This is a genomic window from Mucilaginibacter sp., from assembly GCF_041088075.1.
GTDB lineage: Bacteria > Bacteroidota > Bacteroidia > Sphingobacteriales > Sphingobacteriaceae > Mucilaginibacter_A.
The window spans coordinates 1-57,671 of sequence record NZ_JBGCVY010000047.1; the positions used below are offsets into that span (position 1 = coordinate 1).

The 57,671-nt window shown below is 41.0% G+C and carries 58 protein-coding genes and 1 tRNA gene; 38 read left to right on the top strand and 21 right to left on the bottom strand.

Annotated elements, in window-relative coordinates:
* The 13 genes from V5804_RS11380 to V5804_RS11440 all read left to right on the top strand — a co-directional run.
* Positions 1-375, top strand: a 375-nt coding sequence (locus tag V5804_RS11380; protein ID WP_369591509.1) for a hypothetical protein, incomplete at its 5' end; no start/stop codon positions are given.
* 145 nt (positions 376-520) lie between these two features.
* Positions 521-1,669 carry a glycosyltransferase gene (locus V5804_RS11385; protein WP_369591510.1) on the top strand — a complete coding sequence of 383 codons (1,149 nt, stop codon included), beginning with the start codon at positions 521-523 and terminating at the stop codon, positions 1,667-1,669.
* Between the two features lie 16 nt (positions 1,670-1,685).
* Positions 1,686-2,672, top strand: coding sequence for a glycosyltransferase family 1 protein (locus V5804_RS11390; RefSeq protein ID WP_369591511.1), 987 nt, complete (start codon positions 1,686-1,688; stop codon positions 2,670-2,672).
* Positions 2,665-3,384: an FkbM family methyltransferase gene (locus V5804_RS11395; RefSeq protein ID WP_369591512.1), complete on the top strand. Its 720-nt coding sequence runs from the start codon at positions 2,665-2,667 to the stop codon at positions 3,382-3,384. The genes V5804_RS11390 and V5804_RS11395 overlap by 8 nt, the downstream gene beginning before the upstream one ends.
* Positions 3,385-3,400: 16 nt before the next feature.
* Positions 3,401-4,426 carry a glycosyltransferase gene (locus V5804_RS11400; RefSeq protein ID WP_369591513.1) on the top strand — a complete coding sequence of 342 codons (1,026 nt, stop codon included), beginning with the start codon at positions 3,401-3,403 and terminating at the stop codon, positions 4,424-4,426.
* Between the two features lie 161 nt (positions 4,427-4,587).
* Complete coding sequence (locus V5804_RS11405) at positions 4,588-5,691, top strand: glycosyltransferase (RefSeq protein WP_369591514.1); 1,104 nt, start codon at positions 4,588-4,590, stop codon at positions 5,689-5,691.
* A 65-nt stretch (positions 5,692-5,756) separates the two neighbouring features.
* Positions 5,757-6,968, top strand: a complete 1,212-nt coding sequence (locus tag V5804_RS11410; RefSeq protein ID WP_369591515.1) for a glycosyltransferase — start codon at positions 5,757-5,759, stop codon at positions 6,966-6,968.
* Positions 6,955-7,848 (top strand): FkbM family methyltransferase, encoded by an 894-nt coding sequence (locus V5804_RS11415; RefSeq protein ID WP_369591516.1) that lies wholly within the window; start codon positions 6,955-6,957, stop codon positions 7,846-7,848. The genes V5804_RS11410 and V5804_RS11415 overlap by 14 nt, the downstream gene beginning before the upstream one ends.
* Position 7,849: 1 nt before the next feature.
* Complete coding sequence (locus V5804_RS11420) at positions 7,850-9,004, top strand: glycosyltransferase family 4 protein (protein WP_369591517.1); 1,155 nt, start codon at positions 7,850-7,852, stop codon at positions 9,002-9,004.
* On the top strand, positions 8,997-10,406 hold the full coding sequence (locus V5804_RS11425) for an exosortase Y-associated Wzy-like protein (RefSeq protein ID WP_369591518.1): 1,410 nt from the start codon (positions 8,997-8,999) through the stop codon (positions 10,404-10,406). The genes V5804_RS11420 and V5804_RS11425 overlap by 8 nt, the downstream gene beginning before the upstream one ends.
* Positions 10,403-11,563 (top strand): XrtY-associated glycosyltransferase XYAG1, encoded by a 1,161-nt coding sequence (locus tag V5804_RS11430; RefSeq protein ID WP_369591519.1) that lies wholly within the window; start codon positions 10,403-10,405, stop codon positions 11,561-11,563. The genes V5804_RS11425 and V5804_RS11430 overlap by 4 nt, the downstream gene beginning before the upstream one ends.
* Positions 11,560-12,960, top strand: coding sequence for an exosortase Y (xrtY, locus tag V5804_RS11435; RefSeq protein ID WP_369591520.1), 1,401 nt, complete (start codon positions 11,560-11,562; stop codon positions 12,958-12,960). Before V5804_RS11430 ends, xrtY begins: the two co-directional genes overlap by 4 nt.
* On the top strand, positions 12,960-13,550 hold the full coding sequence (locus V5804_RS11440; protein ID WP_369591521.1) for a WcaF family extracellular polysaccharide biosynthesis acetyltransferase: 591 nt from the start codon (positions 12,960-12,962) through the stop codon (positions 13,548-13,550). The genes xrtY and V5804_RS11440 overlap by 1 nt, the downstream gene beginning before the upstream one ends.
* A gap of 359 nt (positions 13,551-13,909) precedes the next feature.
* Here the strand turns inward: V5804_RS11440 and obgE are convergent, their stop codons facing one another.
* From obgE to V5804_RS11455, 3 genes are all read right to left on the bottom strand, one after another.
* Complete coding sequence (gene obgE / locus V5804_RS11445; protein ID WP_369591522.1) at positions 13,910-14,908, bottom strand: GTPase ObgE; 999 nt, start codon at positions 14,906-14,908, stop codon at positions 13,910-13,912.
* A 101-nt stretch (positions 14,909-15,009) separates the two neighbouring features.
* Positions 15,010-15,585 (bottom strand): adenylate kinase, encoded by a 576-nt coding sequence (locus V5804_RS11450; RefSeq protein ID WP_369591523.1) that lies wholly within the window; start codon positions 15,583-15,585, stop codon positions 15,010-15,012.
* A 55-nt stretch (positions 15,586-15,640) separates the two neighbouring features.
* Positions 15,641-15,714, bottom strand: a tRNA-Arg gene (locus tag V5804_RS11455).
* Positions 15,715-16,066: 352 nt separating this feature from the next.
* Between V5804_RS11455 and atpD the strand changes: the two genes are divergently transcribed.
* The 13 genes from atpD to ilvA all read left to right on the top strand — a co-directional run bounded on the left by atpD (position 16,067) and on the right by ilvA (position 31,509).
* On the top strand, positions 16,067-17,572 hold the full coding sequence (atpD, locus tag V5804_RS11460) for a F0F1 ATP synthase subunit beta (RefSeq protein WP_369591524.1): 1,506 nt from the start codon (positions 16,067-16,069) through the stop codon (positions 17,570-17,572).
* Between the two features lie 91 nt (positions 17,573-17,663).
* On the top strand, positions 17,664-17,912 hold the full coding sequence (atpC, locus tag V5804_RS11465) for an ATP synthase F1 subunit epsilon (RefSeq protein WP_369591525.1): 249 nt from the start codon (positions 17,664-17,666) through the stop codon (positions 17,910-17,912).
* A gap of 417 nt (positions 17,913-18,329) precedes the next feature.
* A complete protein-coding gene (ilvD, locus tag V5804_RS11470; protein WP_369591526.1) occupies positions 18,330-20,033 on the top strand; it encodes a dihydroxy-acid dehydratase in 1,704 nt (567 codons plus the stop codon).
* Positions 20,034-20,085: 52 nt separating this feature from the next.
* Entirely contained in the window at positions 20,086-21,825 is a 1,740-nt protein-coding gene (ilvB, locus tag V5804_RS11475; RefSeq protein ID WP_369591527.1) for a biosynthetic-type acetolactate synthase large subunit, read from the top strand.
* A 63-nt stretch (positions 21,826-21,888) separates the two neighbouring features.
* A complete protein-coding gene (gene ilvN / locus V5804_RS11480; RefSeq protein ID WP_369591528.1) occupies positions 21,889-22,497 on the top strand; it encodes an acetolactate synthase small subunit in 609 nt (202 codons plus the stop codon).
* Between the two features lie 369 nt (positions 22,498-22,866).
* Positions 22,867-23,925 carry a ketol-acid reductoisomerase gene (gene ilvC / locus V5804_RS11485; RefSeq protein WP_369591529.1) on the top strand — a complete coding sequence of 353 codons (1,059 nt, stop codon included), beginning with the start codon at positions 22,867-22,869 and terminating at the stop codon, positions 23,923-23,925.
* A gap of 114 nt (positions 23,926-24,039) precedes the next feature.
* Positions 24,040-25,461: a 3-isopropylmalate dehydratase large subunit gene (leuC, locus tag V5804_RS11490; RefSeq protein WP_369591530.1), complete on the top strand. Its 1,422-nt coding sequence runs from the start codon at positions 24,040-24,042 to the stop codon at positions 25,459-25,461.
* A gap of 21 nt (positions 25,462-25,482) precedes the next feature.
* Positions 25,483-25,893, top strand: coding sequence for a GxxExxY protein (locus V5804_RS11495; RefSeq protein ID WP_369591531.1), 411 nt, complete (start codon positions 25,483-25,485; stop codon positions 25,891-25,893).
* 93 nt (positions 25,894-25,986) lie between these two features.
* Complete coding sequence (leuD, locus tag V5804_RS11500; RefSeq protein WP_369591532.1) at positions 25,987-26,583, top strand: 3-isopropylmalate dehydratase small subunit; 597 nt, start codon at positions 25,987-25,989, stop codon at positions 26,581-26,583.
* A 213-nt stretch (positions 26,584-26,796) separates the two neighbouring features.
* Complete coding sequence (gene leuB, locus V5804_RS11505) at positions 26,797-27,888, top strand: 3-isopropylmalate dehydrogenase (RefSeq protein ID WP_369591533.1); 1,092 nt, start codon at positions 26,797-26,799, stop codon at positions 27,886-27,888.
* Positions 27,885-28,682, top strand: coding sequence for a trans-aconitate 2-methyltransferase (locus V5804_RS11510; protein WP_369591534.1), 798 nt, complete (start codon positions 27,885-27,887; stop codon positions 28,680-28,682). The genes leuB and V5804_RS11510 overlap by 4 nt, the downstream gene beginning before the upstream one ends.
* Positions 28,683-28,741: 59 nt before the next feature.
* Positions 28,742-30,256: a 2-isopropylmalate synthase gene (locus tag V5804_RS11515; RefSeq protein WP_369591535.1), complete on the top strand. Its 1,515-nt coding sequence runs from the start codon at positions 28,742-28,744 to the stop codon at positions 30,254-30,256.
* 2 nt (positions 30,257-30,258) lie between these two features.
* Complete coding sequence (ilvA, locus tag V5804_RS11520; RefSeq protein ID WP_369591536.1) at positions 30,259-31,509, top strand: threonine ammonia-lyase IlvA; 1,251 nt, start codon at positions 30,259-30,261, stop codon at positions 31,507-31,509.
* Here the strand turns inward: ilvA and V5804_RS11525 are convergent.
* Together V5804_RS11525 and V5804_RS11530 are read right to left on the bottom strand one after the other, a co-directional pair.
* On the bottom strand, positions 31,506-32,522 hold the full coding sequence (locus tag V5804_RS11525) for an ABC transporter ATP-binding protein (RefSeq protein WP_369591537.1): 1,017 nt from the start codon (positions 32,520-32,522) through the stop codon (positions 31,506-31,508). The two genes, ilvA and V5804_RS11525, sit on opposite strands and share 4 nt — an antisense overlap.
* Positions 32,523-32,609: 87 nt before the next feature.
* Positions 32,610-33,515: a class I SAM-dependent methyltransferase gene (locus V5804_RS11530; protein WP_369591538.1), complete on the bottom strand. Its 906-nt coding sequence runs from the start codon at positions 33,513-33,515 to the stop codon at positions 32,610-32,612.
* Between the two features lie 185 nt (positions 33,516-33,700).
* Between V5804_RS11530 and V5804_RS11535 the strand changes: the two genes are divergently transcribed.
* Positions 33,701-34,288, top strand: coding sequence for an RNA polymerase sigma factor (locus tag V5804_RS11535; RefSeq protein WP_369591539.1), 588 nt, complete (start codon positions 33,701-33,703; stop codon positions 34,286-34,288).
* Positions 34,285-35,754, top strand: coding sequence for a hypothetical protein (locus V5804_RS11540; RefSeq protein ID WP_369591540.1), 1,470 nt, complete (start codon positions 34,285-34,287; stop codon positions 35,752-35,754). The genes V5804_RS11535 and V5804_RS11540 overlap by 4 nt, the downstream gene beginning before the upstream one ends.
* A gap of 10 nt (positions 35,755-35,764) precedes the next feature.
* Here V5804_RS11540 and V5804_RS11545 read toward each other — a convergent pair whose 3' ends face one another.
* The 3 genes from V5804_RS11545 to V5804_RS11555 are packed head-to-tail and all read right to left on the bottom strand — an operon-like array spanning position 35,765 to position 37,944.
* Positions 35,765-36,583 (bottom strand): outer membrane beta-barrel protein, encoded by an 819-nt coding sequence (locus V5804_RS11545; RefSeq protein ID WP_369591541.1) that lies wholly within the window; start codon positions 36,581-36,583, stop codon positions 35,765-35,767.
* 22 nt (positions 36,584-36,605) lie between these two features.
* The gene (locus V5804_RS11550; protein WP_369591542.1) at positions 36,606-37,397 is read right to left on the bottom strand and encodes a hypothetical protein; all 792 of its coding nucleotides are present in this window, start codon (positions 37,395-37,397) and stop codon (positions 36,606-36,608) included.
* Positions 37,381-37,944: an RNA polymerase sigma factor gene (locus tag V5804_RS11555; protein ID WP_369591603.1), complete on the bottom strand. Its 564-nt coding sequence runs from the start codon at positions 37,942-37,944 to the stop codon at positions 37,381-37,383. The genes V5804_RS11550 and V5804_RS11555 overlap by 17 nt, the downstream gene beginning before the upstream one ends.
* A 453-nt stretch (positions 37,945-38,397) precedes the next feature.
* Between V5804_RS11555 and V5804_RS11560 the strand changes: the two genes are divergently transcribed.
* From V5804_RS11560 to V5804_RS11580, 5 genes are all read left to right on the top strand, one after another.
* On the top strand, positions 38,398-40,818 hold the full coding sequence (locus V5804_RS11560; protein ID WP_369591543.1) for an AsmA family protein: 2,421 nt from the start codon (positions 38,398-38,400) through the stop codon (positions 40,816-40,818).
* Between the two features lie 149 nt (positions 40,819-40,967).
* A complete protein-coding gene (locus V5804_RS11565) occupies positions 40,968-41,174 on the top strand; it encodes a hypothetical protein (RefSeq protein WP_369591544.1) in 207 nt (68 codons plus the stop codon).
* A 15-nt stretch (positions 41,175-41,189) separates the two neighbouring features.
* The gene (locus V5804_RS11570; protein ID WP_369591604.1) at positions 41,190-41,495 is read left to right on the top strand and encodes an amidohydrolase family protein; all 306 of its coding nucleotides are present in this window, start codon (positions 41,190-41,192) and stop codon (positions 41,493-41,495) included.
* A 37-nt stretch (positions 41,496-41,532) separates the two neighbouring features.
* A complete protein-coding gene (locus V5804_RS11575; protein ID WP_369591545.1) occupies positions 41,533-41,736 on the top strand; it encodes a DUF2281 domain-containing protein in 204 nt (67 codons plus the stop codon).
* Positions 41,736-42,119 (top strand): type II toxin-antitoxin system VapC family toxin, encoded by a 384-nt coding sequence (locus tag V5804_RS11580; RefSeq protein ID WP_369591546.1) that lies wholly within the window; start codon positions 41,736-41,738, stop codon positions 42,117-42,119. Before V5804_RS11575 ends, V5804_RS11580 begins: the two co-directional genes overlap by 1 nt.
* Before the next feature lie 53 nt (positions 42,120-42,172).
* On the opposite strand, the gene hemJ is transcribed toward V5804_RS11580, so the two are convergent.
* The 9 genes from hemJ to hemA all read right to left on the bottom strand — a co-directional run bounded on the left by hemJ (position 42,173) and on the right by hemA (position 51,903).
* Positions 42,173-42,706, bottom strand: coding sequence for a protoporphyrinogen oxidase HemJ (gene hemJ, locus V5804_RS11585; RefSeq protein ID WP_369591547.1), 534 nt, complete (start codon positions 42,704-42,706; stop codon positions 42,173-42,175).
* A gap of 39 nt (positions 42,707-42,745) precedes the next feature.
* Complete coding sequence (gene hemE / locus V5804_RS11590; protein ID WP_369591548.1) at positions 42,746-43,771, bottom strand: uroporphyrinogen decarboxylase; 1,026 nt, start codon at positions 43,769-43,771, stop codon at positions 42,746-42,748.
* Positions 43,772-43,951: 180 nt separating this feature from the next.
* Positions 43,952-44,479, bottom strand: a complete 528-nt coding sequence (locus V5804_RS11595; protein ID WP_369591549.1) for a tetratricopeptide repeat protein — start codon at positions 44,477-44,479, stop codon at positions 43,952-43,954.
* Positions 44,479-45,180: a response regulator transcription factor gene (locus V5804_RS11600; protein ID WP_299288917.1), complete on the bottom strand. Its 702-nt coding sequence runs from the start codon at positions 45,178-45,180 to the stop codon at positions 44,479-44,481. Before V5804_RS11600 ends, V5804_RS11595 begins: the two co-directional genes overlap by 1 nt.
* Positions 45,181-45,206: 26 nt before the next feature.
* Positions 45,207-46,076, bottom strand: a complete 870-nt coding sequence (locus tag V5804_RS11605; RefSeq protein WP_369591605.1) for a sensor histidine kinase — start codon at positions 46,074-46,076, stop codon at positions 45,207-45,209.
* A 181-nt stretch (positions 46,077-46,257) separates the two neighbouring features.
* Complete coding sequence (hemL, locus tag V5804_RS11610; RefSeq protein ID WP_369591550.1) at positions 46,258-47,634, bottom strand: glutamate-1-semialdehyde 2,1-aminomutase; 1,377 nt, start codon at positions 47,632-47,634, stop codon at positions 46,258-46,260.
* A gap of 87 nt (positions 47,635-47,721) precedes the next feature.
* Positions 47,722-48,693, bottom strand: a complete 972-nt coding sequence (gene hemB / locus V5804_RS11615; RefSeq protein ID WP_369591551.1) for a porphobilinogen synthase — start codon at positions 48,691-48,693, stop codon at positions 47,722-47,724.
* A gap of 118 nt (positions 48,694-48,811) precedes the next feature.
* The gene (gene hemC / locus V5804_RS11620) at positions 48,812-50,398 is read right to left on the bottom strand and encodes a hydroxymethylbilane synthase (RefSeq protein WP_369591552.1); all 1,587 of its coding nucleotides are present in this window, start codon (positions 50,396-50,398) and stop codon (positions 48,812-48,814) included.
* 275 nt (positions 50,399-50,673) lie between these two features.
* Positions 50,674-51,903, bottom strand: a complete 1,230-nt coding sequence (gene hemA, locus V5804_RS11625; protein WP_369591553.1) for a glutamyl-tRNA reductase — start codon at positions 51,901-51,903, stop codon at positions 50,674-50,676.
* A 172-nt stretch (positions 51,904-52,075) separates the two neighbouring features.
* Between hemA and V5804_RS11630 the strand changes: the two genes are divergently transcribed.
* The 3 genes from V5804_RS11630 (at position 52,076) to V5804_RS11640 (ending at position 53,867) form a co-directional block, all read left to right on the top strand.
* Complete coding sequence (locus tag V5804_RS11630) at positions 52,076-52,450, top strand: MauE/DoxX family redox-associated membrane protein (protein WP_369591554.1); 375 nt, start codon at positions 52,076-52,078, stop codon at positions 52,448-52,450.
* 162 nt (positions 52,451-52,612) lie between these two features.
* A complete protein-coding gene (locus V5804_RS11635; RefSeq protein WP_369591555.1) occupies positions 52,613-52,747 on the top strand; it encodes a hypothetical protein in 135 nt (44 codons plus the stop codon).
* Positions 52,748-53,021: 274 nt separating this feature from the next.
* Positions 53,022-53,867 carry an alpha/beta hydrolase family protein gene (locus tag V5804_RS11640; RefSeq protein ID WP_369591556.1) on the top strand — a complete coding sequence of 282 codons (846 nt, stop codon included), beginning with the start codon at positions 53,022-53,024 and terminating at the stop codon, positions 53,865-53,867.
* A 56-nt stretch (positions 53,868-53,923) separates the two neighbouring features.
* Here the strand turns inward: V5804_RS11640 and V5804_RS11645 are convergent, their stop codons facing one another.
* Genes V5804_RS11645 through V5804_RS11660 form a run of 4 tightly spaced genes read right to left on the bottom strand, consistent with a single transcriptional unit; the run spans position 53,924 to position 56,689 of the window.
* Entirely contained in the window at positions 53,924-54,313 is a 390-nt protein-coding gene (locus V5804_RS11645; protein WP_369591557.1) for a type II toxin-antitoxin system VapC family toxin, read from the bottom strand.
* Positions 54,298-54,528, bottom strand: a complete 231-nt coding sequence (locus tag V5804_RS11650; RefSeq protein WP_369591558.1) for a hypothetical protein — start codon at positions 54,526-54,528, stop codon at positions 54,298-54,300. Before V5804_RS11650 ends, V5804_RS11645 begins: the two co-directional genes overlap by 16 nt.
* Before the next feature lie 39 nt (positions 54,529-54,567).
* The gene (locus V5804_RS11655) at positions 54,568-54,909 is read right to left on the bottom strand and encodes a hypothetical protein (protein ID WP_369591559.1); all 342 of its coding nucleotides are present in this window, start codon (positions 54,907-54,909) and stop codon (positions 54,568-54,570) included.
* A 40-nt stretch (positions 54,910-54,949) separates the two neighbouring features.
* Positions 54,950-56,689, bottom strand: a complete 1,740-nt coding sequence (locus V5804_RS11660) for a thiamine pyrophosphate-dependent enzyme (protein ID WP_369591560.1) — start codon at positions 56,687-56,689, stop codon at positions 54,950-54,952.
* A 414-nt stretch (positions 56,690-57,103) separates the two neighbouring features.
* On the opposite strand from V5804_RS11660, the gene V5804_RS11665 reads away from it, so the two are divergent.
* Both V5804_RS11665 and V5804_RS11670 read left to right on the top strand, forming a co-directional pair.
* The gene (locus tag V5804_RS11665) at positions 57,104-57,310 is read left to right on the top strand and encodes a hypothetical protein (protein WP_369591561.1); all 207 of its coding nucleotides are present in this window, start codon (positions 57,104-57,106) and stop codon (positions 57,308-57,310) included.
* The gene (locus V5804_RS11670; protein ID WP_369591562.1) at positions 57,300-57,626 is read left to right on the top strand and encodes a type II toxin-antitoxin system RelE/ParE family toxin; all 327 of its coding nucleotides are present in this window, start codon (positions 57,300-57,302) and stop codon (positions 57,624-57,626) included. Before V5804_RS11665 ends, V5804_RS11670 begins: the two co-directional genes overlap by 11 nt.
* The last annotated feature ends 45 nt before the right edge of the window (positions 57,627-57,671 follow it).

The following is a 57,671-nucleotide window of genomic DNA, read 5'->3' on the forward strand; positions in this document are numbered from 1 at the left end:
ATCTTTTGCTATACAATTCCATCAGTTGTTTTTATATATCTTACTTTACATCATCGGATATTTGAAAATGAAAGATGGATAATGTGCCTTGTATTTTGGCTTTGCTCACTTTTGTTTTATGGAGAGAGAAAACTTTCTGCACTAATATTGCATAAACTTACAGCAATAGGTAAAATTTCCTATTCACTTTATCTGCTTCACGTTCCTGTAGCGTTGTTAATTAAGCGAAAAATTTTTATTAGTAATCCAACAATAGAAATTACAGTAAAATATGTTTTGTGGATTGTGGTTACCTTTAGTTTAGCTTTTGTACTGGACAGGGTTTTTCAACCGGCTGTTAAAAAATATTTTGATCGAAATTTAAACGCTACTTAATCTTTTCAATGCTTCTTTTATCACCTAAAAATAGGTAACCTTCCTGTTCTTTTGTATCTATTTAATATAAATTTGTTGGCATAAAAGAAGTATATATAATACATATAACTAAACAAATCAAAGTTTAGTACTTCAAACAAAACTTTTGAAAATCTTCCTGTCATTCCTTCAATCTCCTGTTAATTATGCCATTCCTGCCTACAACTTTTGGCAATGTTATATTAAAAATGGAATTGAGGAAGCCGGGCATCAATGGGCAGAAAACTCGGATGTAGATTGGGCATTAGGCATCGTACCAAAAAGCAAAACTTTACATAACAATTGGAAGCAGGAAACCTGGGGAAAAACGGTTGCCTGGCTCAAAAAAAATCCGGTTGATTTGTTTTTAAGCTATTTATATCCTGAGCAAATTGACGTACACGCAATAGCCGAAATACAAAAAGCTGGCATTCCTTGTATTAATTTTTTTTGTGATAACATACGTTTGTTAAAAAAAGTGCCGGATGAATTTGCTTGTTTCGATTTAAACTGGGTTCCAGAATTTGAGGCTTTATCACTATATGCAAAAGCTAAATATCAATACATCTACCTTCCAATGCCTATGTGGGTTGATCCTACATTAAGATCAGTACAAAAAGAAAGTTTTACGCAGCTTACTTTTTTAGGATCAAAAGATATACAACGACAACTTTTATTTGAAAATATCATCCGTAAAAGACAAAGTTTGCCCTTAAAAATTTACGGTAACGGTTGGATGGAAGAAAACAACATCCAACATAAAGATAATTCTTATACATGGCAAAAAAAGGTACATTTTCAATATCAGTTTCTAAAAGATAATGGCATTCAAGCTTATGCACGCAAGCTTAACAGAAGAAAAATAAGTAACGAGTTAAGTGCTACTTTGCAAGGTATGATACAGCCAATTCAAACTTCTTTTAATTATGAGCAACTTACGGCTCGTAGTATGATTACAATTGGTGTAAACAGGTATCCCTCCTGCCATTATCCTTTGTCAAACCCAAATACTTACTCCAGGTTACGCGATATAGAAGCACCAATGCTGGGAGCATGTTACTTAACAGAATGGGCACCAGGATTAGACTTGCTGTATGATTTAGGAACCGATATAGAAACATATAAAAATGAGGATGAATTTATTTATAAAGCTAATTTGCTAATGGCTGATCCCGAAAGAAGAAAACAACTGAAAATAAACGGACAAGCAAGGGCTTTAAAAGCGCATACCATATCAGAAAGTCTCAAAAAGTTAATCGACCACTTAAAATTGTGATTCCACAAGTCAAATTTTGAATTATATCAATTTATATTACCGCACACCACGGCTACAAAAACGTTGGATTGCTGGTGATCAATACATCATCCCGATTTTACGAAGATTGATCCGCGGCCGGAAAACTGGTGGCATAGAAAAAGTATTTGTTAATTTATGTAAAGGCTTTGATCAGCTAAAAATTAATTATACCATCAACCAAAATTTCAAAAAAATAAAAGCTAATGAACCTGTTATCGTTTTGGGCAACAGTCATTACGCTTTGCAAGGCTACCAGCAACCCAATCCTATTGTTGCCGGCATCGGGCTGATGACGCATCCTTCCCAATGGCCAAACTTATTTGCTGAGTATCCGGTTGCTGTTTATCTGCAACATTCTGAATGGACCAAAAATGTATACACGCCCTATTTCAGACAAAATAATTGTGGGCTGTGGCCTGCCGGGATTGATACCGACTATTGGAAGCCAACAAGAAAAACCAAGAAATATGATTTCCTGATTTACAATAAAATTATGTGGGATAAACCTCAGACGAATGAAAGGTTGAAGTTGCCAATCCTAAAAAAGCTGGAAGAAGCCGGTTTGTCTTACCAGGAAATTACCTATGGCAACTATAAAGAAAAACAATACCACCAGTTATTAGAGCAAAGCCATGCAATGCTGTTTTTATGTGAGCACGAAAGCCAGGGTTTTGCTTGCTGTGAAGCTTTATCCATGAATGTACCGGTTTTAGCCTGGGACCAGGGTTTATGGCTTGATCCAAACAGGTTCTCTTACGGCGAAAACGAACCTGTTCCTGCTACTTCTATTCCGTTTTTTGATGATAGGTGTGGCGAAAAATTTACAGACCTTGCTTCATTTTACCATGTTTTTGATGCTTTTTATGCAAAAGTATTAAAAGGTGGATTTTCACCGCGTAGCTATATTCTTGAAAACCTCACTCTAAAAAAAAGTGCCCAAAGAATGTTAGATATCGTAAACCAAATTTATTTTCATGCTTAGTTTGTTAAAACGTTTTGTTCCACCATCGTTTAAAAATAAACTGAAAGAAGAGCTGGGTGTCCCGGATCAGGAATACAGTTTTAAAAGTCTAAAAAAGTTAGGTTATCAACCTAAATTAGTGTTGGATATTGGTGCTTATGAAGGCAATTGGGCAACATCTTTTTCAACTATTTTTCCGAAAGCAAAAATACTGATGCTGGAAGGGCAAGAAAGTAAAAAAAATATTTTACAGCAAAAATCTGCCGTAAATAAACAATTGGATTTTCGGATCGCGCTTTTAGGTTCAACAGAACAAGAAGTAGAGTTTAATATTTACGAAACAGCAAGTTCTGTGTTAAAAGAAAATAATGAAACCGGAGCCAAAACTGAAATCAGAACATTAACCACACTGGATTATTTAACCGTAAATACGCCTTTTGCACAACCTGATTTTATTAAAATTGACACACAAGGCTACGAATTGGAAATTTTAAAAGGTGCCAAAAAAACCTTGCAATACGCAGAATTTATTTTGCTGGAAGTTTCTTTAATTGACATTTATAAAAGCTGCCCCTTAGTTGCCGAAGTGATGGCTTTTATGCAGAAAAAAGGTTTTGTGTTATATGATATTTGTTCTTTAATGCAGAGGCCTTTTGATAAAGCTTTATACCAATCCGATTTTTTATTTGTAAAAGAAGCTTCGCCGTTCCATGCAAATAAACAATGGATTTAATACAGGCATTTATTTAATGAAAATAGCGTTAACTGCAGATCCGGAATTGCCTGTTCCGCCCCAATTATATGGTGGCATTGAACGTATAATTAACGGGTTGATTACTAATTACACGCAGCAAGGGCATGATGTTACATTGTTTGCCCATCCGGATTCTACGGCTAACTGCAAACTGATCCCTTATCCCGGTAAAGATCATTCAGCAAAAAGTTTTATCGCAAACTGCTTCACCATTAGCAAAAACATTTTAAGAGGTAATTTTGATATCGTGCATAGTTTTGGCCGACTGGCTTATTTAACACCTGTTCTTCCTCTTAAAATTCCAAAATTGATGAGTTATCAGCGCGAACCAACAATTAGTCAGGTAAAAAAAGCATTGTTATTGGCTAAAAAAAACTCGTTATACTTTAGCGGTTGCAGCAATTACATTACTAACCAGATCAAACCTTTTGCGCCTGCTTTTACCGTTTACAATGGTGTTTCTACCGAAATTTATCAGGCTGAAACAACAGTAAAAACAGATGCGCCGCTTGTGTTTTTAGGCCGGATAGAACCTGTAAAAGGCACACACATCGCTATAGAAATTGCCTTAAAAACACAAAAAAAATTAATAATTGCCGGTAATATTCCAGCAGAACATCAGTATTATTTCGATCAGCAAATCCAGCCGTTTTTAAATACGCAGATTACTTACATTGGTGCAGTTAATGATGAGCAGAAGAATAATTTACTACAAAACTCCCTGGCTTTGTTGATGCCAGTACAATGGAATGAGCCTTTTGGAATTGTGATGATCGAAGCTATGGCTTGTGGCACGCCAGTAATTGGTTTTAAGCGGGGCGCAGTTCCCGAAGTTATTACATATGGCAAAACCGGGTTTTACGGCGAAACGGTTGCCGAATTGATTGAAGCTGTTCAGCAAGTACATCTGTTAAACAGAAGTGCTATCAGGAAACTCATAGAAAACCAATTTTCTGATACCATAATTGCTGCGCAGTATCTGGACTTATATCAAAGAATCAGTGGTAAAAACAGCATTTAAGTTAACAGCAGCTTTCTACATTGGTTAAAAAAAAAATTGTTTTAATTACTTCCGGCCAGCCTGCATTAAATCCGCGGCTGGTAAAAGAAGCCGATGTGTTAACATCAGCAGATTATCAGGTAACGGTAATTTACCAATACTTAAACGATTGGGGAACCAAAGTGGATCTGCAATTATTAACTGCAAAACCGTGGAAAGCTGTACGCGTTGACGGTTCTCCAACAAAAAGTAAAGGTCTTTATTGGATAACCAGAATAAAACATAAAGCAGCCATAGTGTTAACCAAGCATTTTGGTTTCAACTATGGTTTAGCAGAAGTTGCAATTGGCCGTTGTACTTTTTCGTTGTTAAAAGAAGCCTTAAAACATTCGGCTGATCTTTATATCGCCCACAATTTGGCTGCTTTACCTGTTGCCGTTCTTGCTGCAAAAAAAAACAATACAAAATGTGGTTTTGATGCGGAAGATTTCCATCGGAACGAAGTTTCTAATGATCCTAAAGATATTGATGTCAAGCTTAAAACTTATATAGAAGAAGAATACTTTTCTCAAGTTGATTATTTAACTGCCAGCAGTTTTCCAATTGCCCAACTTTACCAAAAGTTATTTCCTGCAAAAAAAATAACCACTGTGCTTAACGCTTTTTCGGTGGTAAAAGAAGTATCGCTGTCTGTTACAAAACCAAATGAACCTTTAAAACTCTTCTGGTTTTCGCAAACAATTGGTTTAAACCGTGGCTTACAGGATGTTTTTTCAGCTTTAAATTTTTTAAAAAATGAATTTATAGAATTGCATATATTAGGTTTTCTAAATGAAAAAACAACATGCAGTTTGAACGAACTTGTAGTAGAGCCACAGCTTCAAAAAAAAATCAAAATTGTATTTCATCAACCGATAAACCCTGATCAATTACCAATTTTTGCAGCACAGTTTGATGTTGGTTTAGCACTGGAACCAAACTATCCGTTAAACCGTAATATTTGTTTAACCAACAAAATTTTCACGTATTTACAAGCTGGTTTAGCTGTTTTAGCAAGTGATACAGAAGCGCAAAAGCAATTTATTACAGAAAACCCGAATGTGGGTTTTTGTTATGAAAAGGGAAATGCGCAGCAAATGGCAGTAATTTTAAAGCAATTGATCGATCAGCCAGAATTATTATTGCAAACAAAACATACAGCTTACCAAGCGGCACGATCTAACTTGAACTGGGAAACCGAAAGCCAGAAATTTTTAAAAGTTGTAAAAGAAACACTTGCCAGTTGAAACGGGTCCTCATCATTTCACCTTTTTTTCCTCCTTCCAACGCAGCTGATAATCAGCGTGTTAGGATGAGCTTATCGTTTTTTAAAGATTTTGGCTGGGAAGCGGAAGTGGTTTGTGTAGATGAAAAATATGCTGAAATGCTGAAAGATGATTTGTTGCTGCAAAGTATTCCTGCGAATACAATCATCCATCAAGTTAAAGCTTTTTCTAAAAAAATAACTTCCAAATTTGGTTTAGGCAGTTTGGCCTTACGTTCGATGTGGTTTTATCGAAAAAAAGCAATGCTTCTTTTACAGGCAAAAAATTATGACTTGATTTACTTTTCTACCACAGAATTTCCGCTTTGCATTTTAGGCGCTTATTGGAAAAAACGCTATAATGTTCCTTACGTAATTGATATGCAGGATGCCTGGCATTCAAACTATTACCAAAATAAACCGAAAGCAGCACAACCGCGAAAGTATTGGTTTTCGTATCGTTTGCATAAATATCTGGAGCCGATGGCCATGAAAAAATGCGATGGTTTGATTAGTGTTTCTCCGGATTACATAAACACTTTGCATCAACGTTACCCACAATTAAAAACGAAACCGGCTGCGGTAATTCCGTTTGGTGCTTTTGAAAAAGATTTTGAAATAGCTAAACAATACCAAACTATTTGTCCGCCTGCTGTTCAATTCGACTTAAAAAAAATAAATATTGTTTATGTTGGCCGTGGCGGAAATGATATGCAAACAGCTATCGAAATAATTTTTAGTGCCTTAAAAGAAGCATTGGTAAAAAATGCAGCGTTTTACAAAAAACTTCATTTTTACTTTATCGGCACCAGTTATGCACCAAAAAATTTGGCCAAACCAACTATTTTTCCGCTGGCACAAGAGTTTGGATTAGAAAATCAGGTTACAGAAATTACAGACCGGATTGGTTTTTACAGCACCATTAATACGTTGCTTGCTGCCGATGCTTTGTTTATTCCCGGTTCAAACGATCCGCAATACACGGCTTCAAAAATTTACCCTTATATCCTCACTAAAAAGCCTTTACTTGCAATTCTTCACCCATTAAGTCCGGCCATAAATACAACGAAAGAATTTGGTGTGCAACATGTTTACAACTTCGAAGAAGTAAATTATGCGGATATCATTCAATTTTTTAAACGTTTGCCAAATACCAAACAAGAACAGTACAACCCGGCCACATTAAAAAAATATAGTGCACAGCAAATGACCTTAAACCAATGTTTGCTGTTTGACCAAGTTATCAATGGGAAAAATTAAAAGAACATTCGGTTTCATACTCAACCATCCTTTGGGCAAACGCTATCCGTTAAAAGCATTGTTTCGGTTTTTGTATTGGCAAATCCAATGCAACATCCAACCGTCAAAATTGATGATAAAACATTTTGTGGCAGGCACCCGTTTTTACGCCCGTAAAGGTTTGGCCGGCATTACAGGCAATATTTACACCGGTTTGCACGAGTTTAACGACATGGCTTTTTTACTGCATTTTTTAAGAGCGGAAGATTTTTTTTTCGACATCGGTGCAAATGTAGGTTCGTACACCTTGCTGGCATCGGGCGTTTGTAAAGCTAAAACCATCGCTATTGAAGCATCTGCAAATACGGCTGATCTCGCCCGTAAAAACATTAACCTAAACCAGCTTCAAAACAAAGTAACTTTAATTAACGCAGCAGCAGGTGCAGCAATTGGTAAGTTAAGTTTTTCTAATAATGAAGATACCACCAATCATGTAATTAACCAGAACGAAATATCTGACAATAACGTAGAAACAGTAGAAGTTATCAAAATAGATGACATCACAATAAATGCTAAACCGGCACTGATTAAAGTAGATGTGGAAGGTTTTGAAACAGAGGTATTAAAAGGCATGCGCGAAACACTGCAACAACCAACACTTAAAGCTATTGTAATCGAATTGAACGGAAGCGGAGAACGTTATGGGCATAACGATGCCGATATCCATCAATTGCTTACTTTTAATACGTTTAAACCTTATCAGTACGATCCTTTTAAACGAAATTTAACGCTTTTGAAATCATATGGAAATGCCAACACGCTTTATTGCCGAGACATAGATTTTGTTGAAAAACGCGTAAAAACCGCTGAAAAATTTAAAGTGATGGGCAAAAAAATTTGATATGCGTTTAGCCATTATCACTACACACCCAATTCAATATTTCGCGCCCGTTTTTCAACTGCTGCACAAACAAAAAAAATTGAAAATCAAGGTTTTTTATACTTTAGGCGAAACCGCACAAATACAGCACGATCCGGGATTTGGCAAAATTATCAACTGGGATATTCCTTTGTTGCAAGGTTATGAATATCAATTCTTAAAAAACACAGCAAAAAAACCAGGTTCGCGCAACTTTTGGGGAATTAAAAATCCGGATTTAACCAGCGAAATTGAAGCATGGAAAGCTGATGCAATTCTGGTTTACGGCTGGTCTTATTACAGCCATTTAAAAGTACTGCATTATTTTAAAGGAAAAATTTCTGTTTTTTTCCGTGGAGATTCTACCTTGCTAAACCAAAAAAAGGGTGTTAAAAACAGTATCAAAAATATTTTTCTAAATTGGGTTTATCAACATGTAAATCATGCTTTTTTCGTTGGAACAAATAATAAAGCTTATTTCAAAAAACTTGGGTTGAAGGAAAATCAGCTTACTTTTGCGCCACATGCCATTGATAATGACCGTTTTTCTAAGGGTTTTTTGGCAGAAGCCGAAGCAATCCGAACAAAACTTGGAATCAAAAAAAATAAAATCCTGCTACTTTTTGCCGGCAAGTTTGAACCAGTAAAAAACGCAATGCTGCTTTTGAAAGCTTTTGAAAAATTGGATCAACAAAACACACATCTGCTTTTTGTTGGAAACGGTCCGCTCGAAAAAGAACTCAAAGCAAAAAAAACAGTGCTAAAAACAGCATCCCGCATTCATTTTTTGGATTTCCAGAACCAGTTGGCGATGCCTTTAATTTACCAAAGCTGTGATCTGTTTTGTATGCCTTCCAACAGTGAAACCTGGGGTTTGGCTATAAATGAAGCGATGGCTTGCGGTAAAGCAGTCTTGGTTTCGGATAAAGTTGGCTGCGCAGTAGATTTGGTTTTTGAAAGAAAAAACGGGGCTGTATTTCAAGCCGGAAACATGTTGGATTTAACCGAAAAACTTGGCCAGTTATGTAACCAGGCTTTATTAAAAGCATACGGAGCAGCTTCGGCACAAATTATTAAAGACTGGAATTTTAACGTTGCTGTTAAAACCATGCAAGAAAAATTACTGAATTATGTTTAACCAAATCCGGCCGGAACGTTTTTTTGTGCTGTATTTACCCTGTGGGTTTTCCTGGCTGTTCGATGCATTGCCCCAAACATCCTATTTAATTGCCTGGCTGGGGTCGTTTTTTATTTTTTTAATTACGATTTCCGGATGGGTAAAACCAATCCCAAAAGACCGTTCTTTAAGCGAACAGTTGATGCGGCCACTGTTTTTAACACAACTAATTTTTGCAGGTTACATGTGCTGCACCACCTTGTTTTATTACCTGGATGCGTTGGGTTATGAGAACTTTCATCAGATGAACCGCCTTTTCAAACCTGATCCAAAAAAGTTGATGATGATTGCCGAATGTCAGCGTTATTATTGTCTCGGCCATGCTGCTTTCATAACCGGAACCTTGCTTTTTATGAATTATCCGGTGCAAAAAAAGTATCAGTTACAAAACATAAGCCTTGCCGATTTTCTGCTTTATGTAGCCATTATTACCGTACCTGTTGCTATTTTATTTACGGCAATTCCGGGTTTAAACCAGTTTTCGGCTCAGTTTTCTACGTTAAGTTTTATTGCAGGCGCACTTGCATTGGCATTTGCCATCCCAATCCGTAAAACACCGAATATCATCATTTCAGGCGTGTTGTTCGGCTTCAATTTCTATAAATCTGTTTTATCAGGTTATAAAGAACCGATTATTCTCAGCTTTTTGGTGCTGGCTATTTTTCTTTTTCCGTTTTATAAACGTATTGTAATCCTGGTTTTTGTGCCTTTGCTTTTTCTGGTTTTTGCCGTATTGCCAACATACAATCAGGTGTTTAGGCAAAATGCCTGGTCGGGCAATCTTTCTGCCGAAGATGCTTCCAAAGTAGCCTTAGACGCGGCTCTAAGTAATTCACTGGAGGCAAAAGACAGCAACTGGAGTTTCCTGGTTTTCAGGCTAAGCGAAATTGATATGTTTGTTAAGTACATCCAAAGCACACCTAAATACACGGGTTTTTACGGGATGAAAATGATCGGACAATCATTTCAGTCGCTAATTCCGCGTGCCTTTTGGCCCGGCAAACCCAATACGGAAGATTTGGTGATGGAACGCGCTTTTAACGCAGGGATTGCAGCCAAAGGCATGAACGTTTCGGCAAAACCTGCTTTAATTGCTGATGCTTATCTGTTTGAAGGCGAGTTTGGGATTTTCTTTATCTTGCTGCTATACGGTGCTGTTAACCAATTTATTGCATTAAAAGCCGAAAGTTTATTCGGCGGTTATGTTTTGGGTACAGCTTTAATTTATTCCGGCTTGTTTCAGATTATGTGGCGCGGTTTAAGTTTTGAATTCCTGTTTAATTCTGTATTTTGGAGCTACATTAGTATGCTGTTGATTGCCAAATTATTGTATGGAACACGAATTTTAAAAATTGCGGATTGAAAATTATCCAAATTAGTGCTTCTTATAAACCGGCTGTTGTTTATGGTGGCCCAACCATGTCGGTTTCTAAATTAAGTGAAGAACTTTGGAAGAACAGCATACAGATAGAAGTTTTTACTACGCTGGCCAACGGCAAAACCGAGCTTTCTTTTCCAGCCGGCCAAATTACCTGGATGGATGAAGTACCTGTACATTTTTTTAAACGGCTCACAAAAGACCATTCCCATTTTTCGCCGGCGTTGCTAAAACATCTTTTTAAAACGATTAATCAAAGCAAAGAACCTATAATCATCCACATCCATGCCTGGTGGAATTTGGTTTCGATGTTGGCCTGTTTGATCGCGCAGCTTAAAAAAGTGCCCGTAATCCTGTCACCGCGCGGCACGCTGAGCAGTTATTCTTTCAACAACAACCACCCGGTTTTTAAAAAATGGATACATCTTTTAGCTGGTAAAAAACTGTTGTCGAAATGCTTTTTTCATGCCACAAGCGAACAGGAAAAATCTGATCTGCTGCAATTGTTTAGCCCAAAATTAGTGCAGGTTGTTCCGAATTTCATTCGGCTTCCCGCCATTTCAAAACAAACGTTTAACCATCAATCACCCGTTTTAAAACTGCTTTTTTTGTCAAGAATTGAAGCTATAAAAAGATTAGAGGTTTTGCTGGAAGCGTTGGATAGCGTTAACTTTCCGTACCAGTTAACCATTGCCGGAAATGGAGAAGCAGCATACATCCGTTCGCTCGAAAAAATAGTGGCTAAAAGAAGCATGCAGCCTTTTGTAAAATGGATCGGTTTCCAACACCACGACGTTAAATTTGACGTTTTACAAGCGCACGATTTGCTGGTGCTTCCTTCGCATAACGAAAATTTTGGCAACGTGGTGATTGAATCTTTAAGTGTTGGCACAGCGGTTTTAATCAGCAATCAGGTTGGTTTGGCTGATTATATCCAAGCAAATAATTTGGGCTGGACGTTTGACAACCAACCCGAAAAATTGAGGGAAGCTTTGTTTAAGATCAATAACCATCGCCATCGTTTAGACCAAATCCGATTAAATGCACCCAAAAAAGTGCGGGAAGATTTTGCCGACGGGCAATTGGTAAAACAGTACATCGGTTTGTACCGGGAAGTGTTGGAGAAAAGTTATCCGCGATGATGCCTTTTTCCTTTATCATTTTAACTTTTAACGAGGAAATGCACTTGCCGCGTTTACTGCAATCCATCCAAATTTTAAACGCACCAATTTTTGTTTTGGATTCGGGAAGTACTGACGCTACTTTGCAGATCTGCAAAAAATACCAGGTAAAAACAGCATTCCATCCCTTTGAAAACCATCCCAAACAATGGGACTTTGCGCTAAAGAGCTTTCCTGTAAAAACGCCTTGGGTTATTTGTCTGGATGCCGATCAGGAAGTTTCGCCCGAGCTTCTTTTACGGCTTAAAAATTTTGATGAACAGGAACACGCGGATGTTAACGGCATTTACTTTAACCGAAAAAATTATTTTAAAGGAAGCTGGATTAAACACGGCGGTTATTATCCGTTTTATTTGCTCAAAATGTTTCGTTATGGTGTTGGTTTTTCTGATCTGAACGAGAACATGGACCACCGTTTTATCGTTCCCGACAAAACCAAAATCTGGAAAAACGGACATTTACGTGAAGAAAATCTGAAAGAAAACCAAATCAGTTTTTGGATCGAGAAACACAACCGTTACAGCGATCTGTTGGCGCAGGAAGAAGTGGAACGCTTGCAAAAACTTCGGCAGCAAACTTTAAAACCCAAACTCACCGGCACGCCGGACGAACGCACCGCCTGGCTCAAAAACTTGTGGTGGAAATTGCCGCGTTACTGGCGGCCTGGCTTATACTTCTTTTACCGCATCATTTTTCAGCTTGGTTTTTTAGATGGAAAAACGGGAATTATTTTTCATTTTTTGCAAGGGTTTTGGTTCAGGCTGATGGTTGATGTAAAAATGGATGAGCTGTTGCAGCAGCAAAAGATTGAGTTTGATAAACCTGTTTCAACAAAAAAACCAGCCTTAGAATTTGCGTTCCGCTTGGTTTTATTGTTTGTCTTTTTCTACGGTTTCAACTTGTTTTACAACGGCTTGATGGCGCCCGGCGGAAACTACAACCAATATTTGGCGCAGCATTTTAACTACATCCAGGCTTTGCGCAATTTCTTGCTACAATCCAGTTCTACAGGTTTAAGCTGGTTGGGCTATTCCACCAAAACCAATAATTTTGAACTGATGGCTATCGGCCACAACAAAATCAACTTGGCTTATGATTGCTTGGGATTGGGCGTGATGAGCTTTTTAACCGCTTTTGCAATTAGTTTTCCGGCTAAATTAAAATCAAAATTAACGCTGCTTTTGGGTTGTGTTATCGGCTTTCAACTGCTTAATATCCTGCGTTTTATGCTGCTGGCTTTGTATTGGAAAAGCGGTGCCATCAACCATCATACTGTTTTTAACCTGCTGATTTATATGTTGATTATGGTTACGCTTTATTGGTTTATCGAAAAAAGTACGGTAAAAGAAGCATCGTGATGCAAGGAAAAACCAATTTAGCGGCTTATAATAATCATCATTATCATCCCGGCGCGGGTTGGTTAAAAAGGACTTTGTGGTTTTACGTGAGTGCGCTGATTTTCAAAACTTCTCTTTTTCCGTCTTCATCATTTAAAGTTTTTTTGTTGCGGTTATTTGGGGCGAAGTTGGGCCAAGGTTTGGTGCTGCGGCATCGGCTCAACATCAAATATCCGTGGTTTTTAGTTGTGGGCGATTACAGTTGGATTGGCGAAGGCGTTTGGATTGATAATTTGGTTCCGGTTAAGATTGGTGCAAATGTTTGTTTGTCGCAAGGCGTGATGCTGCAAACCGGAAACCATGATTTTTCTAAACAAAACTTTGATTTGATTACCGGTGAAATTGTGCTGGAAAACGGCGTTTGGATCGGCGCAAAAGCTATCGTTTGCCCAAATGTTTGTGCCGAAGAACATGCCGTTCTAACTGCCGGCAGCATCGCCAGCAAAAACTTGGAAGCGTACTTTGTTTACCAGGGAAACCCGGCGGTTAAAGTTAAAAAACGGGAAATTAAGGTTCATGATTTTATACCGATAAAAGAAGTATGGAGTTAGTCATCCTGAAATTTTTTCAGGATCCCTCTTCCACGGTTGAAACATTTATGATGAGATACCGAAAAAATTTCTGCATGACAAAAACCAATTTTATGTTGATAAAAGAAGCATCGAGTTAGTCATCCTGAAATTTTTTCAGGATCCCTCTTCCACGGTTGAAACCTTGCTTGTGGGATGCCGAAAAAATTTCGGCATGACAAAAACCAGTTTTACGCCGATAAAAGAAGCATCAAGTTAGTCATCCTGAAATTTTTTCAGGATCCCTCTTCCACGGACGAGACCTTGCTTGTGGGATGCCGAAAAAATTTCGGCATGACAAAAACATAACGCACCAAATTTATCCCAGTAAAAGAAGTATGTTAAGCGTTGATCGCTTTCCACAGCAAATCCTTCAATTCCGTTAAACCTTTTTGCTGAACGGAGGAAATAAAAACTGCCGGAATGTTTTCGGGCAACTCTTTTTTTAATTCTGCCTGCAATTCTTCGTCCAACAAATCAGATTTGGTGATGGCCAAAACGCGTGGCTTTTGCATCAGCTCCGGGTTGTATTCTTCCAGTTCGTGCAGTAAAATTTCGTACTCTTCTTTCAACGTCCGGTTAGTGTCCGCCGGGATCATAAACAGCAAAACCGAATTGCGTTCGATGTGCCGCAAAAAACGAAACCCCAACCCTTTTCCGGTTGATGCGCCTTCAATAATCCCTGGAATATCGGCCATCACAAAAGATTTGTTATCGCGGTAAGCCACAATTCCCAAATTCGGAACCAACGTGGTGAAAGCGTAATCGGCAATTTCCGGTTTGGCCGCGCTCACTACGGATAACAACGTTGATTTTCCGGCATTAGGGAATCCGACTAAACCCACATCGGCCAGCACTTTTAACTCCAGAATATTCCATTCCTCTTTTCCCGGCTCGCCCGGCTGCGCAAAACGCGGCGTTTGTTGTGTGGCCGATTTAAAATGCCAATTGCCCAAACCGCCACGGCCGCCCGGTGTTAATATTTTTGTTTCGCCGTCTTTCGTGATCTCGAATAAAACTTCGCCGGTTTCTGCATTTTTGGCGATGGTTCCCAAAGGCACTTCTAAAATTTCATCTTTTCCGTTTTTGCCGGTGCTGGTTGCACTTCCGCCTGCACCGCCGTTTTCGGCAATCACATGTTTACGAAATTTAAGGTGAAGCATGGTCCACAATTGTGCGTTTCCTTTTACAATCACGTGTCCGCCCCTGCCGCCGTCGCCTCCATCCGGACCGCCGGTTGCCGTATGTTTATCACGGTGCAAATGCGCCGAACCCGCACCGCCATGACCGGAACGACAATTGATTTTTACGTAATCAACAAAATTAGAGCCTTGAGACATGGTTTAAGGTGAAAGGTTTTGAGGAGAAAGGTTAATGGTTAATGGTTCATAGTCAATGGACAAAGCTGATGGCTAACGGCTGAGAGCTGATGGCTTCTACCTCAAACCTCAAACCTATCAACCACTTTACATAAATCAGCAAAAATCGTGTCAATATTTCCGATGCCGTTTATTTTGTCCAATTTTCCCTGCGCTTCGTAATATGGTAAAACTTGAACTGTTTTGGTAAAGTATTCTTCAATGCGTTTTTTTAGTTTTTCGGCATCGTCGTCCGGCCGGTTGGTAACTTTATGGCGTTCGGCAATTCTTCGTGTCAGTTCTTCCTGGGTTACATCAAGCGCAATTACGGCTGTAATCTTTTCGTTTATACCGGCCAAAAAAGCATCTAAAGCTTCGGCTTGCGGAACGGTGCGCGGAAACCCGTCAAAAATAAAACCTTTGGCTTGCGGGTTTTGCTTTACTTCTTCTTCCAGCATCGCAATCGTAACTGCATCCGGAACCAATTGTCCGTCAGCAATTAACTGGCTCACTTTTTTGCCTAATTCAGTTTGAAGTTTAATGTGCGCCCGAAAAATATCGCCGGTAGAAATGTGCATCAATTGGTAGTGGTCAATCAGTTTTTGCGATTGTGTACCTTTTCCGGCGCCTGGCGGGCCAAACAATACTAAGTTAAGCATGTAGTTTTCATTTAAAAAGCCTTTTCGGTTGTACCAAAAAGGCTTTTAGGTGGTGTGCACTTGTAGGGATTCGAACCCCAAACCTTCTCATCCGTAGTGAGATGCTCTATCCAATTGAGCTACAAATGCTTTTTTACAGATTGCAAAAATAACATACTTTTTTAATCCGTTATAATTTTTTTGAAATTACTTGATGAGTGCATCAATGGCAGGTTTAAACTTTTCAAAATCGACACAATTTTAACAGAATGTATTAACAAGTTTAACAGAATGTATTAACAAGGAATCTTTGACACCAATTTTTAGGTGGTAAAAGAAGCATCGGCCTAAAAGAGAAGCTTTTTGTTTTTTAAAATAATTTGGGTTGAAGCATGAGAAAAGCCAATAATTTCTTTATCTAAAGCATTGTAAATGCAGGCGGTAAAACTTACCTTTGCAGTCCAAAAAAGCCTAATAAAGCTTATATAAATAAAAAACATATATGCCAAACATTGGAAAAATATCACAAATTATCGGCCCTGTAGTTGACGTTAGTTTTGCAGATGATGCGCATTTGCCCCAGATTTTTGACGCACTGGAAATCACCAGGGACAACGGCCAAAAAGTTGTATTAGAAGTACAGCAGCATTTGGGCGAAGACCGGGTACGGACAATTGCGATGGATTCGACTGACGGTTTGCTGCGCGGGATGCCTGTTTTGGATACCAGTTCTCCGATCCGGATGCCGGTTGGCGATCAGATTAAGGGCCGTTTATTTAATGTGGTTGGCGAAGCAATTGACGGAATTGGCGCGGTTGATAACGCAAAAGGTTATCCGATCCACAATGCGCCGCCGAAATTTGAAGAATTATCTACCGAAACTGAAATATTGTTTACCGGGATTAAAGTAATTGATTTATTGGCGCCTTACACCAAAGGCGGTAAAATCGGTTTGTTTGGCGGCGCGGGTGTTGGCAAAACCGTTTTGATTATGGAACTGGTAAACAACATTGCGAAAGCTTATGCCGGTTTATCGGTTTTTGCCGGTGTTGGCGAGCGTACCCGCGAAGGAAACGATTTATTGCGTGAGTTTATCGAATCGGGCGTTATCAATTATGGTGATGCGTTTTTGCATTCGATGGAAAAAGGCGATTGGGACTTGCCATCGGTAGATAAAGAAAAATTAAAAGAATCTAAAGCAACGTTGGTTTTTGGCCAGATGAACGAGCCTCCCGGTGCACGTGCGCGTGTGGCTTTATCCGGTTTAACCGTTGCAGAATATTTTCGTGATGGCGAAGGCGAAGGACAGGGAAAAGACATTCTGTTCTTCGTGGACAATATTTTCCGCTTTACACAGGCCGGTGCAGAAGTATCGGCGTTGTTAGGCCGGATGCCGTCGGCCGTAGGTTACCAGCCAACTTTGGCCACCGAAATGGGCTTGATGCAGGAACGGATCACTTCTACCAAACGCGGTTCTATCACTTCCGTTCAGGCTGTTTATGTTCCTGCGGATGATTTGACCGATCCGGCACCGGCAACCACGTTCGCCCACTTGGATGCAACCACCGTACTTTCACGTAAAATTGCGGAGTTAGGGATTTATCCGGCTGTGGATCCTTTGGATTCTGCATCGCGTATTTTGAACAAAACCGTTTTGGGCGACGAGCATTACAACACCGCGCAACGCGTTAAAGAAACTTTGCAACGCTACAAAGAATTGCAGGATATCATCGCGATTTTAGGGATGGATGAGCTGTCCGAAGAAGATAAACTGACGGTTTCCCGTGCCCGCCGTGTGCAGCGTTTCCTGTCGCAGCCTTTCCACGTAGCTGAGCAATTTACCGGCCTAAAAGGAGTATTGGTGGATATCAAAGAAACGATCAAAGGTTTCAACATGATTATGGACGGCGAAGTGGACGAATACCCGGAAGCTGCCTTTAACTTAGTTGGAAGCATTGAAGAAGCGATCGAAAAAGGTAAAAAATTATTAGCTGAAGCAAACGATTAGTAAACAGGTATGAGGTATGAGGTATCAGGTAAACGCTTGAAAGTAACCTCACACCTGATACATCAAAACCCCACGCCTCACACCTAAAAAAATGACATTAGAAATCATTACACCGGATAAAAAGTTTTTCGACGGAGAAATTACTGCGGTAATCGTTCCGGGTACAATGGGTTCGTTTGAAGTATTAAACAACCACGCGCCTATTATTTCTACTTTAGACCGTGGAAAAATCGTGGTTCGATCTAGCGCAAAATCGCAAACTTTTTTTATCAAAAGCGGCGTGATCGAAGTGCTGAACAACAAAATCGTGCTTTTGGCCGAAGGCGTGGAAGTACATTAATATGCTTCTTTTATCGGTATAAAACCTGGCTGCCTGGCTGGGTTTTTTTATGGGCTTTTATTTCAGTTTTTTCGTCTGATGCTTCATTTTAGGCAGAAAAACGCAAATTTTAGGACAATCAAAAAATCTATACCGAATACCATTTTCAACTTTGGTATAGCAGCATCCAAATAAAATAAAGCAATACTTCTTTTATCGGCATATTTTATTCTGTTTAATTACTTTTATCCTTATTAAATACTTTTTTAATTTTTTTATTTTTGGTATTGGTATAAACCGATCAAGTCTCTACCTTACAAATAGCTACTGAAAATGCTTGGCAAATATTAACTGCTATTTAATATAGGTTTAAAAATTGTTGTAAATAGTTTTTTTCAGAAACAGATCACAAAAACAGACAAGCCATCTTCCTGACCAATGGAAAACACAGCAATACAAGAAGAAACAGAGTTAAACAGTTACAGCAAAACGTTTACGCAAGACCCAACGCAGCCTGCGGCGCAGGCGATGCTTTACGGGATTGGCCTGACCGATGATGACATGCAAAAAGCGCAGGTTGGCGTAGCCAGTATGGGCTACGATGGCAATACTTGCAACATGCACTTGAACGATTTGGCGCAAATTGTAAAAAAAGGTATTTGGCAGGAAGATTTAGTCGGTTTAATTTTTAACACGATTGGTGTAAGCGATGGCATGAGCAACGGAACCGACGGGATGCGCTATTCTTTGGTAAGCCGCGATATTATTGCTGATTCTATCGAAGCCGTTTGTGGCGCACAATATTACGATGCCGTGATCGCGCTTCCGGGTTGTGATAAAAATATGCCGGGTTCCATCATGGCAATGGGCCGTTTAAACCGTCCTTCCATTATGGTTTATGGCGGAACGATCAAACCGGGTCATTATAAAGGTGAAGATTTAAACATCATTTCGGCTTTTGAAGCTTTAGGGAAAAAGTTGGCCGGAACAATTGATGATTTTGATTTCAAGGAAGTCATCAAAAATGCTTGCCCTGGCGCTGGTGCCTGCGGCGGCATTTACACGGCCAATACGATGGCTGCGGCGATTGAGGCTTTGGGCATGAGTTTGCCTTATTCATCTTCCAATCCGGCGATCAGTCCCGAAAAAGATGCCGAATGTCTGGCTGCCGGAAAAGCGATCAAAATTTTGCTGGAAAAAGACATCAAGCCAAGCGACATCATGACGCGTGAAGCTTTTGAAAATGCCATCGTGTTGATTATGGTTTTAGGCGGATCAACCAACGCGGTTTTACACTTAATTGCGATGGCAAAAAGCGTGGATGTGCCGTTAACGCAAGATGATTTTCAAACCATCAGCAATAAAATCCCGGTTTTGGCAGATATGAAACCAAGCGGAAAATACATGATGGACGACCTGCATAAAGTTGGCGGCATACCGGCCGTGATGAAATACCTGCTCAAAAAAGGCTGGTTGCACGGCGGTTGCATGACCGTAACCGGAAAAACAATTGCAGAAAATTTAGAAGCAGTTCCGGAACTGAGCTTTGATACGCAAAAGATCATCCTTCCCGCAGAAAATCCTGTTAAAACAACCGGACATTTACAGATTCTTTACGGAAACCTGGCGGAAGGCGGAAGCGTTGCCAAAATCAGCGGAAAAGAAGGCGAGCGTTTTGAAGGACCGGCACGGGTTTTTGATGGCGAATTTGAACTGATCCACGGCATTCAAAGCGGACGTGTGAAAGCCGGAGACGTGGTTGTCATCAGAAATGTTGGGCCAAAAGGAGCACCGGGAATGCCGGAAATGCTGAAACCAACTTCGGCCATTTTTGGCGCCGGTTTGGGTAGCAGCGTTGCCTTAATTACCGATGGCCGTTTCAGCGGCGGAACGCATGGTTTTGTGGTTGGACACATCACCCCAGAAGCTTTTGATGGCGGTTTGATCGCTTTGGTAAAAGATGAAGACCGGATTGAAATTGATGCCAATAGTCGGATCATGAAATTAATGATTTCGGATGAAGAAATAGCAAACCGACGCGCGCAATGGAAACAGCCTTCCTTAAAAGCAACCAAAGGCGTTTTATACAAATATGCCAAACAAGTATCAACCGCGGCCGAAGGCTGCGTAACCGATCTATAAAATATACCGATAAAAGAAGCATTATAAAAATTCTTTAAAAAGATTAACCGTTATGGAATTAGCACAAGAAGAACTATTGACCTTGCCCGAAGTTAAGAAAACCACGCACGTTTCCGGCTCTGTCGCGCTGTTGGAAGGCTTGATTGCCGAAGGTGTAGATACCATTTTTGGTTATCCCGGCGGTGCCATTATGCCTATTTACGATGCGTTGTACGATTACAAAGAGAAGCTAAACCATATTTTGGTGCGGCACGAACAAGGCGGCATCCATGCGGGGCAAGGTTATGCGCGTTCCTCAGGAAAAGTGGGCGTGGTGTTTGCCACCAGCGGACCGGGCGCAACCAATTTGATCACCGGTTTGGCTGATGCTCAAATAGATAGTACGCCTTTAGTTTGTATCACCGGACAGGTTTTTGCGCATTTGCTGGGCACGGATGCTTTTCAGGAAACGGATGTCATCAACATTACCACGCCGGTTACTAAGTGGAATTACCAGGTAACGGATGCGAACGAAATCCCGGAAGTGATGGCGAAAGCATTTCACATTGCAAGAAGCGGTCGTCCCGGTCCGGTTTTAATTGATATCACCAAAAATGCCCAAATACAAAAATTTGATTTTGAAGGGTATATCAAATGCAACCACATCCGCAGTTACCGCCCGAAACCAATTGTTCGGCATGAATATGTTGAGCAGGCAGCCGAGCTTATCAATCAGGCAAAAAAACCTTTTGTGATCTGGGGGCAAGGCGTAATTTTAGGGAAAGCGGAAAAAGAATTTCAGGCTTTTATCGAAAAAACAAATATTCCTTCGGCCTGGACAATTTTGGGCGCAAGCGCGATTCCAACCGATCACGAACTGAACGTTGGGATGCTGGGCATGCACGGTAATTACGGCCCGAATGTTTTGACCAACGAATGCGATGTTTTAATTGCCATCGGGATGCGTTTTGACGACCGCGTAACCGGCCGTTTGGATAAATACGCAAAACAAGCCAAAATTATTCACTTGGATATTGACCCGGCGGAAATAGATAAAAACGTACAGTCAACGGTTCCGGTTTGGGGCGATTGCAAGGAAACGCTTCCTTTATTAACTAAATTATGCCAGCAAAAGAAGCATACCGAATGGCTGCAACTTTTTAAAGAATATCAGCAAAAAGAAGTGGAAGCGGTAATTGATGCCGAACTTCACCCAAAATCCGGCGAGTTAACAATGGGCGAAGTCATCAACCAATTAAACGAGTTAACTAATGGAGAAGCAATTATTGTAACCGATGTTGGTCAGCATCAGATGGTTGCCTGCCGTTATGCAAAATTTAACAAATCCCGCAGCAACATCACAAGCGGTGGTTTGGGCACGATGGGTTTTGCCTTGCCAGCAGCTATCGGGGCAAAATTTGGCGCGCCGGAACGAACGGTAGTTTCGGTATCAGGAGACGGCGGTTTCCAGATGACGATCCAGGAATTGGGAACGATTATGCAATGCGGCATTGATGTTAAAATGATCGTTTTAAACAACCGTTTTTTGGGAATGGTGCGGCAATGGCAGGATATGTTCAACGAGAAACGTTACTCTTTTGTAGATATTCAAAGTCCTGATTTTGTGCAAGTTGCAGCAGCTTATCGTATTGATGGCAAATGTGTTTCGGAACGGGAAGAACTACAATCTTCGTTAAAAGAAATGCTGGAGCATAAAGGTTCTTACTTGCTGGAAGTAATGGTTACCAAAGAAAACAATGTTTTCCCGATGGTGCCGCAAGGTTGCAGTGTTAGTGAAATCAGGTTGAAGTGAGGTTTAGAGGCTGGAAGGTAAAAGGATAAAGGCAAAAGGTTGGCATCAAACGAAATCAAATTTATGGGCATTATAGAAACACTTGGAAAACAGGAATATAACATCACCGTTTACACCGAAAACCAGATTGGTTTGCTTAACCGCATCGCCATTATTTTTACGCGGCGCAAAATTAATATTGATAGTTTGAACACTTCGCCTTCCGAGATTGACAGCATTCACCGTTTTGATATTGTGCTGAACGAAACGGAAGAAGTGGTGCGCAAACTGTCGCGCCAGATTGAAAAGCAGGTAGAAGTTTTAAAGGTTTATTATCATACCAACGATGAAATTATCTGGCAGGAAATGGCTTTGTACAAAGTGCCGACCGATACCATTGCCGAAAAAGTTTTGGTAGAACGTTTGCTGCGCGAACATGGCGCACGTGCCGTCGTGATCCGAAAAGATTATACCGTTTTTGAAACCACCGGCCACCGCACCGAAACCGACAATTTGCTTTATGCGTTGCAGCCTTTTGGTTTGATTGAATTTGTGCGAAGCGCACGTATTGCCATCATTAAGAGCAGCGAAGGCTTTAACCGGAAACTGCGCGAATTTGAGCAATTGGAACCCGGACAGGAAGTGAGCGAAAACGAGTATCTAAGTAAGCGCGACAAGGTTTTTACGATGTAGTAGTTAAGCTTTTAGCTGTCAGCAATCAGCTTTCAGCTTAATAAAAGTTTCATAACTGAATGCTTCTTTTATCAGCCTAAAATTAGTGTGCTAAAAGAAGCATTGGCAGAAAAGGTGTGAGGCATCAGCATAAAAATAAAAATGATGCTTCTTTTATCAACATAAAATTGGGCTGATAAAAGAAGTATTAGCAGAAAAGGTGTGAAGTTGGAGGTATTAGCATAAAAACAAAAACGATGCTTCTTTTATCAGCCTAAATTTAGTGCGGTAAAAGAAGCATTGGCATAAAAATCAGAGCAATCAATAAACAGAAACCAAGCATCGGTGTAATCAAAAAAATCGGTGCAATCATAAAAATCAAACAAAAAAATGGTAAAATTAACTTTTGGCACTACGGAAGAAAATGTAGTAACCCGCGAAGAATTCCCTTTATCTAAAGCACAGGAAGTATTGAAAAATGAAACTGTGGCTGTAATTGGTTACGGCGTTCAGGGTCCCGGACAGGCGCTTAACCAAAAAGACAATGGCATTAACGTGATTGTTGGTCAGCGTAAAAATTCAAAATCATGGGACAAAGCAGTCCGCGATGGTTTTGTAGAAGGCGAAACGCTTTTTGAAATTGAAGAAGCTTTGGAAAAAGGAACAATAATTTGCTACCTTTTGAGTGATGCTGCCCAAATTAAATTGTGGCCAACGGTGCAAAAACATTTAACGCCTGGCAAAGCTTTGTATTTTTCGCATGGTTTTGGTATTACTTTTAAGGAGCAAACTGGCATCGTTCCGCCAAAAGATGTGGACGTATTTTTGGTTGCGCCAAAAGGTTCCGGCACTTCTTTGCGCCGAATGTTTTTGCAAGGCCGCGGTTTAAATTCCAGCTACGCCATTTTTCAGGATGCAACCGGCAACGCTTTTGAGCGTGTGATTGCGTTAGGCATTGCCGTGGGAAGCGGTTATTTGTTTGAAACCAACTTTAAAAAAGAAGTTTACAGCGATCTGACCGGCGAACGCGGCACCTTGATGGGCTGTATCCAGGGGATTTTTGCGGCACAATACGATGTTTTACGCAGTAAAGGCCACTCGCCTTCCGAAGCATTTAACGAAACGGTGGAAGAATTAACGCAATCCTTAATGCCTTTAGTTGCAGAAAATGGGATGGATTGGATGTACGCCAATTGCTCGACCACGGCCCAGCGCGGCGCGTTGGATTGGTGGAAGAAATTCCGTGATGCCACCAAACCGGTTTTTGAAGAATTGTACGAAAGCGTAGCAGCCGGAAAGGAATCGCAACGCTCCATCGACTCGAACAGCCAGCCGGATTACCGCGAAAAATTAGATGCAGAATTAGCAGAACTCCGCGACAGCGAAATCTGGCAAGCCGGCAAAACAGTGAGAAGTCTTCGCCCTGAAAATCAGGAAGTGGAAGCATAAGAAGGTTGTAAGTCATCTGTTTCGAGTTGCCAGTTTTAGGTTGATAAAAACAGCATCAATTCAACATCTTTAAGAACCAGCAACTCGCAACTGATGACACAAAACTCAAAGAAAATGGGACAAACATTATTTGATAAAATCTGGGATGCACATATTGTAAACCGTTCGGCAGGTTTCCCGGATGTTTTATACATTGATACACATTTTATTCACGAAGTAACCAGTCCGCAAGCTTTTGATGGATTGCGTGCCCGTGAGATTCCGGTTTTTCGCACCAGACAAACGGTTGCAACGGCAGATCATAATGTGCCGACGTTGCACCAGGACCAGCCGATCCGCGAAGAACTTTCGCGCAAACAAGTGGATATGCTGACCCAAAACTGTGCAGAATTTGGCGTGGAATTGTATGGTTTAGGCCATCCTTATCAGGGAATTGTACACGTGATTGGACCAGAACTGGGCATTACCGTTCCCGGAAAAACCATTGTTTGCGGCGATAGCCATACTTCCACGCACGGCGCTTTTGGCACGATAGCTTTTGGCATCGGCACGTCGCAGGTAGAACAGGTTTTGGCCACGCAATGCCTGCTGCAATCCAAACCCAAACAAATGAAGATTGAAGTGAACGGGAAACTGCCGTTTGGCGTTGGCGCGAAAGATATTATCCTGTACATCATTTCTAAGATTTCTGCTGCCGGCGGCACAGGTTATTTTGTAGAATATGCCGGCGATACGATCCGAAGTTTAAGTATGGAAAGCCGCATGACGATCTGCAACATGAGCATCGAAATGGGCGCGCGCGGCGGAATGATTGCGCCCGATCAGACAACTTTTGATTATGTAAAAGACAAAGAGTTTGCGCCAAAAGGCGAAGACTGGGACAAAGCATTAGCTTGGTGGAAAACTTTGTATTCTGATGTAGATGCTGTTTTTGACGAGGTTTTATCATTTGATGCAGCCGATATCGAACCGATGATCACGTACGGAACCAATCCGGGAATGGGCATCGGCATCACCCAAAATATACCCGCAAAAGAAGCATTCGAGCAGCACGAGCAAAACTCGTATCAAAAAGCGTTGGATTACATGGATTTGCAGGACAATACCGAAATCCTGGGCAAACCGATTGATTATGTTTTTATCGGTAGTTGCACCAATTCGCGCATTGAAGATTTACGACAGGTTGCTGAGTTTGTAAAAGGCCGCGAAAAAGCGCCGCACGTTACGGCCTGGATTGTTCCGGGATCAAAACAAGTTCAGTTGCAGGCGATGGCCGAAGGTTTAGACAAGATATTTGAATCCGCCGGGTTTTTCCTGCGTGAGCCTGGTTGCAGCGCATGTTTGGGTATGAATGAAGATAAAATTCCCGCCGGAAAATACTGTGTTTCCACTTCCAACCGAAACTTTGAAGGAAGACAAGGGCCAAATGCACGTACTTTTTTAGCGAGTCCGTTGACAGCGGCGGCGGCGGCGGTTACGGGGAGGGTTACGGATGTTAGGGAGATGCTGTCTGAACCGGAATTTGTGGAATTTTAGAATTGATAGAATTTTTGGCAGATGGATAACCAAAAAAGGACTTCTGAAGATTTCAATGATTGTACTGGTAAAATAATTGGTTGTTCTATGCGTGTACATTCGGCTCTTGGCAATGGCTTTCAGGAAGTTATTTATCAAAGAGCTTTGGCGATTGAAATGGGTTTGGCAGGATTAACATTTCAAAGAGAAATGGAAATGCCTATCTATTACAGATACGAACATATCGGAACAAGGCGGGTAGATTTTTTTGTAGAGGATTCCATCATGGTTGAGTTAAAAGCAGTCATCAATTTAGAAGATGTACACTTGGCACAAGCCCTAAATTACCTCGAAGCATACAACATGGAAACCGGCCTATTGATAAATTTTGGCAGCAAAAGTCTTCAATTTAAAAGATTACTTAATAAAAAATTTAAAAGCAGCAGTTACTAAAGCAAGTAAAATTCTAAAAATCAAAAGCAGTAGTTACGAAAGCAAGTAAAATTCTAATAATTCTACAATTCCACAAATTCAGGTTCAGACAAAATGGCCACTAAAATTTTCAAACACATACAATCAACTGTAGTACCGCTACAAGTTGAAAACATCGATACCGACCAGATTATTCCGGCAAGGTTTTTAAAAGCTACAACGCGGGAAGGTTTCGGTCAGAACTTGTTTTGCGACTGGCGTTTTGACATCACCGGCAATCCAAAACCTGATTTCATTTTAAATAATCCATTTTATACAGGTAAAATTTTGGTTGCCGGTAAAAACTTTGGTTGCGGTAGCAGTCGCGAACATGCAGCTTGGGCAATTGCAGATTATGGTTTTGATGTAGTAGTCAGCAGTTTTTTTGCAGATATTTTTAAAGGCAATGCTTTGAATAATGGCTTGCTTCCGGTGCAGGTAAGCGATTTATTTTTAAACCGGATTTTTACAGAAGTAGCGAAAGACCGGCATACGGAAGTGGAAGTTGACCTGCAACAACAATTTATCAAAATTTGCAGCACCGGCGAACAGGAAAACTTCGAGATCAACCCTTATAAAAAAGCTTGTCTGTTAAATGGTTACGATGATATTGATTATGTGCTGAACAACAAGGATTGGATTGCAACTTATGAACGGAGTAAGGTGATTTAATTTTCCCTTGACAGGCGCAAAAGGACGTTTTGTCATTTCGACCGCCGGGAGAAATCTTCTTCAAAGCGATAAGTTGTAATGCTTCTTTTATCGCATAAAAATTGGTGTTGGGTTGAAAGAAAGATAATTTGATTGAAAGAAGATTTCTCCCTACGGTCGAAATGACAGAACAAAAATCCTTCGATAAGCTCAGGACAAAAAGAACAACAAAAAATGGCAACAAAACATATCTTAATTATTCCAGGTGATGGCATTGGGCCCGAGGTTACAACCTGGGGAAAAGCTGTTTTAGAACAAATTGCCACGAATTTTGGCCACGAATTTACTTTCGATTCTGCCCTGATGGGCCACGCGGCAATTGAAGCGACCGGGAACCCGCTGCCTGACGAAACGCTGGAAAAAGCTAAAAACAGCGATGCCATTTTGTTTGGCGCGGTTGGCCATGCCAAATACGATAACGATCCTTCTTTAAAAGTTCGGCCGGAACAAGGCTTGTTAAAAATTCGGAAAGAATTGGGTTTGTACGCCAATTTGCGCCCGATTTTATTATTTGATGAATTGTTGGATGCTTCCAGTTTGAAACCCGAAATTTTAAAAGGAACGGATATTTTGTTCTTTCGTGAACTGACAGGCGATGTTTATTTCGGTGAGAAAAAAAGATCAGTAGACCGCCATACAGCTTCCGATTTGATGATCTATCACCGTTACGAAATTGAACGGATTGCCCGAAAAGCTTACGAAGCGGCACGCCTGCGTCGGCACAAAGTGTGTTCGGTTGATAAAGCAAACGTGCTGGAATCTTCCAGATTATGGCGCGAAACGGTTCAGGAAATCGCGAAAGAATATCCGGACGTGGAAACCGAACATATGTTTATTGATAACGCGGCCATGCAGTTGGTCAAAAATCCAAAGAAATTTGATGTGGTTTTAACGGCCAATTTGTTTGGTGATATTTTAACCGATGAAGCCTCGCAAATTGCCGGTTCGATGGGCATGCTGGCTTCCGCTTCTGTTGGCGATGGTACCGGTTTTTTTGAACCGATCCATGGTTCGGCGCACGACATTGCTGGTAAGAATTTGGCAAACCCGCTGGCCTCCATCCTATCCGTTGCGCTGATGTTGGAAATTGGTTTCGGCCTGAAAGAAGAAGCAAAAACAGTAACGCAGGCGGTGGAGCAAACTTTGAAAAACGGTTACCGCACTTCGGATATTGCCAACTCAAAAAACGACGTAACCAAAGTTTTGGGCACAGAACAAATGGGACAAAAAATATTGGAACAATTGCAACAACCCGTAACGCTATGAAATGGAACGCCGAACTGTACGACCAGAAACACGATTTCGTTTTTAAATATGGCGAGAACGTGCTGGATTTGCTCGAACCAAAACCCGGAGAAAAAATCCTGGATTTAGGTTGTGGCTCTGGTTATCTCACCAATGCCATTCGCGAAGCAAGTGCCGAAGTTTTGGGCATTGACAGTTCGGCGGAAATGATTGCGAAAGCAAAACAAAGCTATCCGCAAACGGATTTTAAAGTGGCCGATGCAACGGATTTAGGTTTCGATGCTTCTTTTATCGCCATATTTTCTAACGCGGTTTTGCATTGGATCAAGGCCGAAGATCAGCTTAAAATGATGCATGCTGTTTTTATGGCACTAAAACCGGGCGGACGGTTTGTTGCCGAAATGGGCGGAAAAGGAAACGTTGGCTGGATGATTTCGACGTTGAGAAAAGTTTTAATCCAACAAGGTTACCAGCAGCAGGCCGAAATGGATTATCTGTTTTTTCCTTCCGTTGGCGAATATGCTACCTTATTGGAAAAAGCCGGTTTTAAAGTAAGTTACGCCGCTCATTTTGATCGGGAAACTTTATTGCAGGACCAGGCAGAAGGTGTAAAAAAATGGCTAACCATGTTTGCTTCCGACTTTTTTATAGGCATAAAAGAAGCACATCGGCAGCAAATCCTGGAAGAAATTACCCAACAATTGCAACCGTACTACCAGCGCAACGGCGAGTGGTACGCCGATTATAAAAGATTAAGATTTATAGCTTATAAGGAGTATCAAGTATTTAGTATCAAGTATCAAGACGGCCTTTAAGCTGTTCAATCTTGATACCTGATACTAAATACTTGATACTTTCAAAAAAAAACAAAACCATGTTACACGACCAAAACCGAATTTACATATTCGATACCACGCTGCGCGATGGCGAACAGGTGCCCGGATGCCAGTTGACAACTTCAGAAAAGATTGAAATTGCGCAGGAACTGGAGTTGTTGGGTGTTGATGTGATTGAAGCCGGTTTCCCGATTTCCAGTCCGGGCGATTTTCAAAGCGTAGTCGAACTGTCTAAAGCGGTTAAAGAACCGATTATCTGCGCTTTAACCCGCGCCAATAAAGGCGACATTGATTCGGCAGTGGCATCGTTACAATATGCAAAACGGCCGCGCATCCATACCGGGATTGGCGCTTCTGATATGCACATCCAATATAAATTTAATAGTACGCGAGATGAGATTCTGGCCCGTGGTGTGGAAGCGGTAAAATACGCCAAATCGTTTGTGGAAGATGTGGAGTTTTACGCGGAAGATGCCGGCCGTGCCGACTTGGCTTATTTAGCGCGCATGATTGAAGCCGTAATTGCTGCCGGTGCAACCGTCGTTAATATTCCGGATACGAATGGCTATTGTTTGCCGGACGAGTATGGCGCGCGGATAAAATATCTCAAACAAAACGTAAAAAATATAGAACAGGCTATTATTTCGGTTCATTGCCATAACGATTTGGGTTTGGCTACCGCGAATTCTATTTCCGGCATTCAAAACGGCGCAAGGCAAATTGAATGCACCATCAACGGCATTGGCGAGCGTGCGGGCAATACTTCGCTGGAAGAAGTTGCCATGATTTTGAAAGTGCATCAAACGTTGAACCTGCACTCCAACATCAACAGCAAACACTTTTATAATTTAAGCAACAAAGTGAGCCGGATGATGAACATGCCGGTGCAGCCCAACAAAGCGATTGTGGGCAAAAATGCTTTTGCGCATAGTTCGGGAATCCATCAGGACGGGTTTTTAAAGCACCGCCAGAACTATGAAATCATCAACCCGGAGGATGTGGGCATTCCTTCCGCAGAAATTGTTTTGACTGCACGAAGCGGACGACATGCGCTGAAACATCACCTGGAACGTTTGGGTTACCTCATCGAAAAAGTGAACCTAAACGAAGTATATGACCGTTTTTTGAACCTGGCCGATCAGAAAAAAGAAATTACCGACAACGATTTGCTTGCTTTAATGGGTGACGGCACCGAAGCAAACTACAACGAAAGCAGCATCAAAATGAAAACGCTGAACGTGGTAATGGGCGAAGATTCGGTTCCGAAAGCAACGGTTACGCTGGAAATCAGCAGCCGGGAAAAGCAGGCTACTGCCACCGGGAACGGCCCGGTAAATGCCACGATCAACGCGATTGAAAGCATTATCGGCAAAAAACCAAGCTTAAAAGAGTTTAATATCCATGCCATGAACGGAGGCAGCGACGACATTAGCCGCGTAGATATGTTGCTTCTTTTAGATGGCAAAAGTTACGATGGCTACGGTTTTAGCACAGATATTGTGCGTGCCTCGGCCAATGCTTATTTAGATGCTGTGAACAAATTTTTATCCTGAAGATGCTGTTAGAAGAAGTTGTGAAAATTGATTCGGCCGCTGCGCTGGAACGGTTAAAAAGTGTGGTTAAGCGAACGCCGCTGGAATTTAATGACCGCTTATCTGAAAAATACCAATGCGAAGTTTACCTGAAACGGGAGGATCTGCAGATCGTCCGTTCGTACAAATTGCGTGGTGCGTATAATTTAATCAGCCAGTTAAGCCAAACGCAGTTGAACAAAGGCGTGGTTTGCGCCAGTGCGGGCAACCATGCACAAGGCGTGGCTTATTCGTGCAATAAATTGGGCACGAACGGCATTATTTTTATGCCCGAAATCACGCCAAAACAAAAAGTTAACCAAACCAAAATGTTTGGGAACGGCCATGTAGAAGTGGTTTTGGTAGGCGATACGTTTGACGATTGTTTGAAGGAAGCACTTTTGTACACCGAAAAACACGGGATGGCTTTTATTCCGCCATTCGATCATCCTTTAGTGATTGAAGGACAGGGAACTGTAGGCGTAGAAATTTTACAGCAATTGCCAGACGTTGATGTGCTGATTATGCCGGTTGGCGGCGGCGGACTTTTTGCCGGCATCGGTAACTATTTTAAACAAGAAAAACCGCATACTTTATTAATCGGAACCGAACCGGAAGGCGCCCCCTCGATGCACGAAGCACTTAAAAACGACCAACCTGTTACTTTGGACAGCATTAATAAATTTGTGGATGGCGCTTCTGTCAAACGTGTAGGTTCGTTAACTTACCAGCTTTGTAAAGAAGCGCTGGATGAAATGCTGCTCATCCCCGAAGGAAAAGTGTGCACCGCCATTTTGAAATTGTACAACGATGATGCGATCGTTGCCGAACCTGCCGGTGCTTTGTCTGTTTCAGCATTAGATTTTTGCAAGGAAAAGATCATTGGTAAAAAAGTGGTTTGCGTTTTGAGCGGCGGCAATAATGATATTGACCGTTTGCAGGAAATTAAAGAACGTTCGTTGCTGTATGAAGGGCTGAAACATTATTTTATTGTTCGTTTTCCGCAACGGCCGGGCGCATTAAAATTGTTTGCCAATAAAGTACTTGGCCCAACAGATGACATTACCCGTTTTGAATTTGTAAAGAAAACCGAGCGCGAAAGCGGACCGGCTTTGGTTTGTATCGAATTGAAAGACCGCGAAGATTATGATTCTTTGATCCAGCGGATGAAAGAAAACCGTTTTGATTACAAGGAGATCAACAACGACAATAATTTATTTGAGTATTTTATTTAGGTAAAATCTTCATCAAAAGTTAAAAACTTTTTGATGGAAATAGAAACCTGGTCACCAACTTTAAATGCTCCGGTTTGCAGGTTGATTGCTTTTAAAGTTATCGAATCTTTGTTTAAAATCAGTTCTTCGTAAAACCCTTTAAACAAAACTGCTTCAATGGTGCATAAGTTTTTGATACTGTTTTTATCGGCATAAATATCTTCTGCATAAACCATTACCGTTTTTGCATCGGTAACAATTCCTAACGGTGCTGCTTTTATGCCACTAAAAACAGTACCGTTGGCCAGCAACATTCCCGTGTATAATCTTTTAGGGGTTTGATAAAGTTGCTGCGGATTTCCAACTTCTACAATTTCGCCATCTTTTAAAACCACCAATTCATCCGCCAGCGATAATACTTCCTGCGGATCGTGCGAAACTAAAATCACCGTTATCCCTGTTTCAGCAACAATTCGCCGGATATCCTGCTGTAAATTTTCCCTAAAAGAAGCATCAACCTGGTTAAAAGGTTCATCCAGCAATAAAACTTTTGGGTTGGAAACTAAAGCACGCGCAATAGAAACACGTTGGCGTTCGCCGCCGCTGAGATCGGCAATGCGCCTTTCTTTCAAATCTAGCAAACGCAACTGCTGCAATACTTCTGTTGTTTTTGTGGATTTATAATCGAGGTTGGTATTGGGCAGCAAAGAAGCTACATTGTCCCAAACTTTGGCGTAATGGTTTAAATGATCCGATTGCTGGGTAACCATTTTCATCTGGTCGTGGCCTGGAATCAGTTTTACATCCGGCCCCCAAACTTTTTCTCCTTCAAAAATAATTTCACCTTCATCCGGAACCAGCAATCCGTAAATCAAATTCAGTAAAGTAGATTTTCCGCTTCCGCTTCGACCGATAATTGCGGTAATTTTCCCTTCCGAAATACTTAATTCAATATTTTTAACACCTGATATTTTTTCGCCCGAAAATAGTTTGGTTACATTTTTTACCTGTAAAAAAGGTATTGCTTCTGCCATGCGGTAAAGATACAGAAAACTAAAAATCCGGTTTAATTGGTATTTTTAGTTATAAAAGGGATGAAAGAGAAAACGAACTAAAGATTGTTACGCTTTAATATAAGGATTTATGGGAATGGTAACCAAACTGTATCCTTTAATTTTTAATTGTTCAACAATATTGTTATTAGGAGCCTCTTTAAAGATAACTGTAGATAATACTTGTGCCGGTACTATATTAAGTTTTACCAACAAGTCTAAAAAACACTTTTTTGTTTGGATCGACAATATTTTCCTGTTCATTGTACCTGTATTAATGTTTTCTGCTCCTTGGAAATAAAAGTTTGGATTGATTCTTTTAAATGCAACAAGAGGCAGATTTAAGCCTGCTGCAAATTTTTCAAATTCCCTTTCAGATACTTTATATACAAAATTACCGACGGGCTCGAAAGAAAACCGGTTCTTCCATACTTTCTGTAATAATCGGCTTTTGGAGGGCAGTAAATTATTGAGTAACAATAAAAGGGGCATTTTGGATACGGGATCTTGAGGCTCGATAATAACTATTCCTTTTTTAGCTACCCGTATCATTTCATAAAGAGCAGCATAAGGCCTTGGAAAATGATGGTAAGATTCTTTACAAAGCACATAATCAAACTCACTATTATTAAAAGAAAGCTTTTCTGCATTTTCAGCGGCGCACTCTATCACTACGCCTTCTTGTTTTGCTACTTTTAAAAAATCAATATTCAAATCAGTAGCAAGTGCATTGCTTCCTTTAGACAAAATATATTGGGCATCAAATCCATAGGCATCACCAACAGTCAGCCAGTCCTGCTTCCGGTCTTGCAGCAAAGGTTCCAGGCAACTAAAGAATATTTGTTGAAGCCAACGGGAAACTGTTCCCTCATCTGACAGCTTTGCTTTATGATAATGATCAACTTTTGATTTGTTTGTAGGAAATTGCTGGTTATACCAATTGCCATGCCGTTTGTAACTTTCCTGATGATACATAATGGTTTTAATAGTTCATGCTTTATAAAGAATTACGGCTGACTGCAAACAAACGTTGGGTAACTTTTGAATTGCAAGAACAAAAAATACTGCTAAAAAAAGTACAGTTTTATCCCAGCGTTTTTGCTTTTGACTACGTATGGTTAGATAGAATAGAATGAATACGGGTACTCTTAACATATTAAATGAACCTATTTGCTAAGCAGGATTCCCGTCTTGTCAAAAGATGTAAGGCTAATGAAAGATCGGCGCAGGAAGATTTATACAAGCTTTTTTATGCTGAAATGCTTAAGCTTTGCTACCGCTACCTAAAATCTAATGAACTGGCTGTAGAAGCGCTTAATGCAGGATTTTTAAAAGTATTTCAAAATATAAGCACTTTTGATATGCAAAAAGGAGAACTGGCTGCATGGATTAGAACCATTATGGTCAGGACGTGTATTGATTTGGGTAGAAAAGAAGCGAAATTTCAGGAGATCAATAAAAAAGAAGAAGAAACAGCAACGTTATTTATAACACCAGAAATACTGGATAAACTTTATGCGCAGGATTTAGTAAAAGCAATCCGACTGTTACCTGCTGCAACACAACTTGTATTTAACCTTTCTGTTATAGATGGTTATTCGCATAAAGAAATTGGAGAACAGTTACAAATTAGTGAAAGTACATCCCGGTGGCATTTATCAGAAGCCAAAAAACAGCTTAGGGCAATATTAGAACCAGCTAATAAAAATGTTAATGAACCTACTGAAAACCCAAATAAGGCAAAATGAAAAATTCAGCATGGTATCAGAAACTTTGGCGTAAAAAGTTGGATGAGCTTCCAGTTCAGCAGGATAGCAAATCCTCATGGACCAACATGAAAAAGCTGCTTGACGAACACATGCCTGAAATAAATACTGTAGGAAGAAGCAGTGATAAGCCTTTTGGAACTTCAATTGTTTCCTTGCTTAGCTACCTAATACCGTTAATAGCTATAATTAGTGCGACCGTTTACTTTTATGTTCCCCAATATATGAAACCTCAGAATATTCAGAATCAAAAGACGAAACAACAAATGCATTTAGACACTCCAAAACATGATAAAATAAGTTTTGATAGTACGCACAAAAATATTGTTGATATTAATAATTTACCATTAAAAAACAACCGTATTGTTGAATATAGCAACGCTACAATTTATCCTAATAAACAAGGCACTACAATTGGTAGGGCAGAAACGACCGCTTTAAATTCAGCAACCAAGATTAAAGCTTTGACAGGTAATAATAGCTTACCTAAAGTATTCTCAGCTAAAAAAACAACCTTAATATCTTCTAACATGTTAATCCCTTTTGTTAGTGTTAAAAAACGAAATCGGTTTCAAACTAACTCAATTGTAAAAACGGGAACAAAGTTAAATGTGAAGCCAACTGATAGTGTGGATAAAATCACAAGTAAAGACCGCTACTTAAATGGAAAGAATGCTGATGAATATAGCAAGACTATTAATAGACGATCTATCACTCAAGATTCAGCAAATAAAATAGCTAAGTTTAAACAAGTACCTACAATTGCAACAATAGTTCAAAAAAACAAGAACCAACTTAAAGCCAATAGCAAATCAAATGTTAAACAATCTAAGAATACAGCAAAAGGAAAAAAGGCAAATGCTTTTTTTTCACCAACTTATAATTTCAGTTTAGAAATTGGGGTAAATACAAGTAACAACGTTAGCTTTTATTTTAGCGGAGTTGGTTCTTATGCTTTGAATAATCGATGGCTGGTTAACGCAGGGATTCGGATCAATAGTTATAAACGTATTTCCGGAGAATATTTACATCCAAGTTATTATCGCCCCGATTCCCTGCCTTCTTTTAAAATTATTGATTCTCGTAAACTTTTGGTACTTGATATACCGTTAAACTTAGAATACAGAATTTCTAAAACAATTAGCTTAAGGGCTGGGCCTGTTATCAGCCTATCTTTAAAACAAAAAAATATAAGTAGCAAACTTGGTACTATTGCAGATCTGCGAGACACAGTTTATCATAGCAAGGAAATTAACAAAGCTCTCAATAACACTAACATTAGCAAAGTTTCCTTTGGGTTTACTGGTGGAATAAGCTTTCACGTAAACCAGTTTGATTTAAATAGCAATTACCAGTTATTGACGCCTTATAAAATTAGCAATGATTTGGGGGCTTATCGAAAAGCAAATAACACTTTTCAGGTTAGCATTGCCTATCGGTTTAAATAACTTAAACTTCCTACAACCCAAACGTCAGCCCAAAGTTCAAGTTTTTCAAACCGTTTTGGTCCGGGCTGTTTTCAAACATATCATTTCCATAATATTTTACAAACAAACCTAAGTTTTTATAACCAGCGCGGGCGTAATAGCCGTAACGGAACTGCTTGAAATGATAGTTATCGTAAAACTTCTTTTTGCCCATTTCATCGCTGATCTGTTTCACTTTTCCATTCAACAAAAAGCCAATTTCGGGGCCAACGGTAAAATGAAACTTGTTGCCGCGCTTGTCATCTTTTGTCCTAAAATCAAAGGCCAAAGGGATGCGGAGATAGCTGGAAGAAAAACGGTTTTTGCTGAAGTTTATAGGTTCGTTACGAAAGTTTAATTCTGATAGATTTTCAAGAATCGTAATGTTTTGCCGCAAACGGATCAAAGTCCAATCAAAACCTCCGGCCAGGTAAATTTTAAAATACGGGTTAAAGCGGTAGCCCAATTGCAAAACATCAAAACCAACATAAGCCGTTTTGCCGCCTTTGTAATCCAAAAATTGGTTTTTTTGTGAAAGCGTAAAACTGCCGTTATCTACCAAGCGCGCAAAGCCCAAATCGAAACGCGAAAAGGTAAGGCCAAAGTTAAAATGCGATGTTTGTATTGCCGCTTCAGGTTCAACCATCTTTACGCCTTCTTTAGTTTTGGTATCGCCGCCGATAATCAATTTAAAAGTTTTCTTTTTAATTTTTACGGTGTCTGTTTTGGTTTTTGCAGAATCTGTTTTGGTTTGTGCAAAAACAGTTGTAAACAGCCCGCAGAACATTGCGGTAATTAATAAACGTTTCATATCAGTTATAATTTAGATGGTATTATTTTTCTTTTTTAATGGTGATGATGCCCAGGTTAATGCCGGTGATATTGGATTCGTCGCCGTCATCACTGTCTGAAAATTCGATTAGTTTATCATTGCGTTTGTCCACTTTGGCCATCACCAAGTTTACTAGGTCGCCCATATTCCGGATGCCTTTGCGTTTGCCAATTGTTGCTGGGATGCTTCTTTTAACAGGCAAAATTTGAGGTTTGTTAACCGGTGCTTCCTGTGTTTCAATTTCTGGCTGCACATTTAATTTAGTTGCCATATCGGGCACAACCGCTATTTTAGTTTGTGCAATATTAGCATTTGCAATTTCCTGCTGCTGGTTGGTTTCTGTTTTGTTTTGTGCCAAAGTTTGGGTTGAAGGATAGATGGTTTCCAATTTTGGATTGGAAACTAATTTTGGATTTGAAACCCGGCCAGGCTTTTTAATTGCGCGTACTTCTTTTACCGCCTTAATTTTAGTGGCTAAAAGAAGCATGCTCTTTTTATCACCTAAATTTTCGATCTGTTCAATCGCGGGATCTTTTTTTGCCAATTCAACTTTGACCAACTTTTTTGAAAGCTGATTTTTGACCGGTTGATTTTTCTGCAAAAACAGCAATCCAACCGAAAGCACGACAATCAAACTGGCAGCAATCCGCAAAGCAGGAACAAAGCTTTTCTTTCTTGGCTTTTTATCCAATTCAAAGCTAATATTTTGCCACAAGTTGGCCGATGGTTCTGCTTCCAAACCATCCAACTTTGAGCTAAACAATTCATCCAATTCTTTATCCGAAATTTTCATACCGAATCCCTTCTGCTTTAATAACCATTTCTTTTAAAATTGTGCGCGCCCTGGACAATTGTGATTTTGATGCGCCTTCGCTGATGCCCAACATTTCAGCAATCTCTTTGTGTGCATAACCTTCAATGGCATACAAGTTAAAAACCAACTTATAACCGGGCGGCAAAGTTTGGATCATCGCCAGCAAATCTTTCGCTTCCAAACTATTGGTTGCAACCGCATGTACCGATTGTCCTTCTCCTGCCAAACCAATTTCTACCAGTTGCATCAATTTATGGTTTTTGCGGTAATACTCGATTGCGGCATGAACCATAATCCGCCTTACCCAGCCTTCAAAAGCGCCATCTCCCCGGTAATCTTTGATCTTGCCAAACACTTTGATAAACCCGTTTTGCAACATGTCTTCGGCTTCCATTTTATCGGTTGCGTAACGTAGGCAAACGCCCAGCATTTTGGAAGCGAAAAGCCGATAAAGTGCTTCCTGCGCTTTCCGTTTGCCCGATTGGCATCCTTCAATCAACTCGGTAAGTTTGGGTTCCAAAAGCATCATTTATTACCAAGATGAGGAATAGTTTGAAATGGTTGCGCCACTTTTAAAATATTTTTTGCCGATACTGTTTTTACTGGCAAAAAATTGGTGCTTCGTCTTTCAAAACCTAAATTTAATTTTTACAATTTTGTTGATCGTTGTTTTTCTGCCTATATTGATTTGTTTAAACTTTTGGTGTTAATTATTCTATTTATTTAATGATTAATGAAAGACACACCCCTAACTCCTCTCAAGAGGAAGCACGGTTTGCTACCTTTCTATCGTTAGAAAGGTAGGTGCCATATTTCCCCTCTCGAGAGGGGTTAGGGGTGTGTGTCCTTTATTTTTATGCCATAAAAGAAGCATTTGTCAGGAAAATTAAGTTTAAACAACTATATTGTAAAATAGCCAAGCTTCACGCTTTTGCAAAACAAAGTAAACCTTTAAAAACTTTAGCTAATAAAATTAAATATGCCGCGCTGGTTAAAAACCATATTAAAAATAGTTGCCGTTGTTGCAGGTTTGTTGCTGCTGGCTTTGGTCGGCGCTTCGGTTTACGTCAACTTCCACAAAGCCAAAATCCTAAATGCCATTACCAAAGAACTGAACAAAAACCTGCGCGGCGGCTCGCTTACCGTTGCCTCGATGGAACCTGCTTTTTTGAGCGGCTTTCCGGGCGTTTCCGTTTCGCTTCAAAATGTGGTTTTGCGCGATAGTTTGTGGAAAATACACCACCACACTTTATTGGAAGCCAAAGATTTTGACATCACCGTAAACCCTTTTGCGCTTTTAGTTGGCACCATCGAAATCAATAAAATTGGCATTAACCAGGCCACCATTTATTTATATACCGACAGCACCGGCTATAGCAATACCTTTGTTTTGAAGAAGAAAGATGAAACCAAAGCCAATTCAAAAAAAGTAAGCAGCACGGCGCCCGAGATCAGAAAATTTACTTTGTCTCAGGTTAATTTTGTTTTAGATAATCAAAAAGGGCACAAGCTTTTTCATTTTTCGGTTGAAGATTTAAAAGGGAAAATGGATTACCCGGGCGACGACTGGAATGCAGATATCAACCTTAAAGTTTTGGCCAATGATCTGTCTTTTAACACAAACCGCGGAAGTTTCATCAAAAACAAAATGGTTGAAGGCACCATTGCGGCCAATTACCAGGCAGCAACAGGCGTAATTACGGTTGAACCAAACATGCTGAACATCGGTGGCGACCCTTTTACCATCGGCGCTAATTTTAGCACGATAAAAAATGCAGGCAACTTTACCATCAGCATTGCCACCAATGGGATTTTGTGGAGACGTGCCTCGGCTTTGCTGGCCGCCAATATTGCCAAACATTTGGATATGTTTGACCTTAAAAACCCGATTGCAGCAAGTTGTATGCTGTCCGGAAATTTTAGCGGCGGAGATTTAGCGGTGAATGTAAATACCTCCGTTAAAAACAATACGCTGACTACGCCCGGCGGCACCATTGATAGTTGCAGTTTTGTAGGTTTGTACACCAATGAATATGTAAAAGGCAAAGGTTTGACGGATCAAAACTCGGCCATTAAATTGTACCATTTGACCGGAAATTATGAGCAGGTGCCTTTTACGGTTGATACCGGCATCATCAGCAATCTGGAAAAACCGATTGCAACAGGAACTTTTCGTTCCAAATTTGCCGTAAACCGTTTGAACCATTTGTTTGATGAAACCCTTAATTTTAGCAGGGGAACAGCCGACCTGAAATTTAATTACAAGGCAGATATTGTCAATTTTAAATTAGTAAAACCTGTGGTAAGCGGCTACATCAACATTCAAAATGCGGACGCAAATTATGTGCCGCGCAAGTTGGTTTTCAAAAATACATCCATTTCGTTAAATATTACCGGCAACGATTTGTTCCTTAAAAACATCCATTTGCAAAGCGGGAAAAGCATTGTTTTTATGGAAGGCAGCGTGCGCAACTTTATGAACTTGTATTATACCGACCCGGAAAAGATTTTGGTAAACTGGCAAATCCGCAGCCCGCAAATGTACCTGGGCGAGTTTCTGGGTTTTTTATCCGATAAAAGAAGCATCCGCCTAAAAAAGAAAAAAAGCAGCAGCAACTTTGCCGACCAGTTGAACACGGTTTTAGAAAAAGGCAAAGCCGATATGCACATCCGTGTGGACAAAGCGTACTATTATAAATTTTTGGCGACCGATGTGATCGCCGACCTGCTGCTTTCGGAAGATGGCATCCAACTTAAAAATGTAAGCGTTAAAAATGCAGGTGGCTCGGTCAACCTCAACGGAACGATTTCGCAAAATGGCGCAACCAACCATTTTGCCATCAATACAAATGTTAACAATGTCAATATCAGCAACTTCTTTTATTCGTTTGATAATTTTGGGATACAGGGTTTTAACTACAAAAACCTGCGCGGGTTTCTTTCGCTCAAATCCAACATCTCCGGAAATGTGACCGACCAGGGGAAAGTCGTTCCGCGTTCGATCAACGGAACGGTTAACCTCAATTTAAAAAAAGGCGCTTTGATTGATTTTGACCCGATTGTAAACGTGGGCAAGTTTGCCTTTCCTTTTCGCGATGTCAGGAATATTATGATTGACAACCTGAACGGCAAGTTTGATTTGCACGGCGATAAAATTACCATCAACCCGATGATGATCAATTCGAGCGTGCTGAACATGAACGTGGCCGGTGTTTACGGTTTTACCAAAGGGACCAATATTGCGTTGGACGTACCGCTGCGAAACCCGAAAAAAGATGAAGACATTACCAATCAGCAGGAAAAACAGGACAGGCGCATGAAAGGCATCGTTTTGCATATTTTAGCTTCTGACGGTGATAACGGCAAGATCAAATTTGGTTGGAACAAAAACCACGATTGAGCGATATTTGAGGTGAAACACGGTTCCCTGAAATTTATGCTGTAAAAGAAGCATCAATCTATTTCTTTGATTGTAAATTTTAGGTTAGACAGCAAGCTTTAGCACCGATGCTTCTTTTATCCACCTAAAATTGGTTTACATTTAGCAATATGAAACGATTGTTACTTTGGATTTTACTTTTCTCATTTAATTTCTCCTTCGCCCAAAAAACAACTTTATTAAAGCCCGACCGCGTTTTCGACGGGCAGCAAATGCACGAAGGCTGGTGGGTTTTGATTAAAGGCAACCCGCGGAGATATTGTTTGCAACCAGTCCTATTGTTGCAACCGGAAGTTACGGGCCGAAAAGCGTGGTAACCAAACAAACATTTAATTTTTACCGAAGCCTTAAAAGCAGGCGTAACCATTTACAAGGGAGGCGATGTCGGCGTTTTTACGCATGGTGATAATGCCAAAGAAATATTGTTGATGGCAGAATACGGCATGAAACCGATTGATATTTTGCGTTCGGCCACTTCGGTAAACGCGGCTGTTTTTAAGCTGCCAAATTTAGGACAAATTAAAGCCGGTTTTTGGGCTGATTTGGTTGCGGTGCAAGGAAAACCGGCCAATGAAATTAAGGCGGTAAAAGAAGTACGTAGGATTTGGAAGGATGGGAAAGAGGTGCGGTATGAATAATTGAAATAATTTCGTAAAAACCCTTAACTTTACTATTATGACAGATATTGAATTGTACAATCAAATTACTGCATTGCCTGATGATTTAAAAAAGGAAGTTGCTGACTTTGCAGCATTTTTAAAACAAAAATCAAAAGCAAAGAAGCAGATTAAAGAACGTCAATTTGGTTATGCTAAAGACTTTTTTAAAATGGCAGCTGACTTTGATGAACCTTTAGAAGATTTTAAAGATTACATGTGATGCGATTTCTCATAGATACTCATGTTTTAATATGGTTTATAAACGGAGATGAATTACTACCTGAAAGAGCTATAAGTGATGTTAAAAATATCAATAATGAATGCTTTATCAGCATTGCAAGTATCTGGGAAATTGCAATTAAAGTAAGTTTGAACAAGCTTGAATTGAAATCAGAATTTGATAAAATCATTGATTTCCTAACTGACCTTGATATTGAAATACTACCTATTACCTTTGAACATATTCAAATCCTGAATACGCTTGAATATCATCATAAAGACCCTTTTGACAGGATGATTATTTCCCAAGCAATATCTGAGCAACTGACCATTATTACCAAAGATGAAAACTTTATAAAGTATCAAGTTATGGTTAAATGGTAAACAAGACTAAGCTTTTTATACTAAAAATTTAAAGTCAACAGTTTTAACAATCCCTACCTCTTCAACCGGTAATACTTGTAAATCTTCACTGCCGACATAATCATCAGCGAGAACACCAGCAAGCCAATCAAACCATAAATCCAATCTACACCATTTTTAAGCACGGCCAAAAAAACAATGGCAAAAAGCAGTATTGTAGCAACTTCGTTCCAAATCCGCAATTGCGTAGAAGTGAATTTGAAAATGCCTTTGCGCAATTGTTGCATCATGTTTTGACAGATGAAATGGTAAACGATCAACCCAAGTACAAAGCCTAATTTTACTTGTAACCAACTTTGCTGTAGCCAGGCGGGCTGCAAATAAACCATTACAATTCCAGCCAAAAGCGTTAAAACCATGGCCGGTGTGGTAATGATGTTAAACAACTTTCGCTGCATCATTTCAAACTGTGGAAACAGGATTTTTTGCTCTGCTTCCGGCCGTTCTTTGGCTTCGGTATGGTAAATAAACAAGCGCACCACATAAAAAAGCCCGGCCATCCAACTGACTACAAAAATGATATGGACGGCTTTTAGGTACAAATACATGGATACTTCTTTTATGCCTGTTTTTTGTGTTTGTCTATCCTAATACCTAAACTCCTTAATCACCTCAACCACGTACTTTACATTATCAAAAGGAATATCGGGCATAATGCCGTGTCCGAGGTTGAAAATAAAACCGTTTTCGCCGCGCATCCTTTCGAACAACTTGTGGATGCGTTCTTTAATCACCTTTTTATTTGCATACAAAATATGCGGGTCCAGGTTGCCTTGCACCGCTACTGTTTTTGGCAGCCTCTTTTTGATGTCCAACAAATCCACGTTCCAATCAATCGAAACCACATCCGGTTTTGCTTCGGCCATTAACGGCGCAAAGACAGAACTTCCTTTACAAAACGAAATTACGGGAATATCTTTCCGGTGTAATTTGCTAATGATCTCTGCAATATATTGGTGCGAAAATTCGGTGTAATCGTCCCAACTCAACGCTTGTGCCCAACTGTCAAAAATTTGAACCGCATTTACACCGGCCGCAATTTGCAAGTTCAAATAATCAGCCGTAACCGTTGCAATTTTAGCCAGTAAACGATGTGCCAGTTCCGGCTCGTTGTGCAGCATCAACTTGGTGCGCTTAAAATCTTTCGATGACCCGCCTTCCACCAGATAACTCATCACCGTAAAAGGCGCGCCGGCAAAACCAATCAACGGAATTTTACCGTTCAACCTTTGCTGGATCACTTTGATCGCATCGGCAACATACTGCAAACGGCCGCTGACTTCGGTTTCCAAAGCATCAACATCTTGAGCCGTGCGAACCGGATTTGCAAACCGCGGGCCAACGCCTTGTGTAAAACTTAAATCGCCGCCCATAGCTTCGCCGGTAACCAAAATATCGGAGAATAAAATCGCCGCGTCCACACCCAATAAATCAACGGGCAACATCGTTACATCGGCCGCAATTTCGGGCGTTTTGCACATCTCCAAAAAAGAATATTTGTTCTTGATTTCCCAATATTGCGGCATAAAACGACCGGCCTGGCGCATCATCCACACAGGCGGACGCTCGGTTGGTTTAGAAAAAGCGGCATCAAGCAGTAAAGTATTTATCATTATATTTTAGGTGGTAAAAGAAGCATTAAGGCTGTTGCAAATTTTAGGCCGATAAAAGAAGCATCGTTTGTCATCCTGAACTTGTTTCAGGATCTCTTCTCAGTCGAAACCTTTCTTGTAAGATGCCAAAACAAGTTCGGCATGACAAATCAAATTTTAGGCAGATAAAAGAAGCATTAGCTATTTTTTTCGTTGTTGAATTTCTGTTTCGAGTTTTGAAATCACTTCGCGCATCTTGGCTGTTAAATTACTTCCCTGCTTTTTGGCGAGGCCGAGATAGGCTTCGGCTTTATCAAAACGATGATTGCGTAAACTGATGTTGGCCACATGAACCAAAGCGGCAACATGGTCATTTACAGAACGAAGCGGATATTGCGCTGCTATTTCGTAATGCCATTCTGCTGCTTCAAAATCCTGCTTTTGCAAAGCAATCCCGCCCATCATGTATTCGTAATAACCGCGCCGTTTTTTGGCCAACAGGTTTGGCCGGTCAATCTGCCGAAGCAAGTTTTCTGTTTGTTCGTAGTTTTTGTCGTGGAAATCTTTGGCCGCCAAAATTACGGTTCCTTCTTTAAAATATCCCCAAAGCAAAACGCCGATGGCCAGCAGAGCAATGCCCGAAATTTCGAAAGCCCGCTCGTAAATGCTGAACAGCAAAACCAAAATAAAAACTGCAATAACCAGTTGCCTCGCCCGGTTGGTAAACATTAACTGTGATCGGTGAATTTATAGCCTACGCCCCGGATGGAATGAAAATAAACCGGGTTTTTAGGGTCAGGTTCAAAATATTTACGGAACGTGAGGATAAAGTTGTCAATCGTTCTGGTTGACGGATAAACATCGTAGTTCCAAACCGTTTCCAAAATCTGCTCGCGCGATACCGCATCGTTCCGGCGTTCAATCAGCAGTTTAAGCAGCATCGTTTCCTTTTTGGTGAGCGGCGTGATGGAACCGTCATCATTAATCAATTCAAAAGAATTAAAATGAATGGTTTTATCGCCGATTTTATAGCTGTTAAATTCTTTCAGTTCGTCGCCTTTTAAGCCTCTTTTCACCAGGTTATTTACGCGGAGGATCAGTTCTTCCAGGTTAAAAGGTTTGGTGAGGTAATCATCGGCGCCTTTTTTCAAACCGTTCACACGGTCTTCATTGGTGTTTTTTGCCGTTAAAAACATGATCGGCACTTCCGAATTTTCCAAACGAATGGTTTCGGCTACCTGGAAACCATCAATTTCGGGCAGCATTACGTCCAGAACGATCAGGTTAAAACGTTCTTCTTTAAAAATCTGCAACGCTTTTTTTCCGTTAACGGCTGTCGAAACTTTGTACCCTTCCAGCTCCAGGTTTAGTTTGATGGCTTCGAGCAAATGCTCTTCATCTTCTACCAGTAAAATTCTTTTCTTGCTCATAGTATTGGTTTAGTAGTGGTTAGGTTTTATCCAAATACAACTTCAAATACACTGCCCGATGGTTTGTTGTCTCGCACTTTTATCGTGGCTTCGTGCTTATCCAAAATGTGTTTTACAATAAACAATCCCAAACCGGTGCCTTTGGTATTGCGTGTGTCTTCGTTGCCAACGCGGTAAAATTTTTCGAAAATACGCGGTTTTTCTGCATCGGCAATCCCGATACCATGATCTGCAACCATCAAATGTACCGATTGTTCTTTGCGCCGTAGCTTTACTTCTACCACTTCGCAAGGGCCGGAATATTTAATGGCGTTTTCAACCAGGTTGTTGACCATGGATGACAAGGCAAACTTATCGCCCACAATTTCAATTCCCGGATCAACTTCCGCAGCAATAATCTGCTGGTTGCAATCGCATTTATTGATTTGTAAACGGCTGACAATGGTTTGAACCAGTTCTGACAGGTTAAATTTTTCTTTCGGGAAAGTGTACGAACTGTTGTCAATGCGTGAGGCGATCAACATGTTTTCCACCATGTCGTTCAGCCTTTCGATATCAATCAAACATTTTCCCACAAAATTTAACTGCTGCTCTCGGTTCAGATCGCGTTTTTGAATGGTTTGCAAATACAATTTGATGGAAGCCAGCGGCGATTTTAACTCGTGCGTAACCGATAACAAAAAGTTTTTTTGCTGTTGGTGCAAACGCCTTTCCGAATTGATGGATTTGTGGAGAAAGTAAGCACCAACCGAAAAGACCATGATGAAAACCGACAGTTCGCCCAAAATCATTGCAATCCGGGTTGGCTGCGAACGTACCAGCAAAACGCTCCACCAAAGCAGTTCGGCAAGTGTATAAAAAGTAAGGAAGTAGAAGATGAAGAATGGTTTGCGCATAATCAATTTAAGCAACATGAATTTTTTGGTGATAAAAGAAGCATGATTTACTGCCATGCCATACTTGGTTCGGTATCCCTCGTGAAAAGTATCTTGACAAAACCAATCTTGAGGTATCCTGAAACAAGTTCAGGATGACAACAACAAAAAACAAATTTTTAACCGGTAAAAGAAGCATAATTTACTTATTTCTAAACACAAAATCCAGGCTTTCAAATATCGTGCGTTTTGCTTTTTCCAAATCAATTTTGGTGTGGGCCGAAGAAACAAAACCAACTTCGTAACCCGACGGGCCGATGTAAATGCCACGGTTCAGCAACTCGCGGTGAAAAACTTTAAATTTTTCCATGCTTGCCGGGTCAATTTCATCGGCACGGCGGATACTTGGCTTATCGGTAAAAGCAAACCAAAAAATAGAACCAACGTGAAAAACCTTGAGCTTATAGTTTTTGGCTGTGGCATAACGCTGGATAGAATCTGCAAATTCTCCGGCCTTTGCGTTCAGGTCTTTGTAAAAACCGGATTTTGCCAATTCGCTTAATTGTGCAATCCCGGCCGACATGGCAACGGGGTTCCCTGACAAAGTTCCGGCCTGATAAACAGGGCCTTCGGGAGAAATATTCGACATAATTTCTGCCGAAGAACCGTAAGCGCCAACGGGCAAGCCGCCACCGATAATTTTTCCGTAAGTGATGATGTCCGGTGCAATTTGGTAATATCCGGCAGCACCTTCAAAACCAACGCGGAAACCAGAGATTACTTCATCAAAAATTAGTAAGGCACCCGTTTCCGTGCAAATTTCGCGAACGTATTGCAGAAACTCTTTTTCCTGCAACAACAAACCATTGTTGGCCGGAATGGGTTCGATGATGATGGCCGCAATCTGATCTTTAAATTCTTCGAAAGCTAATTTCAACGCATCCCGATCATTTAAAGGAACAACGATCGTTTCATCCGCAAAAGATTTTGGAACACCGGCAGAAGATGTTTTGCCAAAAGTAACCAAACCCGAACCTGCTTTTACCAGCAAAGAATCTACATGGCCGTGGTAGCAGCCTTCGAACTTTAATATTTTATCGCGCTTGGTATAACCGCGCGCCAAACGGATGGCCGACATTACCGCTTCCGTTCCGGAACTTACAAAACGCAGTTTCCGGATGTATTTGTTGTGCTTTAAAATGAGTTCGGCCAGTTCGTTTTCCAAAGCGGTTGGCGCACCGAAAGACATGCCGTTTTGCATTGTTTCGGTTACTTTTTCGCGCACTTTGGCGTTGTTGTGCCCCAAAATCAACGGTCCCCAGGACCCGCAGAAATCAATAAACTGGTTGCCGTCGGCATCCCAAATATGGCAGCCATCGCCTTTTTGGATAAACAAAGGCGTGCCGTAAACAGATTTAAAAGCGCGGACAGGCGAGTTAACGCCGCCTGGAAAATAAGTTTTGGCTTTCTCGTACAGCTCCGCAGATTTTTCGCGGCTGATATCCGGTTTGCCTGCCGGATGCGCCGTTAGTTCTTCTGTTTCTGTTGATGAAAACCTTTTTTTTAATGAATCAAACATTGTTTTGTTATCAGTTTTTTGTTGCCGGTTGCCGGTTGCCAGTTCCTTTTTGCCTTTTACCTTTCAGCTTCCCACCTTTCCACCTTCTCAAAGCCAGCCTTTTTCCAGCACTTCTTTGGCGTGATAAGTTAAAATAGAAGTTGCGCCGGCACGACGAATGCCAAGCAAAACTTCCATTGTTGCACGCTGCTCATCCAGCCAGCCATTTTTTACGGCAGATTTGATCATCGCGTATTCGCCGCTTACATTGTACGCTGCAATGGGCAATTCCGAGTTTTCGTGCAATAATTTAATCACGTCTAAATACGGCAATGCCGGTTTTACCATTAAAAAATCGGCGCCTTCGGCTTCGTCCAAACGTGCTTCAATCAATGCTTCGCGCTGGTTGGCCGGGTTCATCTGGTAGCTTTTTTTATCGCCATGTTTTGGGGCAGATTTTAAAGCATCGCGGAACGGGCCATAAAAAGCGCTGGCATATTTTGCCGCGTACGACATGATGGAAACGTTGGTAAACTTGTTATCGTCCAAAACCTGGCGGATGTAACCCACGCGGCCGTCCATCATATCCGAAGGCGCAATGATATCGGCACCGGCATGTGCGTGCGCCAAAGCCATTTTGCCTAAAACTTCCAGCGTTTCGTCGTTTAAAATTTCGCCGTTTTCCACGATTCCGTCGTGCCCGTCAGAACTGTAAGGGTCCATCGCCACATCTGTAACCACGCAAACTTCGGGAAAATTTTGCTTTACTTCTTTTATCGCCCTTAAATACAGGCTGTTTTCGCGGTAGCTTTCGGTGGCGTATTTGTCTTTTAAAGATTCTTCGATGTTGGGGAAAAGGTCAAAAGCTTTCAAACCCAGCTTCACGCAGCTTTCCACTTCGCGCAGCAAATGATCTATGGAATGGCGAAAAATGCCCGGCATCGAATTGACTTCCGTTTTTTGCGCGTTTCCATCTACAATAAACAACGGAAAAATCAGGTTGGCCGGCTGCAAAACAGTTTCCTGCACCATTTGGCGGATAACTTCTGATTTCCGGTTTCTTCTTGGTCTTTGGAGCATAAAGAGCTATTAGCTTTTAGTTGTCAGCAATTGGCTGACATACTGTTTTTATCGGTTAAATTTTGGTGCTGATTGTGTTTTAGGTTGCTGAAAACTGATTGCCGAAATCTGACCGCTCTCAGCTAACCTCCAACCCAAACACCGCTTCTGCCAAACCAACTTCGTCCGGCGAATACGGCAGCATATATTTTACATTGTTTTCTTCGAGTTTTTTTCCGGTTGATTTGCCGATGGCGATCACCTGCTGGCCGACTTCCAATAAATTGCCTGCAAAATAAGCTTCCACGTTGGAAGGACTGGTGAAAATCAAAACATCGGCCGCAGAAGCTTCTGCGTTATCTTCCAAAACCGTTTCATAAACCGGCAAATCAATAATTTTAGTTTCTTCGGATAAAGCCTGCTGGATACTGCGCAAAGGATCTTCGGCAGCCGGAAACAAAATGGTAGAACCATCGGTCAGTTTGGCAAATTCGGCTGCAACTTCAGCACTGTCCACACTTTCGCCCACATAGTCTGCCCGGTAACCAATCGCACGTAATGCACTTTCAGATCCGCTGCCCATCACCCCAAATTTTACTTTTTTTGGAAGTTGCGGTTGCAGGTTGAAAAAATATTCGACCCCGTTTTTACTGGTAAAAAACACCCAGTCCACATTTCTCAAAATATAAGGATCCAGTTTGGTAATGATTGGAACGGTGCGGATGAGCGAACGGGCTTCTATCGCAACGCCATGTTTTTCGAGTGCTTTACGGAAATAACTTTGTGCCGATAAATTACGCGAGATAAAAACAGCAGAAGGCAATTTGCGGCCATTGTTAAATTTGGCCACAATTTTTTCGGGCAAACCTGCTGTGCTTTGCGCTTCTGTAAAGTAACGGTCGGGCACTTTTTCGTCTTCGGTGTTTGCTTTAGAAGTAAAAACCTGGAAAACACCGTCCTCTTTCCGGCAGTAACAACCCAAAGGCAAATGGCAGCCGCCGCCAAACAAACGCAGTACTTTGCGTTCAACCGCTAAAGTTTCGGCTACTTCAGGGTGGTTTAAAGCTTGCAAAACGTCAAACAGTTCTTTATCGTTTTCGCGGATCTGGATCGCTAAAACACCTTGTGCGGGAGCCGGGATAAATTCAGTTGGACCTATTTCTTCTACATATAAATCGCTTAAATCTAAACCTAAACGACTTACGCCGGCTTTGGCCAGCATAATGGCATCGTACTCTTCGTTCCGCAATTTTTGGATGCGTGTTGGCACGTTGCCGCGCAATTCGTCAATCTCCAAATCCGGGCGAACGGCCAGCAATTGTGCTTTTCTTCTGTTTGATGAAGTTCCTACCAAACCGCCAAATTTGACCGAAAGCTTTTGCCTCACATCCACGCAATCCTTCAAAATCAACAACAATTCGGATGGGTCTTCGCGCTCAGAAACAGCGGCAACAATTAGTCCCGGCGGGTTTTCGGTCGGCAAATCTTTGTGCGAATGCACGGCCAGGTCAATTGTTCCGGCCAACAGTTCTTCTTCCAGTTCTTTGGTAAAAAAACCTTTGCCTTCCAGTTTATCAAAACTCAAATTTAAAATACGGTCGCCTTGTGTTTTGATAATTTTAAGCACAGCCTGAACATTAATTTCGGCCAAACGGTCTTTCACAAAGTTGGCCTGCCACAAAGCCAAATCACTTCCGCGTGTTCCTATGGTAATTTTCCGGTTCAAAGTTTTGCTGTTAAAATATGTGCAAAGGTAGATGTTTAAGAAATTTTATGGGGGTTTATCTGTAGAAATTGAAATTTTCTGACGATAAATAAAGGCTTGTTTAAAGTTATTCGTTTGTGCTTAACACCATGCTTCTTTTATCGCCTAAAAATTGGAATTGCCTGGTTTTTTAGTTTGTTCGGGCCGGTACAGGCACCAATTTTTATAGGGTAAAAGAAGCATCGGCCAAAAAACGTTTAACCAACTTCAGTATCAGCAAATAACCTTTTTACAAGTTAGTTGCCATCGCGCAGCATAATTTCTTTTGCCATGCGCATCGGTACACTGATGTACTTTTTTTCCATGTAATTGATCACCTTTTCCAGTATTTCGCGCGATTGCAAGTCCATCAGCTCAATTTCATCTGCAAAAACACAACTTACGGCGGTTTTACGGATTTCTTTGATTTTCTGCGGCACTTCGCGCATGGCCACTTCAATGCGGCGTTGCTTTAAAACGGGCACAAATTCGATCAGGTTTTGCTCGATGATTTTTTCGGCATGGATCAATTCCTGGTAACGTTCCTGCAAATTGCTCTTGGAAAGCTCGTTCAGCGTATGCACTTCAATGTAATTGACCGGAAATTGTTCGATCACTTCTGCTGCGGTATCGTTTGGCACGGCCAAATCAACAATTGTTTTTCGGTTGGTTTCGCCGTTCAGCAAAACCTGGTAAATTTCTTTGGTAATAATCGGCTCAACAGAAGAAGTGCAAGTGATGATCACATCAAAACCTTCACGGTAATGAGCCAGGTCAGCCAGGTCAAAAGCTTTGCCTTTCAGTTCGAAGGCCAGTTCATCAGCTTTAGATTTTGTACGGTTAAAAACAGCAAAGTTAGAATATTTGTGTTTTTGCAAATACTTGGAAATGTTTTTATTGGTTTCGCCGGCGCCGATAATCAGGATGCGGGCGTTGGAAGTCAAATTTAATTCGCGCAGTTTGCGGTAAGCCAACGAAACTACCGAAATTGGGTTGCGCGAAATATTGGTATCGGTATAAACCTCTTTTGCTGTTTTTACCACATGGTTCATCACCATGCGCAAATAATCGCCGGTGAGTTGTGCAGCCCGGCAGGTTTCGTAAGCTTTGCGGATTTGTGCCAGGATTTCTTTTTCGCCAACCACCAAACTTTCCATCGAGCAGGAAGTGCGCAGCAAATGGTTTAAAGCCTCTTTTTCTTCGTAAATGCAAGCGCCAGAAATAAAGGTATCGAGATAAGGCTGGCGAAGCCCAATGTTCATAAATTCGATAAAATTGCGGGCAAAAACTTTGTCTATTTCCTGCGCCGTGGCCATCACAAATTCTACGCGGTTGCAAGTGGCGAGGTAAAAAATCTCCGGGATGTTAAAATATTCTTTGGCCTGTTGCAGTTTCGACGTAATGCTGTCTTGACAGATCACCAGTTTGCCCAGTTCTTTCAATTCAATCTGTTTGTGCGTAAAGGCAATAACTTTTAAATAATTCAAGGCTGCTGTTATATCGAGAAACAAAAGTACTAACAGCAGTGTGTTGCAGTGTCAATGCTTTGTCAAACACTTTTATTTAGAATGCATTTAAATAGAAGCTAAACCTTTTTATTTGTAAGTAAATTGCTATTTAATTTTCCCTGTTCCGGCTAAAATCCCGATACTGGTTTTTATGTCTAAACTAAAACAAATTAGCCTGTTTTTGCTCATCGCGCTGTACCTGGTTGGCGGTGCCAATCATTTTGCAAACCCGGATGGGTATTTAAAACTGATCCCGCCTTACCTGCCTTTTCCGAAGCTGTTAAACTTGCTGGCCGGTTTTTTTGAGCTGCTTTTTGGCCTGATGCTAATTTTCAAAACAACGCGCAAATACGCTGTTTATGGTATTATTTTAATGCTGGTTGCTTTTATCCCGGCCCATATTTACATGATCCAAATTGCGCCTTTTATGCTGGGGAAATGGCTGGTTACCAAAACTGTTGCCTGGATACGTTTGCCGTTGCAGGCGGTTTTAATTGCCTGGGCGTTTTGGCATCGGGAAAATTAGTTTTTTCAGTTACGTGTTTTAGGTGGATAAAAGAAGCATTCTTTTTCGCTGTCATTTTGCGTTTTTTCGTCATTTCAATTTGAAGGGAGAAATCTTCATCGAAGCGATAATTGTTTTTCTTTGTGCGTTCTTTTGCTTGATCAAAAGAACCAAAAATCAAGAATGCCGGATCGCCTCCGGGCGGCATTCAGCCCCACGCTCCTGGGCGGCTACCTGCAAGCGGCCCTGACAACGATAGAAAAACAACAACTTTCTTTTTCAATCCACCTAATTTATACCGATAAAAGAAGCATCTGAAAAAAGGTTGTTAAACAAGTGCAATATAACCGCTTTACATTCCGCAGCGGCAGGTCATCGCCCAGGTGCGGAAAGGCCCGACAAAACGCCCGGAGGGATCGGGTTTGTCTTGAATTTTTGGTTCTTTTTGTTCAAGCAAAAAGAACGTTAATACAAGCAACCAGAAATTTGCTTAAATAATATTTTTACCAGGTTTGTATCAACTTGTCTTTCTAACAACAAAATCTTTTCCATAAAATTTTACTAATTTTTACCCGATAAAAGAAGCATCAATATGAACCAACACATCAAACAGGAAACCTTTTTAATCCCCGGTTCTTCCGGCCGGAATATGCTGGCCGATATCACTTACGATATTCGGGAAAAACATGCACCTTTGGTCATTTTTGCGCATGGTTTTAAAGGCTTTAAAGATTGGGGAACGCATAATTTAGTGGCGCAATATTTTGCCGGACAAGGTTTCCGCTTCTTAAAGTTCAACTTTTCGCACAACGGCACCACGCCCGAACATCCGATGGATTTTGTTGACCTGGAAGCTTTCAGCGACAATACTTTTTCCATCGAACTGGAAGATTTAAAACTGGTGATTGATTTTGCCACCAACGGCGCCAATTTTATGCCGGTAAAAACAGTATCGCTAATCGGCCACAGCATGGGCGGCGGCATCAGCATCATCAAAGCAGCAGAAGATGCGCGTGTAGAAAAACTGATCACCTGGGCTTCCGTTGCTGATTTTCACAATTTATGGCCGAGAGAAATAGAAGCACAATGGCGGCTGACCAACGTACTGTATTTCCCCAATTCGCGTACCGGGCAGCAAATGCCGGTAAAAGCAACTTTGCTGGACGACCTCGACCAAAACTCGAAACGTTTAAATATTCTTTTGGCTGCCGCCGAAGTAAAACAACCCTGGCTCATTGTTCATGGCGATGCCGACCCGACTGTCAACGTAAACCAAGCGTTGCAACTGAACAGAAAGCAGCCAAAATCCGACTTGGTTGTTGCACCCGGCGCCAACCATACTTTTAATGCCCATCATCCCTACTTGGAAGATTTTTTGCCTACAAGTTTGGAACAGGTTTGTGAAGTTAGTGCCGGGTTTTTGAAGGGAAAAGTTTAGTTGATAAAAACAGTATCAAAAAAATCAAAAGTTTGATTCTTTTGCAAAAATATTTGTTAATCAATGATATTTAGTAAATCAACCCGATCAAAATGTTTTCTGTTTAAAGTACTAAAAGATAGATTATTGGCAATCGCTGTGGCCGCAATAAATAAATCTGCCAGGTCAATTAGGTTACGATTTTGCTTTAAAATTCGATTTATCGCTACTGCCTTTTTCACTACGTTTTGATCAAAAGGCAAAACTTTAACTTTGTTTAAGAATTTATCCCAAAAAGGAATTTGTTCTGGTGTAGCACCTGAGTAAATCTCATATTCTGTTACAGAAGATATTTGAAATACAAACCCCTGTAATGCAAGGTGTACAAACTTTGAATTGACTTTATTTGATTTTCGGAAATAATCAATTAAAATGGAGGTATCAATTAGAATTATTTTGTTCTCCATTGATTGATGGCTTTACGGGTTTCTGCAATTTCATTTAACTGCTCTTCGCTAAATGTTGGCCCGGATAAAAGCAACTTTATAAAATCAGTATCAGGCTCCATTTGAACAGGCAAATTCTTTTCAACTTCCGCTTTTAACTCATTCCATTGTGGCACAGGTAGCTTTTTAGCTAACTGCACCAGTTGATTAAAATCTATATCTACTTGTACTTGCATAATTCGACTATTAAAATACCTGTATGGCATTTACAAAATTTACTCGATAAAAACAGTATCGCCACCAACCGTATATTTCAAAGTTCGATTTTTTGAACCCTTAACTACACTTACCTTTTTATCAAAAGTATAACTATTTAATCCTTTCGCTAAAACCTGATGGTTCTTCTGGTCATAAAACACCTGATCGGCTTTCACATTTAGGCCGTTTATTTCAAATTCAACTTTTCCATACAAGTTGATACTTTGATTAATTTGATCGGCAACGATAGAATCCTGGGCACTGTATTTTGCTTTGGGTTGCTCCGGAAGTTTGTACAAACTTTGCGAATAGCTTTTGAAAGCCATCAAAACAAACAGCACTGAAAATAAAGTTTTCATACAAATAAATTTAAGCACTAATCTAAAGAAAATTTACAGTTTAAATTACATCCTTAATATGCTTGTAATTGGCTTTCACCGTATCCAAAACTTCGTCCACATTTCCATCTAAAATCATTTTGCTCATGGACAAGGCCATACCTTTTACCTGCGCAAATTCTATTTTTGGCGGCATGGCCAAAGCATTTGGGTCAGTCATCACGTTGACCAATGCCGGGCCGTCAAACGCAAAAGCTTGTTGGATGGCTTGCTGCAAATTGTCAGGTTCGTTTACGGTGATTCCTTTTATGCCAAAGGCAGCGGCAACGGCGGCAAAATCCGGGTTGGCCATATCGGTTTGCCAGTCGGGCAGGCCGGCCACTTCCATTTCCAGCTTCACCATGCCCAATGATTTGTTGTTGAAAACGATCAGTTTCACGGGCAATTTGTATTGAACGATGGTAGCCAGATCGCCCAGCAACATCGAAAGCCCGCCATCACCACAAAAAGCAATTACCTGCCGGTTTGGAAAAGCCAATGCTGCACCAATGGCCTGTGGCATCGCGTTCGCCATCGAGCCGTGGTTGAACGAACCGATCATGCTTCTTTTACCGGTCGAATTTATGTAACGCGCGCCCCAAACGCAGCACATGCCGGTGTCCATGGTAAAAATAGCGTCCTGATCGGCCAGTTTATCAATCGTAGCCGCCACAAATTCCGGGTGGATGGCATTTTTTTCGCCGCGGTCATCCACGTAAGTCTGCATTTTCTCTTTCACTTTTCCGTAAAATTCCAACTGGCTTTGCAAAAAGCTGTCGTCGGTTTTAGGCGATAAAAGAGGCATCAGCGTTTTTAAAGTATGTTTGATATCGCCGCACAAACCCATTGTTAATTTGGCACGACGGCCCAAACGCTCGGGTTTTGTGTCAATTTGTACAATCTTGTTTTTGGTGGGCATAAAATTGACGTAAGGAAAATCGGTGCCAAGAAGAATGACCAAATCCGATTCGTGCATGCTGTGGTAAGCAGAAGGCAGGCCGAGCAAACCCGTCATGCCAACTTCGTACGGGTTATCGTGCTGGATAAACATTTTGCCGCGGTAAGAAAAGCCAACCGTAGCTTTCAGTTTGGCGGCCAGTTCTACCACTTCGTCGTGCGCACCGGCAACGCCAATGCCACAAAAAATCGTGATTTTATGGTTTTCGCCGATTAGGGCCGCCAGTTCCTGCAACTCCTTGTCTGACGGGCGGGTTAAAGGTTCCGGCCGGTAAAAGTGCATCGAAGTTTCGCTTTCTTCGGCATCTTTGCTGGTCAAATCGCCGGGGATCCCGATTACCGAAACGCCTTTCCGGTTCATTGCATATTGGATGCCGGCCTGCAGCATCCGCGGCAACTGCATGGGCGTAATGGCCACTTGGTTGTAATAGCTGCAATCGTCAAACAGTTTGATGGTGTTGGTTTCCTGAAAATATTCGGTGCCAAACTCTTGCGACATGATGGTGGAAGCAATGGCCAAAACCGGCGCGCCCGAACGATGGGCATCGTACAAACCGTTGATCAAATGTACATGGCCCGGCCCACTGCTGCCTGCGCAACAAGCCAGTTCGCCCGTGAGTTGCGCTTCGGCACCGGCGGCGTAGGCACCAACCTCTTCGTGCCGCACGTGTACCCACTGTATTTTTCCGCTGGTGTGCACGGCATCATTGATGTGGTTTAACGAATCGCCGGTTACGGCGTATATACGTTTTACGCCGGCCTCGGCCAGCATGTTTACAATTTGGTATGAAACTGTTTTTGCCATGGTGTTTTTTGGGTTAGTGGGAGTTCAACGATCTGCTTTAAACTAAACTGCAATTGGCAGGCACTGTTTTTAAAAACATTGTTTTCTGCGGAGAATGTTACAATAGAAAGGTAGGCGAGCGGCCGCGTGAGGGATAGCAGCGGAAAGCCCGCAGCGAGGCACGAGCGAGGACTTGGAGCGGATAGCCCGACCCGCAGGGGCACGCCCAAAAAATGTCCAAAAGCTGGTAAGTCCGGAAGTCGGAAAAGTCGGAAAGTTTGGACTGCGGTAAAATATTTGTTCTTGAACACACCAATTTTAGGTTGATAAAAGAAGCATCGGATAATTGAGAAAAATGAATCAAGACACCAGGAATATTTTCTGTAATTTTGATACAAAAGCGATTAACTTTTATCAATCAAAACACATTTAACTATGAAAATACTGCTGGATATTGAGGAAGGCAAAGTTCCGTTTATGATGGAACTGTTAGAAAATTTACATTTTGTTAAAGCCAAGCCACTTACCGCATACAAAGCTGAAGTTTTGGAAGGCGTTAAAGAAGCGGTGGAAGAAATGAACCTGATTAAACAAGGCAAGCTAAAAGGAACGCCGGCAAGAGCGCTTTTGGATGAACTTTGAAGTAATTGCAATCCCGAGGTTTAGACGTGATTTAAAAAAACTTTCCAAGAAATACGTTTCGTTAAAAACAGAATATGCCGAATTGATTTCTGTTTTAGAACACGAACCAGAACAAGGCGTACCGATAGGCAACAATTGTTTTAAAATACGTTTGGCAATTGCTTCTAAAAGTAAAGGCAAATTGGGCGGAGCAAGAGTGATTATTTGCGTTCGGGTTTCTGAAACTACGGTTTACTTGTTAACTATTTATGATAAGAACGAGAAAGAAAACATCTCCAACAGCGAACTCCTGGATTTATTGAAAGAAATAGAATAGTGATAGGTGTTGATTTTTCTTTCTTTTAAATGTTATTTTTGATTA

What these genes read in the sequence shown, in the direction of transcription:
- V5804_RS11395 (WP_369591512.1), top strand. Translation starts at nt 2,665, where the DNA reads ATGCTTAGTTTGTTAAAACGTTTTGTTCCACCATCGTTTAAAAATAAA.
- V5804_RS11400 (WP_369591513.1), top strand. Translation starts at nt 3,401, where the DNA reads ATGAAAATAGCGTTAACTGCAGATCCGGAATTGCCTGTTCCGCCCCAA.
- V5804_RS11410 (WP_369591515.1), top strand. Translation starts at nt 5,757, where the DNA reads ATGAGCTTATCGTTTTTTAAAGATTTTGGCTGGGAAGCGGAAGTGGTT.
- V5804_RS11415 (WP_369591516.1), top strand. Translation starts at nt 6,955, where the DNA reads ATGGGAAAAATTAAAAGAACATTCGGTTTCATACTCAACCATCCTTTG.
- V5804_RS11420 (WP_369591517.1), top strand. Translation starts at nt 7,850, where the DNA reads ATGCGTTTAGCCATTATCACTACACACCCAATTCAATATTTCGCGCCC.
- V5804_RS11425 (WP_369591518.1), top strand. Translation starts at nt 8,997, where the DNA reads ATGTTTAACCAAATCCGGCCGGAACGTTTTTTTGTGCTGTATTTACCC.
- xrtY (WP_369591520.1), top strand. Translation starts at nt 11,560, where the DNA reads ATGATGCCTTTTTCCTTTATCATTTTAACTTTTAACGAGGAAATGCAC.
- V5804_RS11440 (WP_369591521.1), top strand. Translation starts at nt 12,960, where the DNA reads ATGCAAGGAAAAACCAATTTAGCGGCTTATAATAATCATCATTATCAT.
- obgE (WP_369591522.1), bottom strand. Translation starts at nt 14,908, where the DNA reads ATGTCTCAAGGCTCTAATTTTGTTGATTACGTAAAAATCAATTGTCGT.
- V5804_RS11450 (WP_369591523.1), bottom strand. Translation starts at nt 15,585, where the DNA reads ATGCTTAACTTAGTATTGTTTGGCCCGCCAGGCGCCGGAAAAGGTACA.
- atpD (WP_369591524.1), top strand. Translation starts at nt 16,067, where the DNA reads ATGCCAAACATTGGAAAAATATCACAAATTATCGGCCCTGTAGTTGAC.
- atpC (WP_369591525.1), top strand. Translation starts at nt 17,664, where the DNA reads ATGACATTAGAAATCATTACACCGGATAAAAAGTTTTTCGACGGAGAA.
- ilvD (WP_369591526.1), top strand. Translation starts at nt 18,330, where the DNA reads ATGGAAAACACAGCAATACAAGAAGAAACAGAGTTAAACAGTTACAGC.
- ilvB (WP_369591527.1), top strand. Translation starts at nt 20,086, where the DNA reads ATGGAATTAGCACAAGAAGAACTATTGACCTTGCCCGAAGTTAAGAAA.
- ilvN (WP_369591528.1), top strand. Translation starts at nt 21,889, where the DNA reads ATGGGCATTATAGAAACACTTGGAAAACAGGAATATAACATCACCGTT.
- ilvC (WP_369591529.1), top strand. Translation starts at nt 22,867, where the DNA reads ATGGTAAAATTAACTTTTGGCACTACGGAAGAAAATGTAGTAACCCGC.
- leuC (WP_369591530.1), top strand. Translation starts at nt 24,040, where the DNA reads ATGGGACAAACATTATTTGATAAAATCTGGGATGCACATATTGTAAAC.
- V5804_RS11495 (WP_369591531.1), top strand. Translation starts at nt 25,483, where the DNA reads ATGGATAACCAAAAAAGGACTTCTGAAGATTTCAATGATTGTACTGGT.
- leuD (WP_369591532.1), top strand. Translation starts at nt 25,987, where the DNA reads ATGGCCACTAAAATTTTCAAACACATACAATCAACTGTAGTACCGCTA.
- leuB (WP_369591533.1), top strand. Translation starts at nt 26,797, where the DNA reads ATGGCAACAAAACATATCTTAATTATTCCAGGTGATGGCATTGGGCCC.
- V5804_RS11510 (WP_369591534.1), top strand. Translation starts at nt 27,885, where the DNA reads ATGAAATGGAACGCCGAACTGTACGACCAGAAACACGATTTCGTTTTT.
- V5804_RS11515 (WP_369591535.1), top strand. Translation starts at nt 28,742, where the DNA reads ATGTTACACGACCAAAACCGAATTTACATATTCGATACCACGCTGCGC.
- ilvA (WP_369591536.1), top strand. Translation starts at nt 30,259, where the DNA reads ATGCTGTTAGAAGAAGTTGTGAAAATTGATTCGGCCGCTGCGCTGGAA.
- V5804_RS11525 (WP_369591537.1), bottom strand. Translation starts at nt 32,522, where the DNA reads ATGGCAGAAGCAATACCTTTTTTACAGGTAAAAAATGTAACCAAACTA.
- V5804_RS11530 (WP_369591538.1), bottom strand. Translation starts at nt 33,515, where the DNA reads ATGTATCATCAGGAAAGTTACAAACGGCATGGCAATTGGTATAACCAG.
- V5804_RS11535 (WP_369591539.1), top strand. Translation starts at nt 33,701, where the DNA reads ATGAACCTATTTGCTAAGCAGGATTCCCGTCTTGTCAAAAGATGTAAG.
- V5804_RS11540 (WP_369591540.1), top strand. Translation starts at nt 34,285, where the DNA reads ATGAAAAATTCAGCATGGTATCAGAAACTTTGGCGTAAAAAGTTGGAT.
- V5804_RS11545 (WP_369591541.1), bottom strand. Translation starts at nt 36,583, where the DNA reads ATGAAACGTTTATTAATTACCGCAATGTTCTGCGGGCTGTTTACAACT.
- V5804_RS11550 (WP_369591542.1), bottom strand. Translation starts at nt 37,397, where the DNA reads ATGAAAATTTCGGATAAAGAATTGGATGAATTGTTTAGCTCAAAGTTG.
- V5804_RS11555 (WP_369591603.1), bottom strand. Translation starts at nt 37,944, where the DNA reads ATGCTTTTGGAACCCAAACTTACCGAGTTGATTGAAGGATGCCAATCG.
- V5804_RS11560 (WP_369591543.1), top strand. Translation starts at nt 38,398, where the DNA reads ATGCCGCGCTGGTTAAAAACCATATTAAAAATAGTTGCCGTTGTTGCA.
- V5804_RS11565 (WP_369591544.1), top strand. Translation starts at nt 40,968, where the DNA reads ATGAAACGATTGTTACTTTGGATTTTACTTTTCTCATTTAATTTCTCC.
- V5804_RS11575 (WP_369591545.1), top strand. Translation starts at nt 41,533, where the DNA reads ATGACAGATATTGAATTGTACAATCAAATTACTGCATTGCCTGATGAT.
- V5804_RS11580 (WP_369591546.1), top strand. Translation starts at nt 41,736, where the DNA reads ATGCGATTTCTCATAGATACTCATGTTTTAATATGGTTTATAAACGGA.
- hemJ (WP_369591547.1), bottom strand. Translation starts at nt 42,706, where the DNA reads ATGTATTTGTACCTAAAAGCCGTCCATATCATTTTTGTAGTCAGTTGG.
- hemE (WP_369591548.1), bottom strand. Translation starts at nt 43,771, where the DNA reads ATGATAAATACTTTACTGCTTGATGCCGCTTTTTCTAAACCAACCGAG.
- V5804_RS11595 (WP_369591549.1), bottom strand. Translation starts at nt 44,479, where the DNA reads ATGTTTACCAACCGGGCGAGGCAACTGGTTATTGCAGTTTTTATTTTG.
- V5804_RS11600 (WP_299288917.1), bottom strand. Translation starts at nt 45,180, where the DNA reads ATGAGCAAGAAAAGAATTTTACTGGTAGAAGATGAAGAGCATTTGCTC.
- V5804_RS11605 (WP_369591605.1), bottom strand. Translation starts at nt 46,076, where the DNA reads ATGCGCAAACCATTCTTCATCTTCTACTTCCTTACTTTTTATACACTT.
- hemL (WP_369591550.1), bottom strand. Translation starts at nt 47,634, where the DNA reads ATGTTTGATTCATTAAAAAAAAGGTTTTCATCAACAGAAACAGAAGAA.
- hemB (WP_369591551.1), bottom strand. Translation starts at nt 48,693, where the DNA reads ATGCTCCAAAGACCAAGAAGAAACCGGAAATCAGAAGTTATCCGCCAA.
- V5804_RS11630 (WP_369591554.1), top strand. Translation starts at nt 52,076, where the DNA reads ATGTCTAAACTAAAACAAATTAGCCTGTTTTTGCTCATCGCGCTGTAC.
- V5804_RS11635 (WP_369591555.1), top strand. Translation starts at nt 52,613, where the DNA reads ATGCCGGATCGCCTCCGGGCGGCATTCAGCCCCACGCTCCTGGGCGGC.
- V5804_RS11640 (WP_369591556.1), top strand. Translation starts at nt 53,022, where the DNA reads ATGAACCAACACATCAAACAGGAAACCTTTTTAATCCCCGGTTCTTCC.
- V5804_RS11645 (WP_369591557.1), bottom strand. Translation starts at nt 54,313, where the DNA reads ATGGAGAACAAAATAATTCTAATTGATACCTCCATTTTAATTGATTAT.
- V5804_RS11650 (WP_369591558.1), bottom strand. Translation starts at nt 54,528, where the DNA reads ATGCAAGTACAAGTAGATATAGATTTTAATCAACTGGTGCAGTTAGCT.
- V5804_RS11655 (WP_369591559.1), bottom strand. Translation starts at nt 54,909, where the DNA reads ATGAAAACTTTATTTTCAGTGCTGTTTGTTTTGATGGCTTTCAAAAGC.
- V5804_RS11660 (WP_369591560.1), bottom strand. Translation starts at nt 56,689, where the DNA reads ATGGCAAAAACAGTTTCATACCAAATTGTAAACATGCTGGCCGAGGCC.
- V5804_RS11665 (WP_369591561.1), top strand. Translation starts at nt 57,104, where the DNA reads ATGAAAATACTGCTGGATATTGAGGAAGGCAAAGTTCCGTTTATGATG.
- V5804_RS11670 (WP_369591562.1), top strand. Translation starts at nt 57,300, where the DNA reads ATGAACTTTGAAGTAATTGCAATCCCGAGGTTTAGACGTGATTTAAAA.